The sequence below is a fragment of the Massilia orientalis genome, assembly GCF_030411975.2.
Classification (GTDB): domain Bacteria; phylum Pseudomonadota; class Gammaproteobacteria; order Burkholderiales; family Burkholderiaceae_D; genus Telluria; species Telluria orientalis.
In genome coordinates this window covers 1-56,692 of record NZ_JASNRB020000014.1, presented here as the reverse complement: position 1 = coordinate 56,692, position 56,692 = coordinate 1, and the positions used below count along the sequence as shown (strand labels likewise).

The 56,692-nt window shown below is 65.6% G+C and carries 51 protein-coding genes and 1 riboswitch (1 of these 52 cut by a window edge); of the genes, 29 read left to right on the top strand and 22 right to left on the bottom strand.

Annotated elements, in window-relative coordinates; translation table 11 throughout:
• A protein-coding gene (locus QPK29_RS21760; protein ID WP_371771302.1) for a bifunctional diguanylate cyclase/phosphodiesterase crosses the window boundary here: on the top strand, positions 1-878 show its final stretch. It extends 1,807 nt beyond the left edge of the window; the window shows 878 of its 2,685 coding nt (coding positions 1,808-2,685); its start codon lies beyond the left edge, outside the window; it ends in the stop codon at positions 876-878.
• A gap of 128 nt (positions 879-1,006) precedes the next feature.
• Here QPK29_RS21760 and QPK29_RS21755 read toward each other — a convergent pair whose 3' ends face one another.
• A complete protein-coding gene (locus QPK29_RS21755) occupies positions 1,007-2,125 on the bottom strand; it encodes a succinylglutamate desuccinylase/aspartoacylase family protein (RefSeq protein WP_371771301.1) in 1,119 nt (372 codons plus the stop codon).
• 140 nt (positions 2,126-2,265) lie between these two features.
• Between QPK29_RS21755 and trmB the strand changes: the two genes are divergently transcribed.
• On the top strand, positions 2,266-2,946 hold the full coding sequence (trmB, locus tag QPK29_RS21750; RefSeq protein WP_160410672.1) for a tRNA (guanosine(46)-N7)-methyltransferase TrmB: 681 nt from the start codon (positions 2,266-2,268) through the stop codon (positions 2,944-2,946).
• 6 nt (positions 2,947-2,952) lie between these two features.
• Here the strand turns inward: trmB and recQ are convergent, their stop codons facing one another.
• From recQ to QPK29_RS21735, 3 genes are all read right to left on the bottom strand, one after another.
• The gene (recQ, locus tag QPK29_RS21745; protein WP_056124049.1) at positions 2,953-4,773 is read right to left on the bottom strand and encodes a DNA helicase RecQ; all 1,821 of its coding nucleotides are present in this window, start codon (positions 4,771-4,773) and stop codon (positions 2,953-2,955) included.
• Positions 4,774-4,795: 22 nt separating this feature from the next.
• Positions 4,796-5,629 (bottom strand): undecaprenyl-diphosphate phosphatase, encoded by an 834-nt coding sequence (locus QPK29_RS21740; protein WP_056124050.1) that lies wholly within the window; start codon positions 5,627-5,629, stop codon positions 4,796-4,798.
• Between the two features lie 109 nt (positions 5,630-5,738).
• Complete coding sequence (locus QPK29_RS21735; RefSeq protein WP_082577469.1) at positions 5,739-6,011, bottom strand: YkgJ family cysteine cluster protein; 273 nt, start codon at positions 6,009-6,011, stop codon at positions 5,739-5,741.
• A 117-nt stretch (positions 6,012-6,128) separates the two neighbouring features.
• On the opposite strand from QPK29_RS21735, the gene QPK29_RS21730 reads away from it, so the two are divergent.
• From QPK29_RS21730 to QPK29_RS21710, 5 genes are all read left to right on the top strand, one after another.
• Entirely contained in the window at positions 6,129-6,776 is a 648-nt protein-coding gene (locus QPK29_RS21730) for a TetR/AcrR family transcriptional regulator (protein ID WP_371771300.1), read from the top strand.
• 164 nt (positions 6,777-6,940) lie between these two features.
• Entirely contained in the window at positions 6,941-7,594 is a 654-nt protein-coding gene (locus QPK29_RS21725) for a protein-L-isoaspartate O-methyltransferase family protein (RefSeq protein WP_056124056.1), read from the top strand.
• 14 nt (positions 7,595-7,608) lie between these two features.
• Positions 7,609-7,932: a rhodanese-like domain-containing protein gene (locus QPK29_RS21720; protein WP_056124058.1), complete on the top strand. Its 324-nt coding sequence runs from the start codon at positions 7,609-7,611 to the stop codon at positions 7,930-7,932.
• Positions 7,933-7,973: 41 nt separating this feature from the next.
• Positions 7,974-9,293, top strand: a complete 1,320-nt coding sequence (locus tag QPK29_RS21715; RefSeq protein WP_371771299.1) for a TolC family outer membrane protein — start codon at positions 7,974-7,976, stop codon at positions 9,291-9,293.
• A gap of 201 nt (positions 9,294-9,494) precedes the next feature.
• Positions 9,495-10,685: a hypothetical protein gene (locus tag QPK29_RS21710; protein WP_371771298.1), complete on the top strand. Its 1,191-nt coding sequence runs from the start codon at positions 9,495-9,497 to the stop codon at positions 10,683-10,685.
• A gap of 6 nt (positions 10,686-10,691) precedes the next feature.
• Here the strand turns inward: QPK29_RS21710 and ribB are convergent, their stop codons facing one another.
• The 5 genes from ribB to QPK29_RS21685 form a co-directional block, all read right to left on the bottom strand.
• Positions 10,692-11,348 (bottom strand): 3,4-dihydroxy-2-butanone-4-phosphate synthase, encoded by a 657-nt coding sequence (ribB, locus tag QPK29_RS21705; protein WP_371771297.1) that lies wholly within the window; start codon positions 11,346-11,348, stop codon positions 10,692-10,694.
• 114 nt (positions 11,349-11,462) lie between these two features.
• Positions 11,463-11,606: riboswitch (FMN riboswitch) on the bottom strand.
• Positions 11,607-11,659: 53 nt separating this feature from the next.
• Complete coding sequence (gene gloA / locus QPK29_RS21700; RefSeq protein ID WP_160410640.1) at positions 11,660-12,073, bottom strand: lactoylglutathione lyase; 414 nt, start codon at positions 12,071-12,073, stop codon at positions 11,660-11,662.
• Positions 12,074-12,163: 90 nt separating this feature from the next.
• Positions 12,164-12,592 (bottom strand): OsmC family protein, encoded by a 429-nt coding sequence (locus QPK29_RS21695; RefSeq protein WP_371767293.1) that lies wholly within the window; start codon positions 12,590-12,592, stop codon positions 12,164-12,166.
• Positions 12,589-13,911 (bottom strand): PQQ-dependent sugar dehydrogenase, encoded by a 1,323-nt coding sequence (locus QPK29_RS21690; protein ID WP_371771296.1) that lies wholly within the window; start codon positions 13,909-13,911, stop codon positions 12,589-12,591. The genes QPK29_RS21695 and QPK29_RS21690 overlap by 4 nt, the downstream gene beginning before the upstream one ends.
• A complete protein-coding gene (locus QPK29_RS21685; RefSeq protein WP_056124075.1) occupies positions 13,908-14,219 on the bottom strand; it encodes a hypothetical protein in 312 nt (103 codons plus the stop codon). Before QPK29_RS21685 ends, QPK29_RS21690 begins: the two co-directional genes overlap by 4 nt.
• A 228-nt stretch (positions 14,220-14,447) precedes the next feature.
• Here QPK29_RS21685 and QPK29_RS21680 point away from each other — a divergent pair, with 228 nt between their 5' ends.
• The 9 genes from QPK29_RS21680 (at position 14,448) to QPK29_RS21640 (ending at position 24,791) form a co-directional block, all read left to right on the top strand.
• Positions 14,448-15,251 carry a DUF3667 domain-containing protein gene (locus QPK29_RS21680; RefSeq protein WP_371771295.1) on the top strand — a complete coding sequence of 268 codons (804 nt, stop codon included), beginning with the start codon at positions 14,448-14,450 and terminating at the stop codon, positions 15,249-15,251.
• Positions 15,252-15,395: 144 nt separating this feature from the next.
• Entirely contained in the window at positions 15,396-16,298 is a 903-nt protein-coding gene (locus QPK29_RS21675) for an NAD kinase (protein ID WP_056124081.1), read from the top strand.
• Between the two features lie 31 nt (positions 16,299-16,329).
• On the top strand, positions 16,330-17,994 hold the full coding sequence (gene recN / locus QPK29_RS21670; protein WP_371771294.1) for a DNA repair protein RecN: 1,665 nt from the start codon (positions 16,330-16,332) through the stop codon (positions 17,992-17,994).
• Positions 17,995-18,002: 8 nt separating this feature from the next.
• On the top strand, positions 18,003-19,106 hold the full coding sequence (gene hemH, locus QPK29_RS21665; protein WP_371771293.1) for a ferrochelatase: 1,104 nt from the start codon (positions 18,003-18,005) through the stop codon (positions 19,104-19,106).
• 360 nt (positions 19,107-19,466) lie between these two features.
• The gene (gene grpE, locus QPK29_RS21660; protein ID WP_371771292.1) at positions 19,467-20,018 is read left to right on the top strand and encodes a nucleotide exchange factor GrpE; all 552 of its coding nucleotides are present in this window, start codon (positions 19,467-19,469) and stop codon (positions 20,016-20,018) included.
• A gap of 92 nt (positions 20,019-20,110) precedes the next feature.
• The gene (dnaK, locus tag QPK29_RS21655; RefSeq protein WP_056124089.1) at positions 20,111-22,051 is read left to right on the top strand and encodes a molecular chaperone DnaK; all 1,941 of its coding nucleotides are present in this window, start codon (positions 20,111-20,113) and stop codon (positions 22,049-22,051) included.
• A 259-nt stretch (positions 22,052-22,310) separates the two neighbouring features.
• Positions 22,311-23,432, top strand: coding sequence for a molecular chaperone DnaJ (gene dnaJ / locus QPK29_RS21650; protein ID WP_371771291.1), 1,122 nt, complete (start codon positions 22,311-22,313; stop codon positions 23,430-23,432).
• A 206-nt stretch (positions 23,433-23,638) separates the two neighbouring features.
• Positions 23,639-24,301 carry a carbonate dehydratase gene (can, locus tag QPK29_RS21645; RefSeq protein ID WP_056124096.1) on the top strand — a complete coding sequence of 221 codons (663 nt, stop codon included), beginning with the start codon at positions 23,639-23,641 and terminating at the stop codon, positions 24,299-24,301.
• A 124-nt stretch (positions 24,302-24,425) separates the two neighbouring features.
• Complete coding sequence (locus QPK29_RS21640) at positions 24,426-24,791, top strand: nucleotide pyrophosphohydrolase (RefSeq protein ID WP_036239243.1); 366 nt, start codon at positions 24,426-24,428, stop codon at positions 24,789-24,791.
• Here QPK29_RS21640 and QPK29_RS21635 read toward each other — a convergent pair.
• Positions 24,770-25,093 carry a hypothetical protein gene (locus tag QPK29_RS21635; protein WP_056124099.1) on the bottom strand — a complete coding sequence of 108 codons (324 nt, stop codon included), beginning with the start codon at positions 25,091-25,093 and terminating at the stop codon, positions 24,770-24,772. The two genes, QPK29_RS21640 and QPK29_RS21635, sit on opposite strands and share 22 nt — an antisense overlap.
• Positions 25,093-26,547 carry an NAD-dependent succinate-semialdehyde dehydrogenase gene (locus QPK29_RS21630; protein WP_056124102.1) on the bottom strand — a complete coding sequence of 485 codons (1,455 nt, stop codon included), beginning with the start codon at positions 26,545-26,547 and terminating at the stop codon, positions 25,093-25,095. Before QPK29_RS21630 ends, QPK29_RS21635 begins: the two co-directional genes overlap by 1 nt.
• Positions 26,548-26,804: 257 nt before the next feature.
• Here QPK29_RS21630 and QPK29_RS21625 point away from each other — a divergent pair, with 257 nt between their 5' ends.
• The 3 genes from QPK29_RS21625 (at position 26,805) to QPK29_RS21615 (ending at position 30,529) form a co-directional block, all read left to right on the top strand.
• On the top strand, positions 26,805-27,563 hold the full coding sequence (locus QPK29_RS21625) for a gamma-glutamyl-gamma-aminobutyrate hydrolase family protein (protein WP_056124106.1): 759 nt from the start codon (positions 26,805-26,807) through the stop codon (positions 27,561-27,563).
• A gap of 125 nt (positions 27,564-27,688) precedes the next feature.
• Positions 27,689-29,059, top strand: a complete 1,371-nt coding sequence (locus QPK29_RS21620) for a glutamine synthetase family protein (protein ID WP_056124109.1) — start codon at positions 27,689-27,691, stop codon at positions 29,057-29,059.
• Between the two features lie 30 nt (positions 29,060-29,089).
• On the top strand, positions 29,090-30,529 hold the full coding sequence (locus tag QPK29_RS21615) for an aspartate aminotransferase family protein (protein ID WP_371771289.1): 1,440 nt from the start codon (positions 29,090-29,092) through the stop codon (positions 30,527-30,529).
• 198 nt (positions 30,530-30,727) lie between these two features.
• Here QPK29_RS21615 and QPK29_RS21610 read toward each other — a convergent pair whose 3' ends face one another.
• Positions 30,728-32,185, bottom strand: a complete 1,458-nt coding sequence (locus tag QPK29_RS21610; RefSeq protein WP_371771288.1) for a sodium:solute symporter family protein — start codon at positions 32,183-32,185, stop codon at positions 30,728-30,730.
• Positions 32,186-32,321: 136 nt separating this feature from the next.
• On the opposite strand from QPK29_RS21610, the gene QPK29_RS21605 reads away from it, so the two are divergent.
• Positions 32,322-33,806, top strand: coding sequence for an aldehyde dehydrogenase (locus QPK29_RS21605; protein WP_371771287.1), 1,485 nt, complete (start codon positions 32,322-32,324; stop codon positions 33,804-33,806).
• Positions 33,807-33,926: 120 nt separating this feature from the next.
• Here QPK29_RS21605 and QPK29_RS21600 read toward each other — a convergent pair whose 3' ends face one another.
• Complete coding sequence (locus QPK29_RS21600) at positions 33,927-34,679, bottom strand: LytR/AlgR family response regulator transcription factor (RefSeq protein ID WP_056124117.1); 753 nt, start codon at positions 34,677-34,679, stop codon at positions 33,927-33,929.
• Positions 34,676-35,758, bottom strand: coding sequence for a sensor histidine kinase (locus QPK29_RS21595; protein WP_400189829.1), 1,083 nt, complete (start codon positions 35,756-35,758; stop codon positions 34,676-34,678). The genes QPK29_RS21600 and QPK29_RS21595 overlap by 4 nt, the downstream gene beginning before the upstream one ends.
• Positions 35,759-35,925: 167 nt before the next feature.
• Between QPK29_RS21595 and QPK29_RS21590 the strand changes: the two genes are divergently transcribed.
• Positions 35,926-37,272, top strand: a complete 1,347-nt coding sequence (locus QPK29_RS21590; RefSeq protein WP_371771286.1) for a glutamine synthetase family protein — start codon at positions 35,926-35,928, stop codon at positions 37,270-37,272.
• On the opposite strand, the gene QPK29_RS21585 is transcribed toward QPK29_RS21590, so the two are convergent.
• Positions 37,273-38,841: a response regulator gene (locus QPK29_RS21585; protein WP_371771285.1), complete on the bottom strand. Its 1,569-nt coding sequence runs from the start codon at positions 38,839-38,841 to the stop codon at positions 37,273-37,275.
• A 148-nt stretch (positions 38,842-38,989) separates the two neighbouring features.
• Between QPK29_RS21585 and QPK29_RS21580 the strand changes: the two genes are divergently transcribed.
• Positions 38,990-39,769, top strand: a complete 780-nt coding sequence (locus QPK29_RS21580) for a DeoR/GlpR family DNA-binding transcription regulator (protein WP_371771284.1) — start codon at positions 38,990-38,992, stop codon at positions 39,767-39,769.
• Positions 39,766-40,938 carry an MFS transporter gene (locus QPK29_RS21575; RefSeq protein WP_056124126.1) on the top strand — a complete coding sequence of 391 codons (1,173 nt, stop codon included), beginning with the start codon at positions 39,766-39,768 and terminating at the stop codon, positions 40,936-40,938. The genes QPK29_RS21580 and QPK29_RS21575 overlap by 4 nt, the downstream gene beginning before the upstream one ends.
• Here QPK29_RS21575 and thpR read toward each other — a convergent pair.
• Together thpR and panB are read right to left on the bottom strand one after the other, a co-directional pair.
• Positions 40,935-41,444 carry an RNA 2',3'-cyclic phosphodiesterase gene (gene thpR, locus QPK29_RS21570; RefSeq protein WP_371771283.1) on the bottom strand — a complete coding sequence of 170 codons (510 nt, stop codon included), beginning with the start codon at positions 41,442-41,444 and terminating at the stop codon, positions 40,935-40,937. The two genes, QPK29_RS21575 and thpR, sit on opposite strands and share 4 nt — an antisense overlap.
• Before the next feature lie 9 nt (positions 41,445-41,453).
• Positions 41,454-42,290: a 3-methyl-2-oxobutanoate hydroxymethyltransferase gene (gene panB, locus QPK29_RS21565; RefSeq protein WP_056124132.1), complete on the bottom strand. Its 837-nt coding sequence runs from the start codon at positions 42,288-42,290 to the stop codon at positions 41,454-41,456.
• A 134-nt stretch (positions 42,291-42,424) separates the two neighbouring features.
• Between panB and QPK29_RS21560 the strand changes: the two genes are divergently transcribed.
• The gene (locus QPK29_RS21560) at positions 42,425-43,642 is read left to right on the top strand and encodes an anion transporter (protein ID WP_371771282.1); all 1,218 of its coding nucleotides are present in this window, start codon (positions 42,425-42,427) and stop codon (positions 43,640-43,642) included.
• Positions 43,643-43,789: 147 nt separating this feature from the next.
• Positions 43,790-45,949: a TonB-dependent receptor plug domain-containing protein gene (locus QPK29_RS21555; protein WP_371771281.1), complete on the top strand. Its 2,160-nt coding sequence runs from the start codon at positions 43,790-43,792 to the stop codon at positions 45,947-45,949.
• A 1-nt stretch (position 45,950) separates the two neighbouring features.
• Here the strand turns inward: QPK29_RS21555 and folK are convergent, their stop codons facing one another.
• The 5 genes from folK to QPK29_RS21530 are packed head-to-tail and all read right to left on the bottom strand — an operon-like array spanning position 45,951 to position 50,272.
• Complete coding sequence (folK, locus tag QPK29_RS21550; RefSeq protein ID WP_371771280.1) at positions 45,951-46,427, bottom strand: 2-amino-4-hydroxy-6-hydroxymethyldihydropteridine diphosphokinase; 477 nt, start codon at positions 46,425-46,427, stop codon at positions 45,951-45,953.
• Positions 46,424-47,800, bottom strand: a complete 1,377-nt coding sequence (gene pcnB / locus QPK29_RS21545; protein WP_056124143.1) for a polynucleotide adenylyltransferase PcnB — start codon at positions 47,798-47,800, stop codon at positions 46,424-46,426. Before pcnB ends, folK begins: the two co-directional genes overlap by 4 nt.
• Positions 47,793-48,467 (bottom strand): histidinol-phosphatase, encoded by a 675-nt coding sequence (locus QPK29_RS21540; protein WP_371771279.1) that lies wholly within the window; start codon positions 48,465-48,467, stop codon positions 47,793-47,795. Before QPK29_RS21540 ends, pcnB begins: the two co-directional genes overlap by 8 nt.
• Complete coding sequence (hda, locus tag QPK29_RS21535; RefSeq protein ID WP_371771278.1) at positions 48,464-49,156, bottom strand: DnaA regulatory inactivator Hda; 693 nt, start codon at positions 49,154-49,156, stop codon at positions 48,464-48,466. The genes QPK29_RS21540 and hda overlap by 4 nt, the downstream gene beginning before the upstream one ends.
• A 33-nt stretch (positions 49,157-49,189) precedes the next feature.
• On the bottom strand, positions 49,190-50,272 hold the full coding sequence (locus QPK29_RS21530) for an AI-2E family transporter (protein ID WP_160410634.1): 1,083 nt from the start codon (positions 50,270-50,272) through the stop codon (positions 49,190-49,192).
• A gap of 148 nt (positions 50,273-50,420) precedes the next feature.
• Between QPK29_RS21530 and purM the strand changes: the two genes are divergently transcribed.
• From purM to QPK29_RS21510, 4 genes are all read left to right on the top strand, one after another.
• On the top strand, positions 50,421-51,464 hold the full coding sequence (gene purM, locus QPK29_RS21525; protein WP_371771277.1) for a phosphoribosylformylglycinamidine cyclo-ligase: 1,044 nt from the start codon (positions 50,421-50,423) through the stop codon (positions 51,462-51,464).
• Between the two features lie 3 nt (positions 51,465-51,467).
• A complete protein-coding gene (gene cysC / locus QPK29_RS21520; RefSeq protein ID WP_371771276.1) occupies positions 51,468-52,058 on the top strand; it encodes an adenylyl-sulfate kinase in 591 nt (196 codons plus the stop codon).
• Between the two features lie 200 nt (positions 52,059-52,258).
• Positions 52,259-53,071 (top strand): sulfotransferase, encoded by an 813-nt coding sequence (locus tag QPK29_RS21515; protein WP_400189828.1) that lies wholly within the window; start codon positions 52,259-52,261, stop codon positions 53,069-53,071.
• Positions 53,068-56,692: Ig-like domain-containing protein (locus tag QPK29_RS21510; protein WP_400189827.1), on the top strand; the 3,625-nt coding region annotated here is incomplete at its 3' end. The genes QPK29_RS21515 and QPK29_RS21510, both read left to right, overlap by 4 nt.

Below are 56,692 nucleotides of genomic sequence, written 5' to 3'. Positions count from 1 at the left end.
GCGACATCGCCATGTACGCGGGCAAGGCCGAGGGCAAGGGCCAGTACCGCTTCTTCGACCCCGCGCAATCGAACATCCTCAAGACGCGCACCCAGCTGCGCCAGCGCCTGCTGGAAGCGATCGACAAGCGCCAGTTCGTGCTGCACTACCAGCCGCGCGTGGACACGCGCACGGGCGAGCTCCTGAGCATGGAAGCGCTGCTGCGCTGGGAGCATCCGCAGCTGGGCATGATCCGCCCGGACGAATTCATCCCGCTCGCCGAATCCAGCGGCCTGATCGTGCCGATCGGCGCCATCGTCATCGACCAGGCTTGCGCCCAGCTCGCGGCCTGGCGCGCGTACGGCGCCGTGCCGGTGCCGGTGTCGATCAACGTCTCGCCGAAGCAGTTCCTGCGCGGCAGCGTGCAGCGCGAGCTCGAAGACGCGCTGGCCCGCCACGCCGTGCCGGCCGGCCTGCTCGAAGTGGAGATCACGGAGTCCGCGATGATGGGCGACCAGGCCGAGATCCTCGCCGAACTGGCCGCGATCCGCGCGCTGGGCGTCAAGCTGCACGTCGACGATTTCGGCACCGGCTACTCGTCGCTGTCGCAGTTGCAGCGCATGAAGATGGACGTGCTGAAGGTCGACCGCTCGTTCACGGCCGAACTGGGACGCTCGCGCGAAGGCACCGTGTTCTTCCAGGCGATCGTGTCGATGGCGCACGCGCTCGGGATGGAGGTGGTGGCGGAAGGCGTCGAGAACGAGGAACAGCTGCAGATCCTGCGGGCGCTGAAGTGCAACGAGGTGCAGGGGTATTTTGTTGCGAGGCCGCTGCCGGCGGCGGGGATCGCGCCGCTGCTGGAGCAGCGTTACCTGTTCAAGGAAGCGCTGGCCGCCTGACGTCGTCCCCGCGGAGGCGGGGACCCATGCTGAGTTTCCGAAGTCAGGCCGTCAGACATATTGCGGCGCTTCCGATGTACGGAATTCTGAGGCTCAGCATGGATTCCCGCTTTCGCGGGAATGACGGTTCATGCGCCCAACAAACTCCCCGTCCGCCACGCCTGTGCCCCCGCGATCTTACAGACATGCATCCCGCGCAGCAGGTGCCGGTGCGCCGTGCTGGCGAACAGCACGCCCGACTGCGTGGGCCGCAGGGTCGTCGTCCTGCCGCTGACCGGATCGACGATGTCGGCGACGGCATCGCCCGCCTGCACCGGGTCGCCCAGCTTTTTCAGGAACACGAGCACGCCCGCATGCGGCGCGTGCAGCGGTTCCACGCCCTCCAGCGGCGTCGGTTCGCACAGCGGCGCCGGCAGCGGCTCGACGGGCAGGTCGACGACGCCTTCGCGCGCCAGGTATTGCAGCAGCGCGTGCGCGTCCCGTTCGGCCAGGTCGTAGCGCACGTCGTTCTCGCCGCGCAGCTCGACCGTCACGCCCACGCAGCCCAGCGGGATCGGGAAGCGGTCGCCGAAGTGTTCCGCCAGTTCCCACCACACGCGGCTGCACGCTTCGTCGAACGGCTCGCCGCCGGATTCCGTCGCCAGCAGCACGGCGTACGCGCCCATCAGCGCCGCCAGCGGTTTCACGCGCCCGGCCAGCGGCGTGCCGGTGTACATGTGCAGCACGGCCTCGTTGTCGCAGTGGAGGTCGAGCATGATGTCGGCGTCGATCGCCATGCCCAGCAGCGCCTTCTTGAGCTCTTCCGTCGCGCTCGATGGCAGCCATGCGGCCACCTCGCGGCGCGCGTGCTCGCGCACGAGGGCCGCGTTGGCGGCGGGATCCGCGCCGAGCTTGTCCTGCAGCGACGTCTTCAACGCCGCGGCCACGTGCCGGTACGAGCGGTTGAAATTGGTGCCGGTGGCGAGGTCGAAGCGCCCGAACGGCGCGCCGTGGATCACCTGCGACAGCCCGATCGGATTCGCGGCCGGCACCAGGATGATCTCGCCGGTGACCTTGTTCTCCGCATCCAGCCGGTCGAGCTCACGGCGCAGCACGTGCGCGACGAGCATCGCGGGCACCTCGTCCGCATGGAGCGAGGCCTGGATGTAGACCTTCCTGCCGCTGCCTTGCGTGCCGTAGTGGAAGGAGGTCAGGCGGTAGGCGGCGACGTTGTCTTCGGTGGCGATAGAGTGGGTCTGCTGGCGCATCGGTGGCTCCTGGTTGCAACAGGTGCATTATGTCCGAGATCGGCGCACCAAAGCGCCGGGTTATAATAGCGCCCGTTTTTTCATCACTTCATCTCATCCCCATGTCTTCCGATACGCCTACCAACGAGCAGGGCCGCGCCATGCTCTACGACCCGACCGAACGCCGCATCCGCAGCTTCGTCACCCGCGCCGGCCGCCTGTCGACCGGCCAGGCGCGCGCGCTGGAAGCGTATGGTCCGCATTACCTGATCGAGTACCGCAAGGCCCAATTCGATTTCCACGCCCCGTTCGGCCGCACCGCGCCGCTGATCCTGGAGATCGGCTTCGGCATGGGCGACACGACGGCGCACATCGCGAAGGCGATGCCGGACAAGGATTTCGTCGGCGTCGAAGTGCACACGCCGGGCGTGGGCAGCCTGCTGAAACTGGCCGGCGAACAGGACATCCAGAACCTGCGCCTCATCCAGCACGATGCCGTCGAGGTGCTGAACAACATGATCGCCGACGGTTCGCTGGCGGGCGTGCACATCTTCTTCCCCGACCCGTGGCACAAGGCCCGCCACAACAAGCGCCGCCTGATCCAGCCGCCGTTCGTGCAACTGCTGTGCCAGAAGCTGGCGCAGGGCGGTTACATCCATTGCGCGACGGACTGGGAAGATTACGCGGTGCAGATGCTGGAAGTGCTGGGCAACGAGCCGGCGCTGCAGAACACGGCCGAGGGCTATGCGGAAAAGCCGTCGTACCGGCCGCTGACCAAGTTCGAGAACCGCGGCCTGAAACTGGGCCACGGTGTGTGGGACCTGGTGTTCACGAAGAAGTAACGGGGTTCAGACCATCTCGCTGATGATCCCGACGATCTCGTCGCCGTAGGACGTCAGCTTCTTCTCGCCGACGCCCGAGACGCCGCGCAACTGGTCGAGCGACACCGGCTTGACCTTGGCGATCTCGCGCAGGGTGGCGTCCTGGAACACGACGTACGCGGGCACGCCGTGCGCGCGCGCCGTCTCCACGCGCCACCAGCGCAGCTTGTCGAAGATCGCCTGTTCCGATGTCGACAGCTCGACTTCCTCGTAGCTGCCGCGCGGCGTCGACGTGCGCTTGGGTTTCACGGGCTTCTGGTACTGGCGCAGCTGCACTTTCTGCTCGCCTTTCAGCACGGGCCGCGCCGCTTCCGTCAACTTGAGTGAACTGAACGCGTCGTGGTCGACGGTGACGAGGCCGAGGGCGATCGTCTGGCGCACGATGGCGCGCCATTCCTGCTCGCCGCGCTCGGCGCCCACGCCGAACACGGTCAGCTTGTCGTGGTGCCACTGGACGATGCGCTCGGAACTCACGCCGCGCAGCACGTCGATCACGTGGCCCGCCGCGAAGCGCTGGTCGACGCGGTAGATGGCCGACAGCAGCTTTTGCACGGGCACCGTCGCGTCGAACGACGTCGGCGGGATCAGGCACGTGTCGCAGTTGCCGCACGGGCCGGAGCGTTCGCCGAAGTATTCGAGCAGGCGCATGCGCCGGCAGCTGAGCGTCTCGCACAGGCCCAGCATCGCGTCGAGCTTCGACGACAGCACGCGCTTGAAATTCTCGTCGGCCTCGGACTCGTCGATCATCCGGCGCTGCAGCACGACGTCCTGCAATCCGTAAGCCATCCAGGCATTGGACGGCAGGCCGTCGCGGCCCGCGCGGCCCGTTTCCTGGTAATAGCCTTCCAGCGATTTCGGCAGGTCGAGGTGGCAGACGAAGCGCACGTCCGGCTTGTCGATGCCCATGCCGAACGCGATGGTCGCCACCATCACGATGTTGTCTTCACGCAGGAAGCGCGCCTGGTTGTCGGCCCGCAGCGAGTACTCCATGCCCGCGTGGTAGGGCAGGGCGCGGATGCCGTTCTCGTTCAGGAATTCCGCCGTCTCCTCGACCTTCTTTCGCGACAGGCAGTAGACGATACCCGAGTCGCCCGGGTGTTCCGCCGAGATGAAGTCGAGCAGCTGCTTGCGGCCGTTCGTTTTTTCGACGATGGAATAGCGGATGTTCGGACGGTCGAACGACGACACGAACTGCCGCGCCTCTTCCAGCTGCAGGCGCTGGGCGATTTCCGCGCGCGTGAGCTGGTCGGCCGTCGCCGTCAGTGCGATGCGCGGCACGTGCGGGAAGCGCTCGTGCAGGATCGACAGGCGGATGTATTCGGGCCGGAAGTCGTGGCCCCATTGCGACACGCAGTGCGCCTCGTCGATGGCGAACAGCGAGATGTGCGCGGACTCGAACAATTCCAGGCAGCGCGGCGTCATCAGGCGCTCGGGCGCCACGTAAACGAGGTCCAGCTCGCCGGTACGCACCATGCGTTCGATGCGCAGGGTCTCTTCGAACGTCTGCGTCGAGTTCAGGAAGGCGGCGCGCACGCCCACTTCGGCCAGCGCGTCGACCTGGTCCTGCATCAGCGCGATCAGCGGGGAGACGACGACGCCGACGCCGTCGCGCACCAGCGCGGGAATCTGGTAGCACAGCGATTTGCCGCCGCCCGTGGGCATCAGCACGAGCGCATCGCCGCCGGACGCCACGTGCTCGACGATGTCGGCCTGCTGACCGCGGAAGGCGGGGTAGCCGAAGACCGTCTGCAGGATCTGCAGCGCGCGTTGCTCGATGTCGCTCGTCATGATGGTACTTGCTGCTCTCGAATTATTCGGCCCAGACCACCCAGCCGAAATGGGCGGTGATCAACACGACCACACCGAATACGATACGGTACCAGGCGAAGCCCGTGAAGTCGTGCGTGCTGATGAAGCGCAACAGCCAACGTACGCACAGGAAGGCGGAAATGAACGCCGCCACGCCGCCGATCAGGAACAGCGGCAGGTCGGACGCGTGCAGGTCGTGGCGCGCCTTGAAGACGGAATACACGGTCGCGGCCAGCAGCGTGGGAATCGCGAGGAAGAACGAGAATTCGGTGGCGGCCGTGCGCGACAGGCCGAACAGCATGCCGCCGATGATCGTCGCACCCGAACGGCTCGTGCCCGGGATCAGCGCGAAACACTGGGCGCAGCCGACCTTGAACGCGTCGACGACGGTCATGTCGTCCACGGTCTGGACGCGGTGCGCGCCCGGCAGCACCTTGTGGCGGCGCTCCGCCCACAGGATCACGAACGCGCCGACGATGAACGCCAGGGCCACGGGCACCGGCGCGAACAGGTGCGCCTTGATCGCCTTGCTGAACAGGAAGCCCAGCACGGCCGCCGGCAGGAACGCGACGATCAGGTTGACGACAAGCTTTTGCTGGCGCGGATCGGACGTGATGCCACCCAGCACGGCGCCGATGCGCGCACGGTATTCCCACATCACGGCCAGGATCGCGCCGGCCTGGATAGCGATTTCGAACACCTGGGCCACTTCGCCCGTGAAATTGATCAGACTACCGGCCAGGATCAGGTGTCCGGTGGACGAGATCGGCAGGAATTCGGTGAAGCCCTCGACGAGGCCCATGATGATCGCTTTCAGGGCGAGAATGATATCCATTGGTGTGTGCGGTTCGGTAGGGTTGGGGACGCGTGCGCGGTAGATATTGCGCGGGCCGCAAGCTTACCATGAGGAAGGGGGCTGCCGTCGAGTTACCGTGCAGGCAATGTCAGGCCGTCAAGCGCTCCAATTCGGCCAGGAAGAACATCGCCTGCTCGCGCGTGTCGCCGCACATCTCGCGCGATGGCGGCAGGCTGCCGCAGACGCGGGGGCGGTCCGGCTGCCCGAAAATCCTGCAGCCGTTGTGCTCGTCCAACTGCATGCAGCGCACGCCAGCAGGCTTGCCGTTTGGCATGCCTGGAATCGGGGACGTGATCGACGGCGCGATGCAGCAGGCGCCGCAGCCGGGGCGGCAGGAAACAGGAGAAGGCGGGATATGCATGTAAAGACCGGGGACAGGCAAGCAGACAGTATACTACTGGTGAAGGCCACCGTTCTTGACTGGCCAAATCCCCAGGTCTATATTTGCTGACTCAACAGTTAGTTGTCGGACAGAAGCATGCCATGCCCTTTTGACACCAAGCCGCGCTGGGAGCGCCGTAAGGACGCGCGGCCCCAGGAGTTGCTGGAGGCGGCCATCGACCTGTTCGTCGAGCGTGGCTACGCCGCCACACGCCTGGAAGACGTCGCGCGCCGCGCCGGCGTGTCGAAGGGCACTTTGTACCTGTATTACGAGAACAAGGACGAGTTGTTCAAGGCCGTCGTGCGCAGCAATATCGTGCCCGTGATCGGCGAGGCGGAGGCGTCCGTCGCCGAATTCGACGGCCACAGCGCCGACCTGCTGCGCCAGCTGATCCACTCCTGGTGGCAGCGGCTGGGCGCGACCAAGGCCTCCGGCATCATCAAGCTCGTCATGGCGGAAGCGGACAATTTTCCGGAACTGGCCCGTTTTTACCAGGAAGAAGTCATCGCCCGCGGCACCAAGGCGATGGCGTCGATGCTCGAACGGGGCATCGCGCGCGGCGAATTCCGCAAGATCGACGTCAATACGATGACCCAGGTGCTCGTCGCCCCGATGCTCACCCTGATCATCTGGAAGCATTCGGTCGGCCCGTGCCCGCGCGCGGAGCTGGAGCCGCTGGCCTTCCTCGACACCTTCCTCGACATGGCGTTGCATGGCCTGCTGCCGGCCGCGCCTCCCGTTTGACCCCGTTTTCCTACGTCAAGACGCTGTTTTCCGGGGTTCATGCCCCGGAAACTGCAGACTGTCGCAATTTCCGCTGGCACTCAGCCCCATGTCGTTAAGATATGTTTGCTGAAGCCGTTCAACGATAAAATATCGGATTATTTATTTTCCCACCGAGTCTAAAGATGAATATCGAACAAGCCCGCTTCAACATGATCGAACAGCAGATCCGTCCGTGGAACGTGCTGGACCAGGATGTGCTCGACCTGCTGCACGTCGTCAAGCGCGAACAGTTCGTGCCGGCGGCGTACCAGAACCTGGCGTTCGCCGACGTCGAGATCCCGCTGCCGGGCGGTGACGCCATGCTGGCGCCCAAGTTCGAGGCGCGCATCCTGCAGGAAACCGGTGTGAAGAAGCACGAGACCGTGCTGGAAATCGGTACGGGTTCGGGTTACATGGCCGCCCTGCTGGCGCACCGCGCCGCCAAGGTGACCACCGTGGAAATCAATCCGGAAACGGCGGAACTGGCCAAGAAGAACCTGGCCAATGCCGGCGTGCACAACGTGACCGTCGAAGTCGGCAACGGCGCCCAGGGCTGGGAAAAAGGTGCGCCGTACGACGTGATCGTGATTTCGGGCGCGCTGGAAGTGTTGCCGGAAGCGATCCTGAAGCAGGTGAAGGTGGGCGGCCGCATCGCCGCGATCGTCGGCCAGGCACCGGTGATGGAAGCGGCCATCATCACCCGTACCGGGGACAACGCGTACAGCACGGTCAAGGTGTTCGAGACCAACGTGCGCTACCTGACGGGCGCCCCGGTGCCGTCGCACTTCCAGTTCTGAGAGGCGACAGACGCATGCAGCACATTACCGCCCCCGAGTTGGCCGCCTGGCTGGCCGACTCGTCGCGTCCGCAGCCGCTGCTGCTCGACGTTCGGGAAAACTGGGAATTCGAGACCTGCCATATCGAAGGCTCGACCCAGATTCCGATGAACCTGATTCCGATCCGCGTGAGCGAGCTGGACGACGGCCAGGACATCGTCTGCGTGTGCCACCACGGCGCACGCAGCATGCAGGTGGCCGCCTTCCTGGAGCGCAACGGATTCAGCAACATTACCAACCTTACAGGCGGGATACACGCCTGGGCCGTGCAGGTCGACCCTTCGATGCCGAAGTATTGACTCTGCGTCCTTAACTATTGATGACTCCGACGGAGAAAGTAATGCAGAAGCCCCTCATCGCCGTACTGTTGGCCAGCGCGTTTTCGCTCAATGCCCAGGCGGCCGATCTGATCCAGGTGTACCAGCAGGCATTGGCGAACGACGCCACGTATGCCAGCGCCCGCGCGTCCGCCGCGGCGGGTCGCGAACGTATCACCCAGGGGCGAGCCGGCCTGCTGCCGACCGTCGGCATCAATGGCGATATCACGAAGAACAATACCGACATCACGCCGTGGAACAACGTACCGTCCCCCGGCAGCAACCTGCGCACCAACGAAATCCAGGTGACCCTGCAGCAGCCGCTGTTCCACTGGGACCGCTGGCAAACCTACCAGCAGAGCAAGCTGGCGCAAGCCATTTCCGAAGCACAGTTCGCCCAGGCCCAGCAGGACCTGATCACGCGCGTCGCGCAAGCGTATTTCGACGTGCTGGCCGCCCAGGACACGCTGGAATCCACGCGCGCACAAAAAGTCGCCGTGACCGAGCAGCTGGCTTCCGCCAAGCGCAATTTCGAAGTCGGCACGCAGACCATCACCGACACCCATGAAGCCCAGGCCGCATACGACCTCGTGGTGTCTCAAGAAATTGCTGCCGTCAACGATCTGGAAACCAAGAAGACGGCGCTGCAAGCCATCATCGGCACACCGCCGTCCACGCTGGCGACCTTGCGCACGGGCGTGTCCCTGACGGCGCCGCAGCCGATCAACGTCGACCAGTGGGTGTCCGCCGCCGAGAACCAGAACTACGCCGTGACCGTGGCCCAGCTGCAATTGGAATCGGCCAAGCGCGACATCTCGAAGAACCGCGCCGGCCACTATCCGACCGTGGACCTCGTCGCATCGTCGCTGCACCGCGACGTCAATGGCCAGACGACCTCGTCGGGCAAGACCAACAACAACTCCATCGGCATCCAGTACAGCATCCCGATCTTCAGCGGCTTCGCCGTGACGAGCAAGGTGCGCGAATCGATCGCGCTGGAAGACAAGGCCCGCAACGACCTGGAAGCGAACCGCCGCAACGCCGCGCTGGTGGCGCGCCAGTCCTTCCTCGGCGTGAACAGCGGCCTCGCGCAAGTGAAGGCGCTGGAAGCGGCCGAAGTGTCGAGCAATTCCGCGCTGGAATCGAACAAGCTCGGTTACCAGGTCGGCGTGCGTATCAACATCGACGTGCTGAACGCGCAGCGCCAGCTGTACCAGACCCGCACCGACCTGGCCCGCGCGCGCTACAACACGATCCTGGCCGGCCTGAAGCTGAAAGCCGCGGCGGGTTCGCTGCGCGAGGAAGACCTGCAGCCCATCAACGCGTTGCTGCAACAGCCTTGAACACCGGGGTCAGAGCCCGAATTTTGGCAATTTCCTGAAAACGGGCTCTGACCCCGGTTTGAAAAGACGGCGCTCGATGCGCCGTTTTTTATTGCCCTTCGAAATCTCGCTTGAGACGCCCCAAGCAAGCTCCTCATTCATCGAACTCGCGCGACACGCACTCCTACACTCAAGCGTGAACCATTCGAAAGCGAGGTCGCCATGTTCACGTTCTCCCGCGCATCCGCATCCGCCGCTGCGCTCGCATTCACACTGACGCTGACCGCCTGTGGCGGTGGCCACCATCACGGCAATCCGGGCGGGCCCGGGCCGGGGCCCGTCGGCAACGGTCCCACCTACGACGTCATCCCGATCGGCCTGCCGGGCATCGCGTATGGCGAGGTCACGCGCCGCGGCATCGCGAACGGCGGCATCGTCGCCGGCACGTCGCGCGGCGCGGACGGTGTCGCGCACGCATTCCTCTACGACGGCAGCAAGACGATCGGGTTGGGCACGCTTGGCGGCGATTTCTCCCAGGCGATGGCTGTGAACGCCTGCGGCCATGTGACGGGCTGGTCCACGACAAAGGCCGGCATCGTGCACGCCTTCCTGTACGACGGCACCATGCACGACCTGGGCACGCTCGGCGGCAGCGATGCCGAAGGCACCGTGATCACCCATTGCGGCCAGATCACGGGCTGGTCGGCGACGGCCGCCGGGCAGACCCACGCGTTCCTGTACGACGGCAAGAAGCTGAACGACCTTGGTTCGCTCGGCGGCAATTCGTTCGGAAACGGGCTGAACAGCCTGGGCGTGGTCGTGGGCTATTCTTACGGCCCGGGCAACGCCTGGTTCCATGCCTTCCTGTACGACAGCCGCACGGGTGGACCGTTGGTCGATCTCGGCTCGCCGGTCGGCAATTCCGTCGCCGTCGACATCAACGATGCCGGCCAGGTCACGGGCTGGTTCCGCAACGGCGAGGGGCCGATCGGGGCGTTCCTGTACGAGCTGGGCAAGATCCGCGACATCGGCACGCTCGGCGGCGCCGGCGCGGAAGCCGTTGCGATCAATGGTGCGGGCCTCGTCGTCGGCATGTCCGCAACCGCCGACGGCAGCAACCGCGGCTTCGTCCACGACGGCACGACCATGACGAGCATCGGCGCTCTCCCGGGCGGCAATTTCTCGACCGCGGAGGCGATCAATGCGAGCGGCCTCGTCGTCGGTGCGTCCGCGACAGACACCGAGGCGCATGCCGTGTCCTGGACCCGCAGGGACGGCCTCGTCGACCTGAACGACCGCCTCCATGCGCCGCCGGCCGGCCTCGTGCTCGTGCACGCGCTGGCGGTGGCCGACGACGGCGACATCGTCGTGCGCACCAACCAGGGCCTGGCGTTGCTCAAGCCCAGGAAGTGAGGCGGTCTACGCGGCTTGCTGCTCGTTGCGCGACCGCCAGGCGATCAGCTCGGCGATGGTGAGGATCGGAAAGCCGCGTTCGCGCGCGAAGCGTTCGATGGCGTCGCCGCGCATCATCGTGCCGTCCTCGTTCATCAGCTCGCACAACACGGCCGCCGGCTGCAGGCCGGCCAGCACGGCCAGGTCGACGGAACCTTCCGTGTGGCCCTTGCGGCCCAGCACGCCGGCCGGGTTGGCGCGCAGCGGGAACACGTGGCCCGGACGCACGAGGTCGGACGGCTTCGCATCCGGCGCGATGGCCGCGCGGATCGTCGTCACGCGGTCCGCCGCGGACACGCCCGTGGTCACGCCGTCGCGCGCTTCGATCGAGACCGTGAACGGCGTGCCGTAGCGGCTGCCGTTGTCCGCCGCCATCGGCGGCAGGTCGAGCGCGCGGACCTTGTCGGCCGGCAGGCACAGGCACACGATGCCGCTGCATTCGCGGATCATCAGCGCCATGGAAGCGACGGTCAGTTTTTCGGCGGCGACGATCAGGTCCGCTTCGTTCTCGCGGTCGAAATCGTCGAGCAGGATCACCGGAACGCCGGCGCGCGTGGCATCGAGTGCGGCGGCGATGCGGCCGTCGAGATCCTCGCTATACAGAGTAAAAGTTTGGGTGGTCATTGAGACGCTCCTCGCAAAAAATTGGCACACAAAGGTGCAAAGCGAAAAACGCATCAGGGCAAAGCGAAACGACGCGCACGCCCATGCCTGGCGGCACAGCGTACACATGATGACGCACATCTTCTTTCATCCGGACTATACCGTCGGCCCTGGCTTCTCACCAGGTCTGCTGACCCTGCAACCGCAGGCGCTCGCGGGCTCGGCCATCGTGATGGCCATACCGCCGGTGGGGAATTTCACCCCGCCCCGAAGACGTAGTTAAATTGTCGCCCGTCGCGAAACGGGCGCGGTGATTGTAGCAGGGTGGGTGATTAGCTGCCGAGGCCGCCGCCGCCGGCATTGTCGGCGCGCTCGATCAGTTCGACCTTGTAGCCGTCCGGATCGGTGATGAAGGCGATCACGGTCGTGCCGCCCTTGACCGGGCCCGGCTCGCGCGTGATGTTGCCGCCGGCCGCGCGGACCTGGTCGCAGGTTTGATAAATGTCGTCGGCCGAGATCGCGATGTGGCCGTAGGCCGAGCCCATGTCGTACTTGTCGACGCCCCAGTTATAGGTCAGCTCGAGTTCCGCATGGTCCGGATTGTTGCCGTAGCCGACGAAGGCCAGCGTGTATTTGTATTCCGGATTTTCGCTCGTGCGCAGCAGTTTCATGCCGAGCACCTTGGTGTAGAAATCGATGGAGCGCTGCAGGTCGCCGACGCGAAGCATGGTGTGCAGGAGGCGCATTGTTGTCCTTGTTGGTTCGTGGGGGAAAACGGGAATTTTATGCGCTCGTGCGGATTCGTGCAGGCGTGCCGCGCGCGGCACGCCGTGTGCTTACGCTTGCAGTTTCGCGTCCAGCGTGATGTTGGCATTGAACAGCTTCGAGACCGGACACCCTTCCTTGGCCTTGCGCGCCGCTTCCTGGAACGCTTCCTCGCTCGCGCCGGGAATCGTGGCGACGAGCTCCAGGTGCACGGCCGGGATCGCGAAGCCGCCGTCGGCCTTGTCGAGCGACACGGTGGCAGTCGTCTCCAGCTTCTGCGCCGTCATGCCGGCTTCGCCCAGCTGGGCGGACAAGGCCATCGTGAAGCAGCCGGCGTGCGCGGCCGCCAGCAGTTCTTCCGGATTCGTGCCCGCGCCATTTTCGAAGCGCGTGTTGAAGCCGTATTGTGCCTGGTCGAGGACGCCGCTCTGCGTGGACACGGTGCCCTTGCCATCTTTCAGTCCGCCGCTCCAGACGGCGCTTCCCTTACGTTTGATCATTGTTTTGCTCCCTGGTTGGTGGCGGCCGGAGTGATCCGCCAGACGATGTTGCCGACGTCATCCGCCAGCAGGATGGCGCCGGTCCGGTCGACCGCGACCCCGACCGGGCGCCCGTACGCGTGCTCGTCCTTGCCGAGGAAGCCCGTCAGGACATCCTGCGGCGGACCGCTCGGCCTGCCGTCGGTGAACGGCACGAACACGAGCTTGTAGCCGGAATACGGCTTGCGGTTCCACGAGCCGTGCTGACCGATCAGCGCGCCGTTCCTGAACTGCGGCAGCAGCTCGCCGTCGTAGAACGCCAGGCCCAGCGAGGCCGTGTGCGCGCCCAGCGCGTAATCCGGCGGGATCGCCTTCGCGACGAGGCCGGGGTTCTGCGGCTTGACGCGCGTGTCGACGTGCTGGCCGTAATAGCTGTACGGCCAGCCGTAGAACGCGCCGTCCTTCACGGCCGTCATGTAGTCCGGTACGAGGTCGTTGCCCAGTTCGTCGCGCTCGTTGACGACGGTCCACAAGGCCTTCGTCTGCGGCTGGAAGTCCATGCCGTTCGGATTGCGCAGGCCGCTCGCGTAGATGCGCGACTGGCCGCTGGCGAGGTCGTATTCCCAGATGGCGGCACGGCCCTTTTCGATCTCCATGCCGTTCTCGGCCACGTTGCTGTTCGAGCCGACCGTGATGTACAACTTCTTGCCGTCGGGCGCGGCGACGACGTTCTTCGTCCAGTGGTGGTTGATTCCCGCGGGGAGGTCGAGCACCTTGGTGCCCTTGGCCGTGATGCTCGTCTCGCCCGATTTGTACGGGAATTTCCACAGCGCGTCGGCATTCGCGACGTACAGGTCGTTGCCGACGAGGGTCATGCCGAACGGCGACGTCAGGCCCTGCATGAACGTGGTCTTCGTATCGGCCGTGCCGTCCGGCTTGAAGCCGCGCAGCAGGATGATCTTGTCGGGCGACTCGACGCCGGCGCCCGCCTTCTTCTGCGCCAGTCCCTGCACCTTGGCGCGTATGCCTTTTTCCTTGGGCGCATTGCCGGGCTTGTTACTCTCGGCGACGAGCACGTCGCCGTTCGGCAGCACGTACAGCCAGCGCGGATGGTCGAGGCCGGTCGCATACGCGGTGACGGCCAGGCCGGCGGCCGGCGTCGGGCGCGTGCCTTGCGGCCATGCATCCGCCTCGGCGATGTTGATGGTCGGTATCAGCGACCTTTCGGGTGCCGGCAGGGCCGGATTCGGTCCCCAGCCGACGGGATACTGCTGGGCGTGCGCCATGCCGGCGCCCAGCAGAGGAAGGATCAGGAGCGCAAGCCTGGCACGTGCTGTCATCGGTTCTGACCTCCGTCCGGAATGGTCGAATCGTGGTCGCGCATGTCGCGATGACGGTCGGGCTGCGGGTTGGCCTGGCCGGTGGCGTCCGGTGCCGGGTTCACGGCTTCGCTGGCGCCCGGGGTCGCGCGCGCATCGGTGTCGACGAGGCCCTGCTCGAGATCTTCCGCCGCCTGCTTCATGATGCCGCGCGGCCGGACGCCTTGCCCGTCGGGCGATTCGTCGCGCTCGTGCGGTTCGCGCTTGTAGCTCTGCTCCTCGATCTTCCGGTCGGTGTTCACGACGCGGTCTTTTTCTTCCTGCACCATAGCAACCTCCTTCGATTCAATTGATTAAATCCTAATCCTTCGAACCGAACGCGGTCGCGCAATTGGAAGATGCATTTTTGCAATGAACTGTTTAACATGCTGGTTGATATGACAAATGGTACGAACGTCGTGAACACGCCAGCCCATCTCCATCACACCGCCAGTGACTGCCCGAACTGCAACGCCGTCGTTTCCGGTAATTTCTGTCACGAATGTGGCCAGGAAACGGTGCTGCATCCGCCCAGCACGCGCGAGTTCCTGCACGAGTTCATCGGCCATTACGTCGCGCTGGAAGGCAAGCTTTGGAAGTCGCTGCTGCTCCTTTTGTTCCGTCCGGGGCAGCTGACTTTGGAGTACATCAATGGCCGCCGCGTGCGCTACATCCAGCCGCTGCGCCTGTACCTGACGTTCAGCCTGATCTTCTTCGCCGTCGCGAAATACGGCGGCCACGACCAGGTCCCGGCTCCCGCCGGGCAGGGACATGCGCCGGTTGCCGCGCACGGCCAGGCGGACAAGCAGGGCGGGCTGATGCGCGAAGACGCGCCGGGTGAAATCGCCGAGGGCACGGCCGACCTGCGCAAGAGCATCGGCAGCGTCAACGAGCACTGGGGCGAGCAGGCGGACCGGTTCGCGAGGATGGCGCCGGCGGAGCGGGACAAGGTGATGCGGACGGCCTTCGGCAGCTACGTGCCGTATGCCGTCTTCCTGATGATGCCGCTGTTCGCGCTGTACCTCAAGATCCTGTACCTCGGATCGGGACGGCGCTACGGCGAACACCTGCTGTTCGCGCTGCACGTGAATGCGTTCGCTTTCCTGGCGCTGACCCTGCTGATGGTGGTCCCGGATATCGTTGGCATCGTCTCCTTCGTGCTGTGGGCGTGGCTCCTGCTCTACACGCCCGTTGCGATGCGGCGCGTGTACGGCGGCTCGCGCCTGGTGACCGGCGTGCGCTGGCTCGTGCTGATGGCGCTGCATGTGACCGGGGTCGGGGTGGCGATCGGTGCCGCGTTCGCATTCGGCATCCTGCATTGAAGCGGGCTCGACTGTCCGCTTGCCGGAAGTCCATCCGCCCAACTATACTGTGCGTTTGTACAGTATTTACTGAGTTGCGATAGTGCAGAAGCCGGGCGAATCGGTTAATCTTCTGTCTCCCTAACACCTGCTGCCGAGAGTCGTATGTCCGTGACGCCTGAACCGCAACAAACCATCGCGCTCGTCGTACGGCACAACACGGCCGGGATCGACGAGCCCGTGCAGGCCATCGTCGACTTCCTGCAGGGGGCCGGCTATCGCGTCGTGTTCGAGCAGGAAACGGCGGGGCACGTCAAGGTCGCCGGCGTGGCCGCCATGACCATCGACGAGATCGGCGCGCACTGCGGCACCGCCATCGTCGTCGGCGGCGACGGCACGATGCTCGGCATCGCCCGCCAGCTCGCGCGCTACCGCGTGCCGCTCATCGGCATCAACCAGGGCCGCCTGGGCTTCATGACCGACATCCCCATCGACCGCATGCTGCCCGCGCTGGGCGACATCCTCAGCGGCAAGGCCAAGACCGAGGAACGCTCGCTGCTGGAGGCGCGCGTCGTGCGCGACGGCGTCGAGATCCACTGCTCCGTCGCCGTCAACGACGTCGTCGTCGCGCGCGGCACGGGTGCCGGCATGGCCGAGCTGAAGGTCACGGTGGACGGCACGTTCATGTACAACCAGCGCTCGGACGGCCTGATCGTCTCGACGCCCACCGGTTCCACGGCGTACGCGCTGTCGGCCGGCGGCCCGCTGCTGCACCCCACGCTGGCCGGCATCGTCCTGGTGCCGATCGCGCCGCATGCGCTGTCCAACCGCCCGATCGTCGTGCCGAACACGAGCGACATCGTCGTCGAGATCATCAACGGCCGCGACATCAGCGTGAATTTCGACATGCAGACCTTCACGAGCCTGCAGCACGGCGACCAGATCATGATCTCGCGCTCGCCCAACACCATCACCTTCCTGCATCCGGAAGGGTGGAGCTACTACCACACCCTGCGCGAGAAGCTGCACTGGAACGAATATCCGTCCGGTGACGGCAAGCTCAAATAAATCCAGCATCCATCAGGAGACCTGTTTCTTCATGTTGCGCCTACTTTCCATCCGCGACTTCGTCATCGTCGACACGATCGAGCTCGAGTTCTCGAACGGCTTCACGGTGTTCACCGGCGAGACCGGCGCCGGCAAGTCGATCCTGATCGACGCGCTCCAGCTCGCACTCGGCGGCCGCGGTGAGGCAAGCATGGTGCGCGAAGGCGCGGCCAGGGCCGACATCAGCGCCGATTTCGCGCTGACCCAGGCCGCGAGCATCTGGCTGGAACAGAACGAGTTCGAAACCGACGAAGGCGGCGCGCTGCTGCGCCGCGTGATCGACAACGCCGGCCGCTCCAAGTCCTATATCAACGGCATCGCGGCGACGGCCAGCCAGCTGCGCGAACTGGGCGAGCTGCTCGTCGACATCCACGGCCAGCACGCGCACCAGTCCTTGTTGAAACTCGATGCCCAGCGCGCGCTGCTCGACAACCAGGTCGCCGTGCGCGACCCGGGTGCGACTGCGCAGGTGCAGGAAGTCGCGAGCACGTATAAAGCGTGGAAGGCGCTGGCGCGCCAGCGCGAGGAGTTCGAGACCAACGCGAAAAACGTGCTGCTGGAACGCGAGCGCCTCGAGTGGCAGGTCGGCGAGCTCGATAAACTCGCGGTGAAGCCTGGCGAGTGGGCCGAGATCACGAATGAACACAGCCGCCTGTCGCATGCCGCGAGCCTGATCGAGGGCGCGCAGGAAGCGTTGAATGCGCTGTCGGAATCGGAGCAGCCGATCCTGTCGCAGCTGTCGTCGCTGAACCTGAAACTGTCGAAGCTGGCCGGCGTCGACGCGGACCTGCAGGCCGTGCTCGACTGCATGGAGCCGGCGCGCATCCAGCTGCAGGAAGCCGTGTACGCGCTGAACACCTATGTTGACAAGGTCGAGCTCGATCCGGACCGCCTGTCGCAGGTCGATGCGCGCATGGACGCCATCCACAGCACGGCCCGCAAGTTCCGCGTGACGCCGGAGGAGCTGCCGGAGGAGCACGCGACCCTGAAGGCCAAGCTGCAGCAGCTGGCCGACGCGAGCGACGTCGACGGCCTGCGCAAGCAGGAAGACAAAGCGAAAGCCGTCTACCTGGCGGCCGCGCAGAAGCTGTCCGCGACGCGCGCGCAAGCGGCGCAGCGCCTGTCGTCGCAGGTATCGGAAGCGATGCAGGAACTGTCGATGAGCGGCGGCCGCTTCGTCGTCGCGCTGAACCCGTGCGAGCCGGCCGTGTACGGCTGCGAGCAGGTCGAGTTCCTCGTGGCCGGTCACGCCGGCGTCGCGCCGCGGCCGCTGGCCAAGGTGGCGTCGGGCGGCGAACTGGCGCGCATCTCGCTGGCGATCTCCGTCATCACGGCGAACGCGACGACGGTGCCGACCTTGATCTTCGACGAGGTCGACACGGGCATCGGCGGCGGCGTGGCGGAAGTCGTCGGCCGGTTGTTGAAACGCCTGGGCCAGAGCCGGCAAGTGCTGTGCGTTACGCACCTGCCGCAGGTCGCGAGCCAGGCGAACCAGCACTTCCAGGTGGCCAAGGGCACGACGGATGGCGGCAAGACCGTGTCGCGCATCGACGTGCTCGACAACAAGGCCCGCGTGGAAGAGGTGGCGCGCATGTTGGGCGGCATCGAGATCACCGAGACCACGCGCAAGCATGCGCGCGAACTGCTGGCATCCTGAGGTCCTTCATGCCCTTCAATAAAGAACCGGTGTACCGGCACGGTACCATCGCGAAAAGTGCCATCGTCCTCGTCAACCTCGGCACGCCCGACGCGCCGACGCGGCCCGCGGTGCGGCGCTACCTGAAGCAGTTCCTGTCCGACCCGCGCGTCGTGGAAATCCCGCGCGCCGTGTGGAATTTGATCCTGCACCTGGCGATCCTGCCGTTCCGCTCGGGGCAGTCGGCGAAAAAATACGCGACGATCTGGAGCCGCGAAGGCTCGCCGCTGAAGGTGTACACGGAGCGGCAGGCGAACAAGCTCCAGGCGCTGCTCGAACAGCGCGGCCACCACGACGTCGAGGTGGCGATGGCGATGCGCTACGGCTCGCCCGCGCTGCCGGACGTGCTGGACGAACTGAAAGCACGCGGCGTCGAGCGCATCGTCGTGCTGCCCGCGTACCCGCAATACTCCGGCACGACGACCGCGTCGATCTGGGACGCCGTCTTCGACCACTACAAGAAGGTGCGCAACATCCCCGAACTGCGCCTCGTGAAGCACTACCACGACCACGAGGGCTATATCGATGCGCTGGCCGCGTCCGTGGAGACGTACTGGGAGACGCACGGCCGCGGCGAGAAGCTGGTGATGAGTTTCCACGGCGTGCCCAAGCGCACGCTGCTGCTGGGCGACCCGTACCACTGCGAATGCCACCGGACGGCGCGCCTGCTGGCGGCGCGCCTGCGCCTGGCGCCGGACCAGTACATGGTGACGTTCCAGTCGCGCTTCGGCAAGGCCGAGTGGCTGCAGCCCTACACGGCGCCGACCGTGCAGCAGCTGGCGCGGGACGGCGTCAAGCGGATCGACGTCCTGTGCCCCGGTTTTACGAGCGACTGCCTGGAGACGCTGGAAGAGATCAACATGGAAGTCCGTCACGACTTCGAATCGAACGGCGGCCAGGAATATCGCTACATTCCCTGCCTGAACGATAACCCGGCCTGGATCGTCGGCATGGCCGAGATCGCCGAGCAGCACCTGATCGGCTGGCCGACGATGCTCACGCCCGCGCAACGCGAGGCGCAGCGCAAGGATGCGGACATCGCGCGCGAGCACGCGGTGAAACTAGGGGCATAAGCGCCGTCGCCCGACGGCGAGATGCTAGAATGCCACGTTTTGCGGCGCCGACCCGAGCTCCGCCAGGCAGATCGCAGCCAGCGCAAGCAGGGTGTAGATGAGCACGGCGCCGCTGATCAGATGCAGTTTCATGTTCTTTCCCATCGGGTCGGTGGATGTCTTGACGACACGATAGTAGAACGGCTAGCTGTCGATGGTGACTACGAGCAAGTAAATCTTGTAACAAAAGAATACGCACGTCTGCATATTGTTTCTTCAATTCCCCTTGAAAATGTAGGCGAATGCCCAATATGCGGCGCTGTGTGACTGCAACAGTCGTCCAACCAATCAGCCAAGTCCTTGATTTCAGGAGTTTTTTCGATGCAAGACCAAGAAAACCAAGAGGTGAGCAATCAGTCGGAAGCCGCCGATGCGGCTGCAGCCGCGGCAGCGCAGGCCGCACCGGCCAACGAGCCCGGCCTCGAAGAACAGCTGAGCGCCACCGAGGCCAAGCTGGCCGAGATGCACGATGCCTTCATGCGTGCCAAGGCCGAGGCGGACAATATCCGCCGCCGTGCCCAGGAAGATGTGAGCAAGGCCCACAAGTTCGCCATCGAAAGCTTCGCGGAGGCCATGGTGCCCGTGCGCGACAGCCTCGAGATGGCGCTGAAAGTCGAAGCGCCGACGGTCGAATCGATCAAGGAAGGCGTCGAGATGACCCTGAAGCAGCTCACCGCCGCGTTCGAAAAGAACCGCCTGGTCGAAGTGATGCCGCAGCCGGGCGACAAGCTCGACCCGAACAAGCACCAGGCCGTGGCCGTGGTGCCGTCCGACCAGGAAGCGAACACCGTGGTGGCCGTCCTGCAGAAGGGTTACATGATCGCCGACCGCCTGCTGCGCCCGGCCATCGTGACCGCCGCCGCACCGAAATAATGTCGCGACAGAGGTGAATAACCTCTTGAAACTTAGCGACATTTCCCAATATTCGACACATCTGAAAACTGAGTACTAAAAAGGAAAATATTATGGGCAGAATCATCGGTATCGACCTGGGCACCACCAACTCCTGCGTGGCGATCATGGAAAATGGTCAGCCCAAGGTCATCGAAAACGCGGAAGGCGCCCGTACTACGCCTTCGATCATCGCTTATCAGGAAGATGGCGAGATCCTGGTCGGCGCGCCGGCGAAACGCCAGGCCGTCACCAACCCGAAGAACACCCTGTTCGCGGTCAAGCGCCTGATCGGCCGTAAATTCGACGAGAAGGAAGTCCAGAAGGACATCAGCCTGATGCCGTACACGATCACGAAGGCCGACAACGGCGACGCGTGGGTCGGTGTGCGCGACAAGAAACTGGCGCCGCCGCAGATCTCGGCCGAAGTGCTGCGCAAGATGAAGAAGACCGCCGAAGACTACCTCGGCGAAGAAGTGACGGAAGCCGTCATCACGGTCCCGGCGTACTTCAACGACTCGCAGCGCCAGGCGACCAAGGACGCCGGCCGCATCGCGGGACTGGACGTCAAGCGCATCATCAACGAGCCGACCGCGGCCGCGCTGGCATTCGGCCTGGACAAGACCGACAAGGGCGACCGCAAGATCGCCGTGTATGACCTCGGCGGCGGTACGTTCGACGTGTCGATCATCGAGATCGCCGACGTGGATGGCGAGAAGCAGTTCGAAGTGCTGTCGACCAACGGCGACACGTTCCTGGGCGGCGAAGACTTCGACCAGCGCATCATCGATTACATCATCGACGAGTTCAAGAAGATCAACGGCCTCGACCTGTCGAAGGATCCGATCGCCCTGCAGCGCATCAAGGCTTCGGCCGAGCGCGCGAAGATCGAACTGTCGTCGTCGCAGCAGACCGAGATCAACGAGCCGTACATCGCGATGGCGAACGGCGCGCCGGTCCACCTGAACCTCAAGATCACCCGCGCCAAGCTGGAAGCGCTGGTCGAGGAACTGATCGCCAAGACCATCGAACCGTGCCGCGTCGCGATCAAGGATGCGGGCGTGAAGGTCTCGGACATCGACGACATCATCCTGGTCGGCGGCATGACCCGTATGCCGAAGGTGCAGGAAAAGGTCAAGGAGTTCTTCGGCAAGGATCCGCGCAAGGACGTGAACCCGGACGAGGCCGTCGCTGTCGGCGCCGCCATCCAGGGCTCCGTGCTGGCCGGCGACCGCAAAGACCTGCTGCTGCTGGACGTGACCCCGCTGTCGCTGGGTATCGAAACCCTGGGCGGCGTGATGACCAAGATGATCCAGAAGAACACCACGATCCCGACCAAGTTCTCGCAGGTGTTCTCGACCGCCGACGACAACCAGCCGGCCGTGACCATCAAGGTTTATCAAGGTGAACGCGAGATCGCCGCCGGCAACAAGGGCCTGGGCGAGTTCAACCTGGAAGGCATCCCGCCGGCACCGCGCGGCACGCCGCAGATCGAAGTGACCTTCGACATCGACGCCAACGGCATCCTGCACGTGGGCGCGAAGGACAAGGCCACGGGTAAAGAAAACAAGATCACCATCAAGGCCAACTCGGGTCTGTCGGAAGACGAGATCCAGAAAATGGTGAAGGACGCCGAGCTGAACGCGGAAGAAGACAAGAAGGTCAAGGAACTGGCCGAGTCGCGCAACCAGGCCGATGCGCTGGTGCACTCGACCCGCAAGTCCCTGACCGAGTACGGCGACAAGCTGGACGCCGGCGAGAAGGAAAAGATCGAAGCCGCGATCACCGACCTGGAAGGTTCGATCAAGTCGGGCGACAAGGCCGAGATCGACGCCAAGGTGGCTGCGCTGTCGACCGCCGCGCAGAAGCTGGGCGAGAAGATGTACGCCGACATGCAGGCCCAGCAGGGCGCCGCGGGCGCACAGGCTGGCGGCCAGCAGCCGGGTGCCGAGTCGGCCAAGCAGGAAGACGACGTCGTCGACGCCGACTTCAAGGAAGTCAAGGACGCCAAGTAAGGACGTCCTGGCGGGGCGGACCTGATGCAAGGCCCGCCCCGCCGCCGCAACCCCGAGCCGAAGCGACCTCATGGTGCCCGGCTCGTTTTTTTGTGGTGTGTCCAACATCAGCGGGAGCGATTCGGCCGTTGTTTTTACGGCCGAGTCGCGCAAGCCCGACATGCTCACTGTATACTCGTATCCTTTTGGGCTGTGCGTTCGCAGGTGTCTGCCTGGTCCGCCACAGTTCTTTTGTAGATAGACAGCAAGGTGCCGACAAATGGCAAAGCGTGATTTTTACGAGATCCTCGGCGTCGCGAAGACCGCTTCGGAAGACGAGATCAAGAAGGCCTATCGCAAGCTTGCGATGAAGTACCATCCGGACCGCAATCCCGACAACAAGGAAGCGGAAGAGAAGTTCAAGGAGGTCAAGGAAGCCTACGAGATGCTGACCAATCCGGAAAAGCGCGAGGCTTATGACCGCTATGGTCACGCTGGCGTCGATCCGAACGGCGGCATGGGCGGCGGCTTCGGTGCCGGCGGCTTCGGCGATGCGTTCGGCGACATCTTCGGCGACATCTTCGGCGGCGGCCGCGGCCGCAGCTCGGGCCCGCAGGTGTACCGCGGCGCCGACCTGCGCTACAACCTGGAAATTTCGCTGGAACAGGCAGCCGCCGGCTTCGACACGACGATCCGCGTGCCGAGCTGGGACAAGTGCGACACCTGCCACGGCAGCGGCGCCAAACCGGGTACGTCGCCCGTCACCTGCACGACCTGCCACGGCCACGGCCAGGTGCGCATGCAGCAGGGCTTCTTCTCGATCCAGCAGACCTGCCCGAAGTGCCACGGCAGCGGCAAGATCATCCCGGAACCGTGCGCATCCTGCGGCGGCGCCGGACGCATCAAGCGCAACAAGACGCTGGAAGTGAAGATCCCGGCGGGTATTGACAGCGGCATGCGCATCCGCTCGACCGGCAACGGCGAGCCGGGTACGAACGGCGGGCCGCCGGGCGACTTGTATGTCGAGATCCACATCAAGCCGCATACCGTGTTCCAGCGCGAAGGCGACGACCTGCATTGCGAAATGCCGATCTCGTTCAGCAAGGCTGCACTGGGCGGCGAGATCGAGGTGCCCACGCTGGGCGGCAAGGTCTCGTTCACGATCCCCGAAGGCACCCAGACCGGAAAGACCTTCCGCCTCAAGGGCAAGGGCATCAAGGGCGTGCGCTCGGGTTACTCCGGCGACCTGTTCTGTCACGTCGTGGTCGAGACGCCCGTCAAGCTCACCGAGAAGCAGAAGGACCTGCTGCGTGAATTCGATCGTCTGACGGTCGAGGGTGGCGCGAAGCACAGCCCGCAGAGCAAGGGCTGGATGGACAAGGTAAAGGACTTCTTCGAGTAAGATGTCGGATGGACCGCCGGGTGCGCGAGCCCCGGCGGTTTTTTTTGACCAGAATATGGTCGATTAGATAACATCGTCATGCCCGCGCACGCGGGAATCCATGCCGCGACTCCCAAGTTGCTACCGTAAGGTTGTGCAACTCGCGGAGCCTCAGCATGGACCCCCGCCTGCGCGGGGGTGACGGTTCTGCTGAATAGGAAAACGCCATGGCAAAGACCCCCACCGGCCTCACCGCCGCAGACCTCTTCGAACGCAACCGTCAATGGGCGGCGTCGATGATCCAGGAGGATCCCAATTTCTTCAAGGACCTGGCCTCCCAACAAAATCCAGAATATCTGTGGATCGGCTGCTCCGACAGCCGCGTGCCCGCGAATGAACTCGTCGGCATGGCGCCGGGCGAACTGTTCGTCCACCGCAACATCGCCAACGTCGTCTCCCACTCCGACCTGAACTGCCTGACGGTGCTGCAGTTCGCCGTCGATGTGCTGAAGGTCAAGCACATCATCCTGTGCGGCCACTACGGCTGCTCGGGCGTGGGCGCGGCGCTGAACAACACCCGTGTCGGCCTGGCCGACAACTGGCTCGGCCACGTGCGCGACGTGCGCGACAAGCACGGCAAATACCTGGGCAACGTCGCCGGTACGGCCGCCACCAACCGCCTCGTGGAACTGAACGTGGCCGAGCAGGTCATCAACATCGCCCAGACCACGGTCGTGCGCGACGCGTGGGAGCGGGGCCAGGACATCACCATCCACAGCTGGGTCTACGGCGTGCACGACGGCCTGCTGCGCGACCTCGGCTGCACCGTCCGCAGCTACGACGAGATCCAGCCGAAGCTGGACAAGATCCTGCAGGGCTACCTCAAGTGACGGGCACGTCGAAACACCTGCTGCGCGTTGCACCGCCGTTCTGCGATGCTCGCTGTACGACTCGTACAGCTGCGCTTCTCGAACAGCATTGCTGCCGCTCGCTACGGTTTTTCGAGGTGCCCTGATGCAGCCCGGCGGCGAACTCGACCAACTGCGCGCCATCGTGCGCCAGTTCGTCGAGGAGCGTGACTGGGACCAGTTCCACACGCCGAAAAACCTCGCGTCCGCGCTGACGGTGGAGGCGGCCGAGCTGCTGGAACACTTCCAGTGGCTGCAGCACGGCCGTGCGGACGAACTCGGCGCAGACAAGCTCGTGGAAGTGCGCCACGAGATGGCCGACGTGCTCGTTTATCTCGTGCGCCTGGCGGACAAGCTCGACGTCGACCTGCTCGCCGCGGTGCAGGAAAAGATGGTGCTCAACCGCGCCAAGTATCCCGCGGATCAGGTGCGCGGTGACGCGCGCAAGTATTACGAGTACAAACCCAGGTAAAACGCCGGCAGTCCGTCGGAATCCTCGATCCCGAGAATATCCATGAATTGCCTGAGCCCCGCGGCGACGCGTTCGCGCGTCGCCGCGGGCGCATCCCGGGCATCCTCCAGCACTGGCTGAAACTGCTTCAGCACCCAGAACTTCGTCGGATGCGTCGCGACCCCGGCGATCAGCCCGTCCGCCACGCGCGCGAGGTCGGCGTCCAACCCGGGCCCGTTGCGGAATGTCCGCAGGGCGTTCAGCGTGCGCGGCACGATGAACAGCGGCGCGTCGCGCACCCGATGAAACGGGTCCTCGGCCATCACATCCCTCCCAGGCAGATGTACTTGATGACGAGATAGTCATCCATGCCGTATTTCGACCCTTCGCGCCCCAGCCCGGATTGCTTGACCCCGCCAAACGGTGCGACTTCATTGGAGATCAGGCCCGTGTTCACGCCGACCATGCCGGACTCGATCTGCTCGGCCACGCGCCACACGCGGCCGATGTCACGGGCGTAGAAGTACGACGCGAGCCCGTACTCCGTCGCGTTGGCCAGCGCGATCGCTTCCTCGTCGGTCTTGAAACGGAAAAGCGGCGCCACGGGGCCGAAGGTTTCCTCGTCCGAAATCAGCATCTGCGGCGTGACGTCGGCCAACACCGTCGGCTCGAAGAAGGTCAGTCCCAGCGGGTGGCGCTTGCCGCCCAGCAGCAGACGGGCGCCCTTGCCGAGCGCATCGGCGATGTGGTGCTCGACCTTCTCGACGGCTTTTTCTTCGATCAGCGGTCCCTGGTTCACGCCCGGCTCCATGCCGTTGCCGACCTTCAGCTTCGCGACGGCGGCCGTCAGCTTTGCGGCGAACGCCTCATAGACGCCATCCTGCACGTAGATGCGGTTCGCGCACACGCAGGTCTGCCCCATGTTGCGGTATTTCGAGGCCATCGCGCCTTCGACGGCGGCATCGAGGTCGGCGTCGTCGAACACGATGAACGAGGCGTTGCCGCCCAGTTCCAGCGACAATTTCTTGACCGTCGGCGCGCATTGTTCCATCAGCAATCGGCCGACCTGCGTGGAACCCGTGAAACTGAGCTTGCGCACGATGGGGTTCGCGCACATCTCCGCGCCGATCGCCTTGGAGTCGCCGATCACGATCGAAAACACGCCCTTCGGCACGCCGGCGCGCTCCGCCAGCACGGCCAGCGCGAGGGCGGAATAGGGCGTCAGCTCCGCCGGTTTCAGCACGATGGGACAGCCCGCCGCGAGCGCCGGGCCGACCTTGCGGGTGATCATCGCGGCCGGAAAATTCCACGGCGTGATCGCGGCGCACACACCGATCGGTTCCTTCGTGACGACGATCCGGCGGTCGCGCGCGGGCGATTCCAGCACGTCGCCCTCGATGCGCTTGCCCTGTTCGCCGAACCATTCCAGGAACGAGGCGGCGTACGCGATTTCTCCCTTCGATTCGGCCAGCGGCTTGCCCTGTTCGGCCGTCATGATGGCGGCCAGGTCGTCCGCGTTGTCCAGCATCAGGTCGTTCCATTTGCGCAGGATGAGGGCCCGTTCGCGCGCCGTCTTCCTGCGCCACGCGGGCCAGGCCGCCTGTGCCGCGTCGATGGCGCGCCGGGTTTCCTGTGCGCCCATGTGTGGCACGGTGCCGAGCGTTTCTCCGGTGGCGGGGTTGATCACGGGGACGGTCTTGCCGTCGTCGGCGTCGCACCAGGCGCCGTCGATCCAGGCCTGCTGGCGCAGCAGGGAAGCGTCATTGAGGTTCAGCATGGGTTCCTCGTTGTCATGTCGTTCGGGCGGGAACACCATAGCACGATGCTGACCAAGGCCCCGTTTGTGTTGGCATCGTTCTTCAGTTGACGTTAAGCTTTTGCTACGGGTTACAACAGCGAACCCGCTCGACTAGCAGATCCCAGGGAGCGTTTGCATTGGGAACGCGGTTTCCTTGATCTGAAACAACGGCCACTCGCATTCGGACCACTTTGTACGTATGATGGTTCCTGTGCGCTCACTACAAGGTAGAGACCATGCGCCCGATCGTTTTCGTCCCCGCTTGCACCCGCGATTTCGGTGAACACCCTTACCACGCGGCCCAGCACAAGTATGTCGACGCCGTCGTCCTCGGTGCCGACTGCGCCCCGCTGATCCTGCCGTCGCTGGGGGAAGCGCTCGACCTGGAGACGATGCTCGCGCTGTGCGACGGGATCATGCTGACGGGCTCGGCGTCGAACGTTCATCCAAGCTATTACTCCGAAGAAGTGCTCGACCCGTCGCTGCCGCAAGACCCGGCACGCGACCAGACCACGTTGCCGCTGATCCGCGCGGCCGTGAAACGCGGCATCCCGATCATCGCAATCTGCCGTGGTTTCCAGGAAATGAACGTGGCGCTGGGCGGCAGCCTGTTTCAGGCCGTGCAGGCGGTGCCAGGGCACTTCGACCACCGCGAGAATCCGGAGCTGGGCATGGACGAGCAGTACGGCGATGCCCACAAGATCAAGCTCGTGGAAGGCGGCATGCTGCACCAGATCATCGGTTTGCCGGAAATTCCCGTGAATTCGCTGCATGGCCAGGGCGTGAACGAACTGGCGAAGGGCCTCGTCGTCGAAGCGACGGCGGAAGATGGGCTCGTGGAAGCCTTCTCGGTGAAGGACGCGCCCGGCTTCACGCTGGCCGTGCAATGGCACCCGGAATGGCGCATCGTCCACAATCCCCATTCGATGAAGATGTTCGGCGCATTCGGCGCCGCCTGCCGCGCCTACAGATCAACGAAACGGACACCGTCATGACCCCCGATGCGAAATGGGCGGTCACGCCCGTCCCATAGCTTCCCTGATCCCTGCTCGATCCCACGCAGCCTGCGGGCGGCGCGTTTGCGCTTGCGTGCAATCCATTAACGGACAGAGAGAACATCATGGCTATCCGCGACAATTTTTCATACAACGACATGGACGAGTGGCTCAACGGCAAACGAGTCACCGAAATCGAATGCCTGGTGCCCGACCTGACGGGCGTCGCGCGTGGAAAAATCCTCCCGCGCGTGAAATTCACCGAGGACCGCGGCATGCGCCTGCCGGAAATCGTGCTGGGCATGACCGTGACGGGCAATTCACCGTCCGACGACGATGCCTTCGACCGCGCGATCTCGACCACCGACCGCGACATGATCCTGAAGGCCGACCCGGGCACGATCACGATGGTGCCGTGGGCCGTCGACCCGACGGCGCAGGTGATCCACGACTGCTATTTCTCCGACGGCAAGCTGGTCGATTTCGCGCCGCGCAGCGTGCTGCGTCGCGTGCTGAAGCTGTACGAGAAAAAGGGGTGGAAGCCGCTCGTCGCGCCCGAACTGGAGTTTTATCTGACGGCGAAAAACATCGACCCCGACCTGCCGCTGGCCGCCCCGATCGGCCGCAGCGGGCGCTCCGAGACGAGCCGCCAGGTCTACAGCATCGACGCCGTCAACGAATTCGACCCGCTGTTCGAGGACATCTACGATTACTGTGACATGATGGGCCTCGACGTCGACACCCTCATCCACGAAATCGGCGCCGGCCAAATGGAAATCAATTTCCAGCACGGCGAACCGCTGGGCCTCGCCGACAAGGTCTTCTACTTCAAGCGCACCCTGCGCGAAGCGGCGCTGAAACACGATATGTACGCCACCTTCATGGCCAAGCCGATGGCTGGCGAGCCCGGCTCGGCGATGCACGTGCACCAGAGCGTCGTCGACGCGGAATCCGGCCGCAACATCTTCAGCAATGTGGATGGATCGCCGTCCGACCTGTTCCGCCACTACATCGGCGGCTTGCAGAAATACATGCCGTCCGCGATGGCGATCGTCGCGCCGTACGTGAACTCGTACCGCCGCATCGTGCGCCACACGGCCGCCCCGATCAACCTGCAATGGGGCGTGGACAACCGCACCGTGGGCTTCCGCGTACCCGTGTCCGGCTCGCAGGACCGGCGCGTGGAAAACCGCGTGATCGGCGCCGACGCCAATCCCTACCTCGCCCTCGCCGTTACCCTGGCTTGCGGCTACCTCGGCATCCAGGAACAGCTGGAACCGACGCCGATGGTCGAAGGCAGCGCCTACAAGATGAAGGTCGAGCTGCCGCAAGGCCTGTCCGAAGCGCTGACCCTGCTGCGCGGCGAGGACCGCCTGCGCGACATCCTCGGCGAGCGCTTCGTCGACGTCTATTCCGCGGTCAAGGAACTGGAGCACCAGGAATTTATGACGGTAATTAGCCCGTGGGAACGAGAGCACCTTCTTTTGCACGTATGACCATGCGACGACGACGACAAGGAGATCATCATGACTTTCGACACCATGGCATTCGAGGCAGGCCCGCGCGCGCCGGTCCGTGAGGACCATGACACCCGGACATTGCAACAGCTCGACAGCGCCCACTTCCTGCACCCATTCACCGACCACGGCGCCCTGAGCGCGAAGGGCGCGCGCGTGATGGTGCGCGGGGAGGGCATCTACCTGTGGGATTCGGACGGCAATAAAACCATCGACGGCATGTCCGGCCTGTGGTGCGTGAACGTGGGCTATGGCCGCACATCCATCACGCAAGTCGTCGCACGGCAGATGGATGTTTTACCGTTCTACAACAGCTTCTTCAACACGACGAACGTGCCGGCCGTGAAGCTGGCGGAAAAGCTGGCGAGCCTGGCACCGCCCGGTTTCGAGCACGTGTTCTTCACGAGCTCCGGTTCCGAGGCGAACGACACCGCGCTGCGCATGGTGTGGCGCTATTGGCAGCTGATGGGGCAGCCGGAGCGGCAGATCGTCATCAGCCGGCGCAACGCCTACCACGGCAGCACGATTGCCGGGGCATCGCTGGGCGGCATGGCCGCGATGCATGCCCAGGGCGCGCTGCCGATCCCGCACATTCACCACATCGAGCAACCGCATTTCGGCGAGCACGGCCGCGGCCTTTCGGAATCGGAATTCGGGCTGCTGGCCGCGGGCTGGCTCGAACAGAAGATACTCGAAATGGGGCCGGACAAGGTCGCCGCATTCATCGGCGAACCGGTACAGGGCGCGGGCGGCGTCATCATCCCGCCGCAGACGTACTGGCCGCAGATCCAGCGCATCTGCGACAAGTACGGCATCCTGCTCATTTCGGACGAGGTCATCTGCGGCTTCGGCCGGCTGGGCACGTGGTTCGGCAGCGAGCGCATGGGCACGCGGCCCGACCTGATCCCGTTCGCGAAGGGCGTCACGTCCGGCTATGTGCCGCTGGGCGGGGTGCTGGTGGGCGAACGCGTGGCGCGCGCGCTGATCGAGCGCGGCGGCGATTTCAACCACGGTTTCACCTATTCCGGCCACCCCGTCGCCTGCGCGGCGGCACTGGAAAACCTGCGCATCATCGAGGACGAGAAACTGGTCGACAAGGTCGCGCGCGAGACGGGGCCGCATCTGAAAGCCGCGTTCGCGCGGCTGGCCGAGCATCCGCTCGTCGGACACGCGGAGAGCATCGGCATGACCGCCGGCCTGAACCTCGTGCGGCGCAAGGCTGCGACGGTGCACGACTGCGAACCGTTCGCGCGCGACCTGGCGGTGGGGATGGTGTGCCGGCAGCACATGTTCGACAACGGCGTCATCATGCGTGCCGTCGGAGACCGGATGATCGTCGCGCCACCGCTCGTGATGACCTGTGCGCAGGTAGATGAGATGGTGGAGCGGATACGGTTTTGCCTGGACCGGACGTTGGCGGATGTCGCTGGTCGTGGGTGGCTGGACTGACTTCGGTTGCTTAACTTGGGTTCCCGCCAAGGCGGACGGCGAGTCCGGGAACGACGGTCTTAAAGATAGCTCAGGAACTGCGCCAACACTATTCTTGCGCTATCAATAGCACGTCATCCCCGCGAAGGCGGGGATCCAAGCTGAGTCGCCGACACCGCAAAACAAAAAGGCCCCGAGCTTCCATCGAGGCCTTCTTATTTACGCGCTGACCGCCGTCTTGTGCGGCTCGTGCCGGTTCTTGAGCACCTGCGGCGCCAGCGAGCCGATGAACATGCCCGCGAACGCCGCGAGCAGGCCCGCCAGCTGGCCCGGGAAGACTTCGCCCAGCGGCGAGATCTGCGGGAAGAACACGATCCACGTGGCGATGCCGGCGACCAGCGACAGGATCGCGCCCTGCGTCGTCGCGCGCTTCCAGTACAGGCCGGTGACGAGCGGCACGAAGGCGCCGACGAGCGTCACCTGGTACGCGGACGACACGAGGTCGTAGATCGACGTGCCCTTCATCGCGATGGCGTAGGCCAGCACGAGCGAGGCGAACACGACGATGGTGACGCGCATCGCGAGCAGTTGCTGGCGGTCGCTCATGCCCGGGCGCAGGTTTTTGAGGATGTTTTCCGTGAAGCTCGTCGACGGGGCGAGCAGCGTGGCGGACGACGTGCTCTTGATCGCGGACAGCAGGGCGCCGAAGAACAGGATCTGCATGATCAGCGGCATCTTCGTCATCACGAACGTGGGCAGCACGCGCTGGTAATCGCTCTTGGCCAGTTCCAGCGCATCGTTGCCCATCACGATCACGGCGCACGCGACGACGAACATCGGCACGAACGCGAAGATGATGTAGCTGGCGCCGCCGATCACGGCGCCGGCGCGCGCGGTCGGGGCGTTCTTGGCGGACATCACGCGCTGGTACACGTCCTGCTGCGGAATCGAGCCCAGCATCATCGTCACGGCCGAGCCGACGAAGAAGGCGATGTCGGTGAACTTCGCTTCCGGCAGGAAGTGCCACAGGTTCGCGTTGTTGGCCATGTCGATGACGGCACCGGTGCCGCCGGCCAGTTTCGCCGAGAACACAGCGATGATGGACAGGCCGACCACGAGCACGATCATCTGGATGAAGTCGGTAATCGCGACGGCCAGGAAGCCGCCGATGACGACGTAGATCAGCACGGCGAGCGTGCCGACGATCATGCCGGCCGTCTCCGACATCGCGCCGCCCGTCAGCACGGAAAACACGAGGCCCAGCGCGGTGATCTGCGCCGCGACCCAGCCGAGGTAAGACAGGATGATGGCGGCCGAGCAAAAGACTTCGATACCCTTGCCGTAGCGGGCGCGGTAGTAGTCGCCGATGGTCAGCAGGTTCAGTTTATAAAGGCGGGCGGCGAAGAACAGGCCGACGAGGATCAGGCAGGTGCCGGCGCCGAACGGGTCTTCCACGAGCGCGCCCAGGCCGCCCTGCACGAATTTCGCCGGGATGCCCATCACGGTTTCGGCGCCGAACCAGGTGGCGAACGTCGTCGTGATCACCATGATCAGCGGCAGGCTGCGGCCCGCGACGGCGAAGTCGGACGTGTTCTTGATCCGCGTGCCGGCCCAGACGCCCAGGCCGAGCGTGCCGAGCAGGTAGAGCACGACGGACGTAATCAGGATGGTGTTCATATCGGTGTGCTCCGGGCTCGCAATAGAAAATGCGGGTGGGAAAAATTTCGGATTATAGCGGCAGAAATCGGCGTTTGGATCGATTTTGTTTGCTAGTATCGGCCTGACAACAGGATGACATCTGCACGGAGACAATATGACCACGCCAAGCTGGCATGAACGATCCAGAACGGTGCACATCGACGGCCGCGCCGTCATCGAAGGCCGGCGTGTCGACGCCGCATCCGGCGCCCGTTTCGACAATATTTCTCCCATCGACGGCCGCATCCTGGGCGAGGTCGCCCGCTGCGACGCCGCCGACGTCGACGCCGCGGTCGCCAGCGCCCGCGCCGCGTTCGAGGATGGCCGCTGGGCCCGCAAGCCCCCGGCCGAGCGCAAGCGCACCCTGATCCGCTTCGCCGACCTGATGCTCGCGCACGAAGACGAGCTGGCCCTGCTGGAAACCCTCGACATGGGCAAGCCCATCCGCTACAGCAAGAGCGTGGACGTGCGGCTCGCGCAAAACTGCATCCGCTGGTATGGCGAAGCGATCGACAAGATCTACGACCAGGTCGCGCCGAGCCCGCAGGACAGCCTGGCCCTCATCACGCGCGAACCGATCGGCGTCGTCGCGGCGATCATCCCGTGGAATTATCCGATGCTGATGGCTGCGTGGAAGATCGGGCCGGCCCTCGCGGCCGGCAACAGCGTCGTGCTGAAGCCGTCGGAAAAGGCGCCCCTGAGTTCCTTGCGGCTGGCCGAGCTGGCGCTGGAGGCCGGCGTGCCGGAAGGCGTGTTCAACGTGCTGCCCGGCTATGGCGACGAAGCCGGCCGCGCGCTCGCGCTGCACATGGACGTCGACTGCATCGGTTTTACCGGTTCCACGCGCGTGGGCAAGCAGATCCTGCAGATGGCGGGGCAGTCGAACCTGAAACGCGCGTGGACGGAACTGGGCGGCAAGTCCGCCAACATCGTGTGCGCGGACTGTCCCGACCTCGACGCGGCTGTCGCGGGCGCCATCGGCTCCATCTATTTCAACCAGGGAGAAAGCTGCAACGCGCCGTCGCGGCTGTTCGTGGAGGAATCGATCCGGGAAGCGTTCCTCGACAAGGCCCTCGCCTTGATCCCGCAGTACGCGCCGGGCGACCCGCTCGACGAATCGACCGTGATGGGCGCCATCGTCGATGCGATCCAGATGAAGACGGTGCTCGGCTTCATCGACGACGGCAAGGCGGCCGGCGCGCGCCTGCTCGCGGGCGGCCATGCGGCACGCGCGGAGACCGGAGGTTTGTATATCGAACCGACGCTGTTCGACGGCGTGGAGTCCACGATGCGCATCGCGCGCGAGGAAATCTTCGGGCCCGTGCTGTCCGTGCTGTCGTTCACGGACCTCGACGAGGCGGTGCGCCAGGCCAACGCGACGCCGTACGGGCTGGCGGCCGCCGTGTGGACGGCCGACATGAGCCGCGCGATCCGCACGTCACGCAAGCTGCGCGCGGGCACCGTGCACGTGAACCAGTACGACAACGACGACATCACGGTGCCGTTCGGCGGCTACAAGCAGTCGGGCAACGGGCGCGACAAGTCGTTGCACGCGTTCGACAAGTACACGGAACTGAAGACGACGTGGATTCAAATCTGACCCGTATACCCAAGACCGTCGCCCCAGCGAAGGCCGGGGTCCAGGTTCGTTGCATGCCACTGCGCTCAATACCTGGATCCCCGCCTGCGCGGGGACGACGTTGGTTGATTGCGCGTCTGATTAAATCGCCATCTCCCTGAGCACCTTCGACGCTTCCCGGCTCGCCGTGAGCACGGCCCCGTCGCGCATCGTGATCTCGAGCTGCGACTGGTCGTCCGCGCGCATGGAGTCCACGAAGTCGAGGTTCACGAGCGCCGAGCGGTGGATGCGGATGAAGCGGCCCGGGTCCAGTTGGGCTTCCAGTTCCGAGATCCCGATGCGCACGAGGAAGGTGTGGCCGCGCGCGGCGATCGCCGTGTATTTCGCATCCGCCTTCAGGTAGGCGATCTCGTTCACGGACAAGGGAAAGATGCGGCCGCGGTCGCGCACGAGGATGCGTTCGATACGGCTCGGCACACGATCGACCGCCAGCGTGAGCGCGCCGCCGATGACGTCGGGCGCGGGGACGGACGATCCCGGCGTCTCCAGCAGGCGCGCGACGGCCGCGTCGAAGCGGGCGCGCGTAAAAGGTTTCAGCAGGTAGTCGACGGCGTTCAGTTCGAATGCGGTGACGGCGTACTGGTCGTACGCGGTCGTGAACACGATGTCCGGCACGACGGTCAGGCGGCGCAGCACGTCCAGGCCCGTCATCTCGGGCATCTGGATGTCCATGAAGACGATGTCGGGGCGGATGCGGTCGATCTGCGCGAGCGCGCTGGCGCCGTCCGCCGCTTCGCCCACGAGGCGCAGGCCGGCGTGGGCGTAGATGAAGTCGCGCAGGACGTCGCGCGCGAGCGGTTCGTCTTCCGCGATGAACACGGTCCGGGCATTCATGTGAATTCCTTGTCGTTGGCGGCGAGGGGAATGGCCATCGTGACGACGAAGCCGGCGCCCGGCGCCGTGTCGATGGCGAGTCCCTCCTCGGTGCCGTATTCCAGTTGCAGGCGGCGCTCGACGGTGCGCAGGCCCAGGCCGTTCGACGCGCGCACGCGGCCGATGTCGGCGCCGGGGCCGTCGTCGCCGACGGACAGCACGAGCCTGCCCGTGTGCACGTCGAGGCGCGTGCGGATCAGCAGGCGGCCCGGCCGGCTGTGCGGGTTGAACGCGTGCTTGATGCTGTTCTCGACGAGCGGCTGCAGCGACAGCGCGGGCAGCAGGTGGCCGGAGGCGGCATCGTCGAGCTCCCAGTCGACGTGCAGGCGCGCGCCGAGGCGCAGGCTTTCCAGTTCCAGGTAGTCGCGCACGAAGCGCAGTTCGTCGTCCAGCGTCACGCGGTCGTTGCCCGTCTTTTCCGTGTCCAGCACGTAGCGCAGCATGTCGGAAAACTGGAACAGCGCGGTCTCCGCGGCGTTCGGGTCCTTGCGGGTGAGGGCGATGATCGAGTGCAGCGTGTTGAACAGGAAGTGCGGATTGAGCTTGCTGCGCAGCGCGTTCAGCTCCGTCGCGACGAGCAGCGCGTGCGCCTGCTGCACGGCGACTTCCTGCCGGCGGCGCGCATCGTTGGCGCGGATCATGTGGAACGCGGTGGCGATGACGCCATAGCCCATCATCGAATACAGCACGGGCCACACGTAGAACGACAGCGGCTGCGTCGTCTCGTAGATCAGCGCCGGCAGCGCGTACGACAGGATGGCGTACGTCGGCGCGCCCACGCCGTGGATCAGGCAGCGCGTCGCGAACGGGACGTGGCGGCGTTCCATCCAGCCGCTGAGCGGCCAGTGCAGGGCGAGCACGAAGGCTTGCGGCACGATCCACAGCATCGGGATCAGGCCGCGCCAGTTGTAGCCGTGCTGGCTGGAGTCGGCGAGCCGCAGCACGACCGCGAGCAGCACCATGTACGCAAGCCAGGCGCAGGCGTAGTTACGCCACATGCGGGTGGTTTTCGGCTGTGTCGTGGTCGTCAGCTGTTCCATTCATAAAGTATGACGCAGGACGGCGCCCGGCGGAATGGCGATGACGCGAAGTGCGGTATCGCGGCAACTAATTGAGGAAATGAGGCAAAAACGGGGCCGTCCGACCCGCGCGCGGCCTAATAATCGCCGATGCTATATTGACCCGCATCGAGTCAAGCGAGAGTGTGATGGATTCCGAAGCGCATAATCCGATGCGCGATTTTCTGCGCGAACACAATATCCACGAAGTCGAGTGCGTCATCGCCGACATGACGGGCATTGCCCGCGGCAAGATCCTTCCGAAAGACCTGTTCCTGGCGGGCGAGCACATGCGGCTGCCGAAGAGCGTGCTGCTGAACACGGTCCACGGCGAACAGCCGAACAATACGCCGTACGTCGGCTCCATCGATCCCGACATGGTCTGCGTGCCCGACCCCGCCACGATCCGCGTCGTGCCGTGGGCCACGGAGCGCGTCGCGCTCGTGATCCACGATTGCACGAACTTCGACGGCACCCAGGTCGACCTCGCCCCGCGCTCCGTGCTGCGCCGCGTGCTGGGCCTGTATGCCGAACGGGGCTGGCGGCCCGTCGTGGCGCCCGAAATGGAGTTTTATCTCGTCGCGCGCACGACGAATCCGCACGAGCCGTTGAGCCCGCCAACGGGCCGCAGCGGCTTCACGGAGCAGGGCCGGCAATCGTATTCGATCGATGCCGTCAACGATTTCGATCCGTTCTTCCTGGAACTGTCGGCGTTCTGCAAGCAGCACGAGCTCGGCGTCGAGACGCTGATCCACGAGGCCGGCGCGGGCCAGATGGAAATCAATTTTACGCACGGGGACGCGCTGGAGCTGGCCGACCGCGTGTTCCTGTTCAAGCGGGCCGTGCGCGAGACGGCGCTGCGCCACGGCATCTTTGCCACCTTCATGGCCAAGCCGATGGAGACGGAGCCGGGCAGTGCCATGCACGTGCACCAGAGCATCGTCGACGCGGACGGCCGCAACATCTTTTCCAACGACGACGGGACGGAAAGCACGCTGTTCCGCCAGTTCATCGGCGGGCTCGAACGCTACGTGCCGGCGGCGACGCTCCTCTTCGCGCCGCACGTGAATTCCTACCGGCGCCTGTCGCGCTTCCAGTCGGCGCCGATGAACGTGCACTGGGGCTACGACAACCGCACGTGCGGCATCCGCATCCCGAACTCGAGCCCGGCCAGCCGCCGCGTGGAAAACCGCGTGCCGGGCGTGGACGTGAACCCGTATCTCGCGATGGCGGCCACGCTGGCCTGCGGCTTCCTCGGCATGGTCGAAGGGCTGGAACCGCCGGCGCCGACGCCGGAAAGTGCGGAGCACATCCACGGCGACCTGCCGCGCAATCTCGAGGATGCGATCCTGCAGCTGCGCGGGTGCCCGGCGCTGGCCGACATGCTGGGGCCGTTGTTCGTGCAGGCGTTTTGCGAAGTGAAGGAGCTGGAGTTCGCGACGTTTTCGCGCGTGATCAGCTCATGGGAGAGAGAGCACCTGATGTTGCTGGTGTGATCACACGCACGGCAGGGTGATGGTCAGGCGCGTGTGCCCATCGCCCGTCTCCATGGTGGCGTCGCCGCCTTGCACTTCGGCCATCAGGCGGATCGAATAGGTGCCGAGACCCATGCCGCCCTGCTTGCCGGCCGTGGCGTACTTGTCGAAGAAGCGGTCGCGCATGGTGAGCGGGACCTCGCCCTCGTTGTCGATCACGACGTGCAGGCTGCCGGGGCCCGGCGCCACGTCGACCTTGATCGTGCCGCCCGGCGGCGCCGCCTCGGCCGCGTTCTTGAAGGCGTTCGAGAACATCGAATAGCACAGCAGCGACTCGCCCAGGCAGACGGTGTCGCCCGGCGCGGCGAAGCGGATCGCGATGCGGCGGTCCGTGAACGCGAGCCCGGTCTGCTGGGCGACGCGCGACAGCAGCGCGCCCAGGTCGAACGGCTGCAGCGCCGGCTGGTACTCGCCCTTTTCCATTTTATGGATGTCGAGCGTGCGGTTGATCATGTCGAGCGCGTGGTTGGCGGCCATCTCGATCATGTGCGCGCGCTCGCGCTGCGCATCCGGCAGGTCGCCCGCGAGCAGCGCCTGGCTCGCGTGCAGGATGACGGCGATGGGGCTCTTGAGGTCGTGGCGCGTCATCCGCTCCACGTCTTCGCGCAGGTGCGCGTTCTCGATCAGCAGTTCGTTCTGGCGCTTCAGGTCGCCCATCGCCGTGGCCAGCGCCAGATGTGTCGCGATGCGGGCCTTCAGGATCGTCGGGTCCGCGGGCTTCGACACGTAGTCGACGGCGCCCAGGCGCAGGCCGCCCACGATATCGTCGACGGCGTCTTTCGCGGACAGGAAGATGATCGGGATGTGCGCCGTCCTCGGATCGGCTTTCAGGTGGCGGCACGTCTCGAAGCCGTCCATCACGGGCATCATGATGTCGAGCAGGATGATATCGATGGGGAAGGCCCCGGCGATCTCCAGCGCCTTGCGGCCGCTGATCGCCACCTTGATCGCGTACTCGTCCTTCAGCGCGCCGGCCAGCACCTCGATGTTGGTCGGCACGTCGTCCACGATCAGCACCGTGCAGCGCTTCAGGCGCTCGGCCAGCGGGGCCTGCAGGCCGATGACGTCGGCCTGGACGGGCGTCGGCTTCAGCACCGGCGGCGGCGCGGAATCGGGCCGGGGCACGGGTTCCGGCGCAGGCTCGGACTCTTGCACCGTGCCGATCATCGCCATGAACTTGCTGGCGAAGCTGTGCACGGTGAACGGCTTGATCATGTACGCGTTGACGCCGGCCTGCAGGGCGCTGCGCACGGAGGCGGGATTGGCCTCGGCCGTCAGCATCATGAAGGGCGTCTTCGCATAGCGCGCGTCGTGGCGCATCCAGTGCAGCAGGTCCAGGCCGCTCATCACCGGCATGCCCCAGTCGCCGATGACGATGTCGATCGTCTGCTTGCGCATGAGGTCTTGCGCGGTCTTGCCGTTCTCGGCCTGGAACACGTTGGAAAAGCCGAGTTCCGTCAGCACCTGGCGCACGGCGGTGCGGATCAAGAGATAGTCGTCGACGATCAGGATGGCAGCGGACTTATGCATATTGTTCTGATAATGAATGCAGGGAGTGTAGCAATGATTAGGCCGTCAACCAACCACAAGGCGGCCTGTATGCATGAATATGCTTGTTTATATTGGTTCTTGCCGGTTTTTGCGTAAACGTGTACAGTGCCTGCTCAAGGAGAAACCTATGCAATTAGCGGAAGAACGACGGCAGCACATCGTCGACACGGTCGAGCAGCAGGGCAAGGTGCTGGCGGCCGAACTGGCGCAGCGGTTCAACACGTCGGAAGACACGATCCGCAGAGACCTGCGCGACCTGGACGCGGCGGGCCTCTTGCGCCGCGTGCACGGCGGCGCGATGCGGCGCACGCAGCCTGTACCCAGCTTCGGCCAGCGTGTCGATGCCGACGAAGCGCGCAAGGAGATGCTCGCGCGCGCGCTGGCTGACAGCGTGCAGCCGGGCGACACGGTCCTCGTCGATGCCGGCACGACCAATCTCGCGTTCGTGCGCCAGCTGGAAGACGGCCGCGCCGCGACCATCATCACCAACAGTCCGCAGATCGCTCTTGGCCTCGGCCACCTGCGCATTACGCGCGTCGTGCTGCTGGGCGGCGTGTATTCGGCCCACGTCGGCGCCGTGATGGGCGCACAGACGCTGGCCGAGATCCAGCGCCTGCGCGTGGACGTCGCGGTCGTGGGCGTGTGCAGCGTCGAGGCCGAACGGGGCCTGGGCGCGAGCGACCCCGAGGAAGCCATCCTCAAGCAGGCCATCCTGGCCGCGGGCAGCCGGCGCGTCGTCGCCGCGCTGAACGAGCGGCTGGAAGCGCCGGCGCCGTTCCCGATCGCGCCGCTGGCGGACATCGACCGCCTCGTGCTGGAAGCGGATGCCGCGCCCACCGTGGTCGCGCGCCTGCGCAAGGGCGAGCGCGCACCTGAAATCGTACTCGCAGCAAGGAGCCGCGCATGAGCCGCATCGACGACACACTATCCCTCCAAAGGGCGCCGGCCGCCAGCGTGAACGCCGCGCGCTGGTCGGTTTCCACTATCTTCCTGCTGAACGGCGCCGGCATCGGCGTGTGGGCCGCGCACGTGCCGCTCGTGCAGGCGCGTGCCGGCATCGACACGGGCGTGCTCGGCTTCCTGCTGCTCACCATCGCGGGAGGCGCGATCTCCGCGATGCCGCTGTCCGGCTGGATGGCGGGGCGCTGGGGCACGCGCGCCGTCGTCGTCGGCAGCGGCCTGCTGTTCGCGCTGATGAGCGCCGTGCTGATGAACGTGAGCGGTCTCTTGCCGCTGTTCCTCGCGGCCTACGTGTTCGGCGCCAGCAACGGCGTGCTGGACGTGGCGATGAACGCCAACGCGAGCGAAGTCGAAGCGGCGCGCGGCATCCCGACGATGTCGTCGTTCCACGGCTTCTACAGCCTCGGTGGCCTGATCGGCGCGGCGCTCGGCGGCGTGTTGATCGGCGCGGGACTGGGCGACGGCCGCGGTGCCATGATGGTGAGCTGTGGCATCTTCGCCGCCGTGGTGTCGTGCGGCGGGCGTTTGCTGGTCGTCCCGCCGGTGCCGCATGCGAGCCATTTCGCCTTGCCGCGCGGGCCCGCGCTGTTCCTCGGCCTGCTGGCCCTGCTGTGCTTCGCCATCGAGGGCGCCCTTGTCGACTGGAGCGCGCTGCTGCTGAAGGAGCGCACGCAGGTCGATGCGGCGACGGCGGCCCTCGGCTACTCGGCGTTCTCGGTGACGATGGCCGCCTGCCGTTTCGCGGGCGACCGGCTCGTGCTGCGTTTCGGTCCGCTGCGCGTGATGATCGTCGGTGGCCTGGGCATGTTCGCGGGGTTGATGCTGGCCGTGGTCAGCACGCAGTTCTGGCTGTCGGCGCTGGGCCTCGCGCTGATCGGCCTCGCCGCGGCGAACGTCGTGCCGCTGATCTTCGCGGCGGCCGCGCGCATGCCGGGGATGTCGGCCGGCGGCGGCCTCGCGACCGTCGCCACGCTCGGTTACGCGGGCCTGTTGATGGCGCCGCCGCTGCTCGGGGCGATCGCGGCGCACACGAATATCGCCGTGGCGCTGGGCATCCTGTCGTTGTCGGGGATCGTGATCGCGGCGAATGCGCGGATCGTGAAGCGTAATAATTAACGGTATTCGCGCAGCACCGTGTAGGTGCCGGCGTGCGATGCGACGAGGGCGTAATGCGTGACCGCCCAGTCGATCGCGGGACCGGCGGCGGGCATGACCGCCCCGTTCGCGCGCCGCGCCATCGTCACGTGCGGCCGGTAGGCGCGGGCTTCCGGCACGAGGCCCAGCGCCAATAAGGCATCCGACAGGCGCGCATGCAGGTCCAGCAACCCTTGCGGTTCGCTGTGCGGCTCGATCCACGCGATGCCGCTGCGCTGCAGTGCGGGGCGGCCGAACTGCAGGTCGAACGGTTCGAAGGGCACCTGGAAGCCATCCAGGAAGTCGGGCAGCCGCGCGGTGGGCTGGTTGCCGAGGAAGTGCAGGGTCACGTGCAACTTGCTGGCGTCTACCGGCGTGGCGCCGCGCGGCCACGTCCATGCATCGCGCCACGCGCGCAACTGGTCACGCACGGGCTCGATCGGCCACAGGGCGAGGAAGAGGCGGGTGGTGTCCGGCTGCGCGCCCATGGCCGGAAATCAGAAGCAGTGTTCCGGCGCCGGGAAGCTGCCGTCCTTCACGGCGGCGACATAGGCCTGCACGGCCGCGTCGATGCTCGTCTGGCCTTCCATGAAGTTCTTCACGAAGCGCGCCTTGCGGCCCGGGAAGACGCCCAGCAGGTCGTGCATGACGAGCACCTGGCCGGAGCAGTCCGGACCCGCGCCGATGCCGATCGTCGGCACCTGCAGGATGCCCGTCACTTCCTTGCCCAGCGCCGCGGGCACGGCTTCCAGCAGCACCATCGCCGCGCCGGCTTGCTGCAGCGCCAGCGCGTCGCGCTTGAGCTGTTCCGCGCCTTCGTCCGTCTTGCCCTGCACGCGGTAGCCGCCCAGCTGGTGGACGAATTGCGGCGTCAGGCCGATGTGGGCGCAGACGGGGATGCCGCGCTCGGTCAGGAAACGGACCGTTTCGGCGAGCCACTCTCCGCCTTCGATCTTGATCATCTGGGCGCCCGCGCGCATCAGCGCGGCGCAGCTGTCGTAGGCCTGAGGCAGGGTGCCGTAGCTGCCGAACGGCAGGTCGGCCAGCACGAACGCGTTCTTGCGGCCGCGTACGACGGATGCCGTGTGGTAGGCCACGTCGGCCACCGTCACGGGCAAGGTCGAGTCGTAGCCGGCGCACACCATGCCCAGCGAGTCGCCGATCAGCAGGATGTCCACGCCGCAGCGGTCCATCAGCGACGCGAAGCTGGCGTCGTAGCAGGTGAGCATGGCGATCTTGTCGCCGGACGCGCGCATCGCCAGCAGCGAGGGCAAGGTCACGGCCTTGCGTGCCGGTGCTTCGTTCGTCGAGGTGCCGCCCAAGTAAGCGCTCATAGGTTTCCTTTGCAAATCAGATAAGCCGGGGGATCGCCCCGGAGTGTCACGCGCCCCGGGCAGGCATGCGGTCACAGGCGTGCCCGGTATGGTTTGTTAAGATGCGCGATCTTACCTGAAATCGCCACATCCCAATGGCCACGACCATCCTCATCATCTTCCTCATCGTCTATCTTGGCATGATCCTCGGCGGCCTGCCGTTCCTGCGCCTCGACCGGACCGGCGTCGCGCTGCTCGGGGCGATCGCGCTCATCAGCATCAATGCGCTGACGCTGGAGCAGGCGGTGGCGTCGATCCATTTGCCGACGATGGCGCTGCTGTTCGCGTTCATGGTCGTCTCCGCGCAGATGCGCCTGGGGGGATTCTACGACTGGGTCACGCAAAAACTGGCGGGGCTGGCGCTGAGTCCCGCCAGCCTGCTGGGCGTGCTGATAGGCGTGTCCGCCGCGCTGTCGGCCGTCTTCAGCAACGACATCGTCTGCCTCGCGATGGCGCCGCTGCTCGTCGATGCGTGCCGCCAGCGCCAGCTCGCGCCGGTCCCGTATCTGCTGGCGCTCGCGTGCGCCTCCAACATCGGCTCGGCCGCGACCCTGATCGGCAATCCACAGAACATGCTGATCGGCCAGACGATGCGGCTGTCGTTCGACGGCTACTTCCTCGACGCGATCCTCCCGGTCGCACTGGGCCTCGCCGCCTGCTGGGTGCTGATCGCCTGGCAGACGAAAGGGCGCTGGAAAGAGCGCGCAGCCGCCGCCGAATCCCAGGCGCGGGCGGTGCCTTTCGATGCGTGGCAGACGACCAAGGGCCTGCTCATCGCGGGCGCGCTGCTGGTGGCGTTCCTCGTCGCGCCGTGGCCCCGTGAGCACATGGCGCTGATCGGCGCGGGCATCCTGTTGATGAGCCGCCAGCTGCGTTCGCAGAACATGCTGGGCCTCGTCGACTGGGAATTGCTGGTGCTGTTCATGAGCCTCTTCGTCGTGAACGCCGCGTTCCAGAGCACGGGCTTCACGGAACATGCGATCACCTGGCTCGCGTCGCTCGGCGTGCGGCTCGACCAGCCGGGCGCCCTGTTCGCCGCCACGTTCGTGCTTTCGAACCTGGTCTCGAACGTGCCCGCCGTGATGCTCCTGATGCCCGTCGTGCACCATCCGCTGGGCGGCGTCATGCTGGCGCTGGTCAGCACCCTGGCGGGCAACCTGCTGATCGTCGGGAGCATCGCGAACATCATCGTCGTGGATGCGGCGGCGCGGCGCGGCATCGTCATCGACTGGCGGCGCCACGCGCGCGTGGGCGTGCCGGTCGCGTTGATGACGCTGGCCGTCTCCGGCGTCTACCTGGCGCTGCGCTTCTGAACGGTGGACGCCAGGCTTTTGCCATAAATAGTTCTTTTGATCTGCAATTGAATTGCTAGCTAATAGCAAAATAATTGCTGGCGTATGGATTTCCCGTGATAGGATCTGTTCAATAACGAACTGTTATCCATCACATCGGTCCGGCACATGCTCAACACCCGTTCCACGTCATTCGCTGCCGCCCACCTGGCGGTAGCGCTGCTGTCCCTCGATGCCGCCGGCGCCGAGCCGGTCCCGCAGGCCCGGGTCGAGGTGCGCGGCTCGGCCGGGCAATACGATGCGCGGCGCGACGACACCTCGACCAGGATCGTGGTGACCCAGGAGGAACTCAGGAAATACGGCGACAGCACCGTGGCCGACGTGCTCAGGCGCCAGCCGGGCATCTCGATCAGTGGCGGTGGTCCCGGACGGGGCGGCGAGATCCGCATGCGCGGCCTGGGCAGCGGCTATACGCAGATCCTGCTCAACGGTGAACCGGCGCCGAACGGTTTCTCGCTCGATTCGCTGGCGCCGGCGCTGGTGGAGAGAATCGACATCCTGCGCGTGGCGACCGCCGACATGAGTGCGCAATCGATCGCCGGTACCATCGACATCATCCTCAAGCGCAAGGTGCGGCAGGGGCAGCGCGACCTGAAGCCGCAGGCCGAGCATTCCAACGTGTTCTTCTCGCCGAGCGCGTCGCTGCAGATCGCGGACAAGGGCAAGGCCATGTCCTATTCCGTCGTGGCGGACGTGCGCAAGGGCAGCTTCGAACAGGATTACGACCAGGTCGAGCAAGGCTGGGACAGCGCCGGCCGGCCGGTCTTGCTGCGCAAGGTGGCGCGCAAGAACGACGGCGGGTTTCGCGCGCTGTCGCTGACGCCGCGCGTGAACTGGACGCTGGACAACGGCGACACGCTCAGCTCGCAGTCCTTCGTCCGCGTGCAGCGCTCGGACAGCCGGACCGAAGGCCACTGGAACGCCACCCTGGGCGACCTGCCCGACTACCCGAACGACCGCACCTGGCCGGACGATCGGCGCAGCCAGCTGCGGTCCGACCTCAATTGGATGCACAAGCTCGGCCAGGACGAGAAGCTGGAAGCGAAAGCGGGCCTGAACGCCAGCCGTGTACGCAACCGCCAGCACGAAGCCGGCTACGGCACGGCCGGGGAACGGACGCTGGACCGCGACGTGCACAACGATACGGACGGGCGTGGGGCTACGCTGACCGGCAAGTACAGCAAGTCTTACGCGAGCGGGCATCAGTTCAGCGCCGGCTGGGATGCGGCGCGCCAGTCCACCGATGCCGCGCGCGCGTCCCGCGAACTGCAAGGACTGGCCGGCACGCCGGTGCGGGACGACCGGCAGTACGACGCCACGCTGCATCGCCTCGCCTTGTATGCGCAGGATGAATATGCCATCACGCCGCGGCTGTCGACCTACCTGGGCCTGCGCTGGGAGACGCTGCGCACCCGCAGCGCAGGCAGCGATTTCAGCGCCATCCACAACACGGCCAATCTGCTGAGCCCGATCCTGCAGGGCCTGTGGAAGCTGGACGGCAAACAGGACCAGCTGCGCGTCGCGTTGTCGCGCACCTACCGTGGCGTCGACCTGGAGCGTTTGATACCGCGCGTGACCCGCTCGCTGAACAACACGGAGGTCACCCCCGACACCGCCGGCAATCCGGCGCTGAAGCCGGAACAGGCGTTCGGCGTCGACGCGGCCCTGGAACACTTCGGCGGCCATGGCGAGCAGGCGAGCCTGTCCGTGTACGCGCGCCGGATCAGCGACACCATCCACGACGACACCCGCCTCGTGGCGGGCCGCTGGGAGACGACGCCCGTGAACGATGGCAGCGCACGCACGCGCGGCATCGAGTTCGACGCCAGGCTGCCGCTGCGCGCGCTGGTCGCCCGCGCCGCCAATGTCGACCTGCACATGAACGTGACGCGCAACTGGTCCAGCGTGAGCAACGTCCCCGGCCCGGACAACCGCCTGGCCGGCCAGACGCCGCTCACGGCCAACGCGGGCGTCGACTACCAGTTCGGCGCGGCCGTCAGCGGCGGCGCGAATTTCACCTTCCGCAGCGGTGGACCGCAGCGCATCTCGCGCACGACGGGCACGTATTCGACCGTCAAGCGCGAACTGGACCTGTATGCGTTGTGGAAGCTGACGCCGAAGACGCAACTGCGCGTGACCGCCGTGAACCTGTTGGCCGAACCTGCCACCGAGGAGACGCGCTACGGCGACGCGTCCGGCAGCCTGCGCAAGACGTCCGTCTACCCGTTCAGCGCCATCCTGCGCGTGGGACTGGAAACGCAGTTGTGATTCAGCCGAGCCGTTCGATCGCCTGGTCCGCGACCTGCGCGCGCAGCGCGCGCACGGCACCGCGGCCGGGAATGACGAGATCGGGCGCGACGTCGGCCAGCGGCGCGAGCACGAACGCGCGCTCGTGCATGCGGGGGTGCGGGACGATCAAGGTGGGCGCATCATCGATGACCTGGTCGCCGTAGAGGAGCAGGTCGAGGTCCAGCGTGCGCGGCGCGTTGCGGTAGGGCCGCTCGCGGCCATGCGCCTGCTCGATGGCGAACAGCGCCTGCAGCAGGGCGTGCGCATCGAGGTCGGTGTCCAGCGCGGCGACGGCGTTGACGTAGTCGTCGCCCGAGGAATCGATGGGGGCCGTGCGGTACAGCGGCGACGTCTGCCGCAATGTGGCACCCGGCAGGCGAGACAGGCGCTCGATCGCATCGAGCACGTTCGCGTGCGCGTTGCCCAGGTTGGCGCCGATGCCGACCCAGGCGATCATTCGCCGCTCGCGGCCTGCGGGGCGTCGACCGGTGCGCCGCCTTCGCCCTCGGCGCGGCGCGGGCCGCGGCGGCGCGGGCGTTTCTTCTGGCTGGACGGCTGGACGTCGCGCGCGGAATTGACCAGGCGTTCGCGCTCGGCGATGTCGCCGGCGTAGAACGTCGCCCACCAGTTGCCGATCTCCGCATCGAGCTCGCCCGATTCGCAGCGCAGCAGCAGGAAGTCGAAGCCGGCGCGGAAGCGCGGGTGCTCCAGCAGCTTATACGGCGTCTTGCCGGTGCGGCGCTCGAAGCGCGGCTGCATGGCCCAGATGTCGCGCATGTCGGTCGCGATGCGGCGCTGCAGGGCGAGGTTGTCGGTCTGGTTGTCGAGGACGTCGTCCGCCGCGAGGTGCAGCGCGGGGATCGGCGATTCGCCGGCGGCGCGGTAGGCGTTCCACTTTTCCAGCACCTGGTGCCACAGCAGCGACGCGAACAGGAAGCCCGGCGACACGCCCTTGCCGGCTTTTACGCGCGTATCCGTGGATTCGAGGGCCAGCGTCACGAACTTCATGCCGATCGGCTGCTCCAGCACGACGTCCAGCAGCGGCAGCAGGCCGTGGTGCAGTCCGGACGAACGCAACTCCTTCAGGCAGGCCAGCGCGTGGCCGCTCATCAGGAGCTTCAGCATTTCGTCGAACACGCGCGCGGCCGGCACGTTGTTGATCAGCGGGGCCATCACGGGGATCGGGGCGCGGGTCGCCGGTTCGATCGTGAACTGCAGCTTGGCCGCGAAGCGCACGACGCGCAGCATGCGGACCGGATCTTCGCGGTAGCGCGCTTCCGGTTGGCCGATGATGCGCAGGACCTTGGCGCGGATGTCCTCGATGCCGCCGTGGTAGTCGAGCACCGACTGCGTGGCCGGGTCGTAGTACATGGCGTTGATCGTGAAGTCGCGGCGCTCGGCGTCCTCGTGCTGCGGACCGAAGTTATTGTCGCGCAGCACGCGGCCATGTTCGTCCTTCGGCGCGTTGTCGCTGCCCTTGCCGCGGAACGTGGTCACCTCCAGCAGGTCCTGGCCGAACATCACGTGCACGATCTGGAAGCGGCGGCCGATGATGAAGGCGCGGCGGAACAGCTTTTTCACTTCCTCGGGCGTCGCGTCGGTGGCGATGTCGAAGTCCTTCGGTTTCACGCCCAGCAGCAGGTCGCGCACGGCGCCGCCGACGACGAACGCCTTGAAGCCGGCTTCCTGCAAGGTCTGGGTGACGCGCACCGCGTTGTTCGACACGAGCTTCGGATCGATGCCGTGCTGCTCCGGCCCGAGGATGACGGGTTCGGTCGGGTCGCGCTCGTCTTTGACGCCCAGGATTTTGCGGATGAATTTTTTAATCATTGAAGAGGTGCAGTGAAGTCCAGCCGAGGGCGTTGGCGTGTTGGTTCAGTTTGTCGCTCGGGTTGGTCGCCACCGGGTGCGAGACGACCGACAGCAGCGGGATGTCATTGTGCGAGTCGCTGTAGAACCAGCTGCGCTTGAAACTGTCGAACGGGCGGCCCAGGCCGTCCAGCCACGCGTGCATGTGCGTCACCTTGCCGTGGCCCTGCGTGGGCGTGCCGGCCAGCTTGCCGGTCGGGTGGCCGCGCTCGTCCAGCTCGGGGCGCGCGGCGATCAGGTGCTCGACGCCGAATTCGCGCGCGATCGGCGCGGTGACGAACGCATTGGTCGCCGTGATGATTGCCACGAGGTCGCCCGCGTCCTGGTGCTTGCGCACGAGGTCGAGCGCCTTCGGGCGGACCGCCGGCTTGATCACTTCCCGCATGTACTGCGCCTGCAGGTCCTTCAAATGGGCCGGATCGAAGCTGGCCAGGGTGCCGAGGGCGAATTCGAGGTATTCGACCGGGTCGAGCGTGCCGGCGTTGTACTGCGCGAAGAAGGCGTCGTTGCGGCGCTGGTGTTCGGCGGCGTCGACGACTTTCTCACGCACGAGGAACTGGCCCCATTCGTAGTCGGAATCGATCGGCAGGAGGGTATGGTCGAGGTCAAACAGCGCGAGGTCGTTCATTCTTTTGTTTCGGAGTGTGGACTGCTGGGATTGCCCTGAAGCAAGAGATCACGCAGCAGCGGTACCGTGACCGGACGCTGGGTCTCGAGCGAATACTGGTCGAGGGCATCCAGCATGGTCGACAGGGAGCGCATGTCGCGCTTGAAATGGGACAGCAGATAGGGTAACACGCTGGCGGACAGCGTCAAACCGCGGGCCTCGGCGGCCTGCGTGAGGGCGGCGATCTTCTGGTCGTCGGACAGGCCGTGGATCTGGTACACGAGACCCCAGCCCATGCGGGTGCGCAGGTCTTCGCGCACCGGGAGCACGGCCGGCGGCACCGGACCCGTGCAGACCATGTAGGCGCCATGCTCGCGCACCTGGTTGAACAGGGCGAAGGCGTCGATCTGGCGCTCGGGCGACAGCTGGTCGACGTCGTCGACGAGGTACAGGCTCACGTCCGGCGTCAATACGAAGTCGTCCGCACCGCTCGTCGCCGCGATGTAGCGCGCGCCATCGGTGGCGGCGAGGCCCTGCAGCAAATGCGTCTTGCCGGCGCCCGTTTCTCCCCACAGGTAGCAGAAATGCTCGCGCGATGCGCGCTGGGCGAACTGGTGCATCAAGTGCGCCATTTCGGCATTTTCCCCTATCTGGAAGGTGTCGAGGCTTTGCGCCGGCTCGGCGCCCAAATCGAGCACCAGCTGTTTCATGGCTCGGTTCTCATCATGTCGTGTGCGTATGAACTAGGCATTATAAAAGCTGCTGCGCAGATAGTGGCGTTTCAAGTGACGGAATGCCACCATCAGCACGGCCGATGCCGGCAGCGCCAGCAGCACGCCCACGAAACCGAACAGCTGGCCGAAGGCGAGCAGGGCGAAGATCACGGCCAGCGGATTCAGCCCGATGCGCTCGCCCACGAGTCGCGGCGTGAGGAAAAAGCCTTCGATGACCTGGCCCGCGCCATAGATCACCGCGACGGCGATCACGCCGCTCCAGTCGGAAAACTGCAGGATGGCGGCCGTCAGCGCCAGCACGAGCCCCAGGCCGTAGCCCAGGTAGGGGATGAAGACGAGCAGCCCAGTCAATATGCCGACCGGCAGCGCCACCTCGAAGCCGGCCAGCGCCAGCGCGGCCGAGTAGTACAGCGCCAGCACGAGCATCACGAGCAGTTGCCCGCGCAGGTATTGGGCCAGCAGCGCGTTCACTTCCTGTGCCATGCCCACCGTCTGGCGCACCCAGCGGCGCGGGACGGCGTTTTCCAGTTGCAGCAGCAGGCGGTGCCAGTCCAGCAGCAGGTAGAACAGCACGACGGGGATCAGGATCGCCGTGGCGACCCAGCCGAGCAGGGCGCTGCCACCCACGCGCGCGGACGCGAGCACGGTCGTCCAGATCTCGTCGCTCGACGTCATGATCTGCTGCGTGAGGATGGTGCGCAGGCTGCTGCCGTCCAGCTTGATGTGGATGCCCAGCTGCGCCAGGCGGGGCGACAGGATGGTGTCGACGCGGGCCAGCGCGTCCGGGATCTGGGCTTGCAGCAGCGGCAATTCCGTGCGCAGCACCGGCACGACGATCAGCACGAGGGCGGTGACGGACGCCAGGAACGCGAGGATCACGACGACGACGGCGAGCGAGCGGGGCAAATGAAGCTTGCCGAGACGCGTGCGTTCGAGCCGGTCGACGGCGCCGTTCAGGGCGTAGGCGAGGATGGCGGCGGCGATGAACGGGGTGAGGATGGGCCCGAGGGCGTACAGCAGCAGACCGCAAGCGAGCCAGAGTGCCAACCAGAACGCTGACTGTTTTTGCTCCGGGCTGAGGGAAAAAGGCATGTAGTTGTTGTTCTTGACCGTTAAAACGGTGCCGGGGCAGGCCGTTTTGATAAAATAATGGATTGACCGACTGGCTGCCGCCGGTACGTGCCGTCAAATGCCCAGTTGTCAACCGCCTACTATTTTACCGCCTCCGCTGCCAAATACCATGAGCCAACCATCTAATGTTTCTCTCTCCTACCGCGACGCTGGTGTCGATATCGATGCCGGCGACGCCCTGGTCGAAGCGATCAAACCTTTTGCCAAGCGCACCATGCGCGAAGGCGTGCTCGGCGGCATCGGCGGTTTCGGTGCGCTGTTCGAAATCAGCAAGAAGTACAAGGAACCGGTCCTCGTGTCCGGCACCGACGGCGTCGGCACCAAGCTGAAGCTGGCGTTCGAACTGAACCGCCACGACACGGTCGGCATCGACCTCGTCGCCATGAGCGTCAACGACATCCTCGTGCAGGGCGCCGAGCCGCTGTTCTTCCTGGATTACTTTGCTTGCGGCAAGCTGGACGTGCCGACCGCGACCGCCGTCGTCAAAGGCATCGCCACCGGCTGCGAACAGGCCGGCTGCGCCCTGATCGGCGGCGAAACGGCCGAAATGCCGAGCATGTACCCGGACGGCGAATACGACCTGGCGGGCTTCGCCGTCGGCGCCGTGGAAAAATCGCAGATCATCGACGGCACCAAGATCGCCCCGGGCGACGTCGTGCTGGGCCTGGCGTCGTCGGGCATCCACTCGAACGGCTACTCGCTGGTGCGCAAGATCATCGACGTGTCGAAGCCGGACCTGGAAGCCGACTTCCACGGCAAGAAGCTGTCCGACGCGCTGATGCAGCCGACCCGCATCTACGTGAAGCCGCTGCTGGCGCTGATGCAGGCGATGGAAGTGAAGGGCCTCGTGCACATCACGGGCGGCGGCCTCGTCGAAAACATCCCGCGCGTGCTGCAGGATAACCTGACGGCCGTGCTCGACAGCAAGTCGTGGACCCTGCCGCCGCTGTTCCAGTGGCTGCAGCAGCACGGCGGCGTGGCCGACGCCGAGATGCACCGCGTGTTCAACTGCGGCATCGGCATGACCGTGATCGTCTCGAAAGAGAATGCCGACGCGGCCGAAGCCCAGCTGAAGGCGGCCGGCGAGACCGTGTACCGCATCGGCGAGATCCGCGCGCGTGGCGAAGGCCAGGCGCAGACGATCGTCGAATAAGCCATGACGGCGCCCGCTGTTCCGCTGCCGGTTGGTGACGAAGAACGGCGGCGCCCCACCGGCGCGGTGGTCTGGATTACCGGACTGTCCGGCGCCGGCAAGACGACGCTGGCCCAGGCCGCCGAACGGGTCCTGTTCGAGCGTGGCTGCGGCGTGTTCGTGCTGGACGGCGACAAGGTCAGGCATGGCCTGTGCGCCGACCTCGGTTTTTCCCTCCCCGAACGATCCGAAAACATCCGCCGGATCGGCGAAGTCGCGCGGCTGTTCTACGAGGCCGGACAGATCGTGATCGTTTCCGCCATCTCCCCGCTGCGCGCCGACCGCGCCCGCGCCCGGGCCCTGATCCCGGTCCCGTATTTCATCGAAGTCCATTGCCGTTGCCCGCTCGCCGTGTGCGAGGCGCGCGACCCCAAGGGCCTGTACCGCCGGGCGCGCGCGGGCCTGTTGCCGGAGTTTACCGGCATCTCCTCGCCCTACGAGGCGCCGGATGGGCCGGAACTGGTCGTCGACAGCGCGACCACGTCCGTCGCGGACGAAGTCGCGCGCCTCGTCGACGTGCTCGAGCGGCGCGGCCTGCTTACCCAGCGCGGCTGAATGGGATCGCCGACTGTCTCGGTTTCGGAACACATTGCTGTATTTTTCGTTTTAATGTCATTTCTCTATTGCTCCACTGAAATAGCCTTTGCATGATGATGGGAATACACGGGTGATTTGCTTCATCCGGATTTATTTCCCATTTTTCATGAGTGACCATTCCAGTGTCAGCGAACAGGAAATTCCATTTCATTTCCGGCTTGCCGCGTTCCGGCTCCACGCTGCTGTCGGGCATCCTGCTACAAAATCCGCGCTTCCATGCGGGCATGTCGAGCCCGGTCGTTGGCCTGTGCTCGTCGATCATCAGCCAGTTCAGTGCGGGTTCGGAATTCGCCCCCGTCGTCGGCCGTGACAAACGCAAGGCCCTGCTGCGCGGCATCTTCGATGCATATTACGCGGACGTCGACCGCGAGATCGTGTTCGATACGAACCGTGCCTGGTGCGCCAGGCTGCCCCTGCTGCTGGACCTGTTCCCGCAGGCGAAGGTGATTGCCTGCGTGCGCAATGTCGCGTGGATCATGGACAGCATCGAGAAGATGGTGCGCGCCAATCCGTATGAAAACACGCGCCTGTTCGGCGCCGGCGGCGGCCGCGGCACCGTGTACAGCCGTCTCGATTTCCTGGCCCATCCGGACAACCTGGTCGGTTTCCCCTGGGCCGCGCTGCGCGACGCCTTCTATGGTGAGCATGCGGGTTCGCTGCTGCTTGTCGACTACGACCTGCTGGCCAAGGCGCCCGCCAAGGTCCTGCCGCTGATCTACGACTTCCTCGGCGAACCGCATTTCGAGCACGACTTCGACAACGTCGAGTACGACGCCGAGGACTTCGACCTGCAGATGGGCGTGCCCGGCCTGCATCGCGTGAAGGCGCAAGTGAAATTCACGCCGCGCCGCGCCGTGATCCCGGCCGACCTGTTCGATAAATACAGCAAGATGTCTTTCTGGAATGACTCCACCGGCAGCACCGCCAACGTCATTACCGCCCAGCCCACGCAACAAGGAAAACCTGAATGAACACCCAATACTTTGATGGCAATGCCGGCGATGACCTGATCATGTCGACGACGGCGCGGACCGAAATCGTCTTTATCGAAGATAACGTTACCGACTACCAGGCGCTGGCCCAGGAAATTGGCAATGGGCGTGAAGTCGTCATCCTCGACTCGACTCAGGACGGCGTGCAACAGATTGCCGCGACCCTGGCAGGGCGGAGCGGTATCGATGCGCTGCACATCATTTCACACGGCTCGGCCGGCTCGGCCAACCTCGGCGCGTTGACGCTCGACGCCGCCAGCGTGGGCGACCACCAGGCCGACCTGAACGCGATTGGCCAGAGCATGGCCAAGGGCGGCGACATCCTGCTGTACGGTTGCGATACCGGGGCCGGTAGCCACGGGAGGACTTTCGTCGAAGAACTGGCGATCGCCACCGGCGCGGACGTGGCGGCGTCGAACGATGTCACTGGTGCTAATGCGCTCGGAGGCAACTGGCAGCTGGAAGTGTCCCGCGGCCACATTGAAACCGCCAGCCTGGCAGCCACGCACTACGACCAGGCATTGGGAGTGAACAGTACTCTCGTCGACTTTCAGACTGGGGGCTTCACGACCGATGGAATCATGCATGACGTCTTGTATCAACTGCCCACAAACACTGCTTATCAGTTAAAAGTGCATTCGACTTCCGGGGCCTATCCTGTGAGCGAGTCGAACGGCAACCTTGCCATCGAAGGCATCTTTTATCAAGACCATCCTTTGGAAGTGTCGTTCGCGGGCGGGGAAAATTTTTCCCTGTCCTCGATCGCGCTGGGTGTGCACTATGAAGGCATGGGCTACATTCCTGGCGGTTATGGGCACTACGGCTCCTACGGGGGAGGCTTGCCCCAGCCGACGACAGTCATCATCACGGGCGAGGATGCGAACGGCCAAGTCGTCGAGACCCAGACCGTCGTGCTGGTCGCGAATTCGACGGGATCGTACGACGCCCAGTTTCAGACAATTAACTTCAGCGGAATGACGGACATCAAGGTCCTGAAAATCGATGAAGGGGCCGGCACCCAGTACACCAGCTGGATCTACGTCGACAACCTGAACATCACCAGTATCCACGCCCAGGACACGACGCCTCCGACCACGACGAATGCCAGCGTCGCCTTCTCGGCCGACACCGGCGCGTCGAGCACCGACCTGATCACCCAGACCGCGGCGCAGAGCATCAGCGGCACGCTGAGCGCCAACCTGGCGTCGGACGAGCACGTCGAAGTCTCGCTGGACAACGGCGCGCACTGGACGACGGCCAGCGCCACCGTCGGTACCAACACCTGGTCGCTGAGCGCGACGCTGACTGGCAGTAATACGCTGAAAGTACGCGTGGTCGACAGCGTCGGCAACGCCGGCACGGCCGATAGCCATGCCTACACGCTCGACACGGCCGCGCCGGCCGCATCGTCGACGCCGGTGCTGGACGCCGCCAGCGACACGGGCAGCTCGCACAGTGACGGCATCACGGCCGCCACGACGCCGACCTTCACGGGTACGGCCGAGGCGGGCGCCACGGTCGACCTGTACGAAGGCAGCACGCTGCTGGGCAGCGCCGTCGCCACCGGCGGCACCTGGAGCATCGCCAGTTCGACGCTGGGCGCGGGCCAGCACACGGTGTCCACGATCGTGACCGATGCCGCCGGCAACGCCAGCGGCGCCTCGGGCGGCCTGACCTTCACCATCGACCTGACCGCCCCCACGACCACCGTGGGCGGCATCGCGTTCTCGGCCGATCATGGGACATCGGGCACCGACTTCATCACGGACACCGCGGCACAGACGATCAGCGGCACCTTGAGCGCCGCGCTGCAGACCGGCGAGCAAGTCCAGGTCTCGCTCGACAACGGCGCCAGCTGGACGGCGGCGCAGGTCAACGGCACGGCCTGGTCGCTGGCGGCCACGCTGGCCGGCAGCGGCACGCTGCAGGCGCGCGTGGTCGACGCCGTCGACAATGCCGGGCCGGTGGCCTCGCAGGCCTATGTGCTGGACACGGCGGCGCCGACGGTGACGATCACCAGCGACGTCGCCGCGCTCAAGGCCGGCGAGACCGCCACCGTCACGTTCACATTCAGCGAAGATCCGGGTGCGAGCTTCACCTGGGACGGCACGCAGGGCGACGTCGTCGTCAGCGGCGGCACGCTGTCGGCCATCAGCGGTTCGGGCCTGGTGCGCACGGCGACCTTCACGCCGGACGCGAACACGGACGGCGGCACCGCCAGCATCACGATCGGCGCGGGCAGCTATGCCGACACGGCGGGCAACACGGGCGGCGCGGGGACGGCCCCGTCGCTTCACTTCGACACGCTGGCGCCGGCGGTACCGCTGGCGCACCTGTCGCCGCTCAGCGACAGCGGCGCCATTCCGGTCGACGGCGTGACCACGGTCGTCACGCCGACCTTCGACGGCTTCGCCGAAGCCGGTTCCACCATCACGTTGTACGATACCGACGGCACCACGGTGCTGGGCAGCACGGTCGCCACCAACGGCATCTGGTCGATCACGACGTCGACGTTGAGCGAGGGCGCACACACGATCACCGCCAGGGCGAGCGATGCCGCCGGCAACGAGAGCGCCGCATCGATCGGCACGCACGTCACGATCGACACGACGGCACCGGACGCGCCGTCGACGCCGACGCCGGGCGCCACCACGACCAGCGACACGACCCCGACGTTCACGGGCACGGCCGCGGCGGGCACCGCCGTCGACCTGTTCGATACCGACGGCACCACGGTGCTGGGCTCGGCCGTTGCCGACGGCAACGGCGCCTGGAGCATCACGGCCACGACGATGGGCGAGGGCACGCATACGGTGACGGCCAAGGCCACGGATCTGGCCGGTAACACCAGCGCCGCCTCGCCGGCGCAGGGCGTCACGATCGATACCACCGCGCCGGCCGCATCGCCGGCGCCGGTGCTCGACGCCGCCAGCGACACGGGCAGCTCGCACAGCGACGGCATCACGGCCGCGACCACGCCGACCTTCACCGGTACGGCCGAAGCGGGCGCCACCGTCGACCTGTACGAAGGCAGCACGCTGCTGGGCAGCGCCGTCGCCACCGGCGGCACCTGGAGCATCACCAGTTCGACGCTGGGCGCCGGCCAGCACACGGTGTCCACGATCGTGACGGATGCCGCCGGCAACGCCAGCGGCGCCTCGGGCGGCCTGACGTTCACCGTCGACCTGACCGCGCCCACGACCACCGTGGGCGGCATCGCGTTCTCGGCCGATCATGGCGCATCGAACACCGACTTCATCACGAACGTAGCCGCGCAGACCATCAGCGGCACCTTGAGCGCCGCGCTGCAGACCGGCGAGCAAGTCGAGGTTTCGCTCGACAACGGCGCCAGCTGGACGGCGGCGCAGGTCGACGGTACCGCCTGGTCGCTGGCGGCCACGCTGGCCGGCAGCGGCACGCTGCAGGCGCGCGTGGTCGACGCCGTAGACAATGCCGGGCCGGTGGCTTCGCAGGCCTATGTGCTGGACACGGCGGCGCCGACGGTGACGATCACCAGCGACGCCGCCGCGCTCAAGGCCGGCGAGACCGCCACCGTCACGTTCACATTCAGCGAAGATCCGGGTGCGAGCTTCACCTGGG

Coding starts and splice junctions, on each gene's coding strand:
- QPK29_RS21755 (WP_371771301.1), bottom strand. CDS start 2,125: ATGCGCCAGCAGACCCACTCTATCGCCACCGAAGACAACGTCGCCGCC.
- trmB (WP_160410672.1), top strand. CDS start 2,266: ATGCTCTACGACCCGACCGAACGCCGCATCCGCAGCTTCGTCACCCGC.
- recQ (WP_056124049.1), bottom strand. CDS start 4,773: ATGACGAGCGACATCGAGCAACGCGCGCTGCAGATCCTGCAGACGGTC.
- QPK29_RS21740 (WP_056124050.1), bottom strand. CDS start 5,629: ATGGATATCATTCTCGCCCTGAAAGCGATCATCATGGGCCTCGTCGAG.
- QPK29_RS21735 (WP_082577469.1), bottom strand. CDS start 6,011: ATGCATATCCCGCCTTCTCCTGTTTCCTGCCGCCCCGGCTGCGGCGCC.
- QPK29_RS21730 (WP_371771300.1), top strand. CDS start 6,129: ATGCCATGCCCTTTTGACACCAAGCCGCGCTGGGAGCGCCGTAAGGAC.
- QPK29_RS21725 (WP_056124056.1), top strand. CDS start 6,941: ATGAATATCGAACAAGCCCGCTTCAACATGATCGAACAGCAGATCCGT.
- QPK29_RS21720 (WP_056124058.1), top strand. CDS start 7,609: ATGCAGCACATTACCGCCCCCGAGTTGGCCGCCTGGCTGGCCGACTCG.
- QPK29_RS21715 (WP_371771299.1), top strand. CDS start 7,974: ATGCAGAAGCCCCTCATCGCCGTACTGTTGGCCAGCGCGTTTTCGCTC.
- QPK29_RS21710 (WP_371771298.1), top strand. CDS start 9,495: ATGTTCACGTTCTCCCGCGCATCCGCATCCGCCGCTGCGCTCGCATTC.
- ribB (WP_371771297.1), bottom strand. CDS start 11,348: ATGACCACCCAAACTTTTACTCTGTATAGCGAGGATCTCGACGGCCGC.
- gloA (WP_160410640.1), bottom strand. CDS start 12,073: ATGCGCCTCCTGCACACCATGCTTCGCGTCGGCGACCTGCAGCGCTCC.
- QPK29_RS21695 (WP_371767293.1), bottom strand. CDS start 12,592: ATGATCAAACGTAAGGGAAGCGCCGTCTGGAGCGGCGGACTGAAAGAT.
- QPK29_RS21690 (WP_371771296.1), bottom strand. CDS start 13,911: ATGACAGCACGTGCCAGGCTTGCGCTCCTGATCCTTCCTCTGCTGGGC.
- QPK29_RS21685 (WP_056124075.1), bottom strand. CDS start 14,219: ATGGTGCAGGAAGAAAAAGACCGCGTCGTGAACACCGACCGGAAGATC.
- QPK29_RS21675 (WP_056124081.1), top strand. CDS start 15,396: ATGTCCGTGACGCCTGAACCGCAACAAACCATCGCGCTCGTCGTACGG.
- recN (WP_371771294.1), top strand. CDS start 16,330: ATGTTGCGCCTACTTTCCATCCGCGACTTCGTCATCGTCGACACGATC.
- hemH (WP_371771293.1), top strand. CDS start 18,003: ATGCCCTTCAATAAAGAACCGGTGTACCGGCACGGTACCATCGCGAAA.
- grpE (WP_371771292.1), top strand. CDS start 19,467: ATGCAAGACCAAGAAAACCAAGAGGTGAGCAATCAGTCGGAAGCCGCC.
- dnaK (WP_056124089.1), top strand. CDS start 20,111: ATGGGCAGAATCATCGGTATCGACCTGGGCACCACCAACTCCTGCGTG.
- dnaJ (WP_371771291.1), top strand. CDS start 22,311: ATGGCAAAGCGTGATTTTTACGAGATCCTCGGCGTCGCGAAGACCGCT.
- can (WP_056124096.1), top strand. CDS start 23,639: ATGGCAAAGACCCCCACCGGCCTCACCGCCGCAGACCTCTTCGAACGC.
- QPK29_RS21640 (WP_036239243.1), top strand. CDS start 24,426: ATGCAGCCCGGCGGCGAACTCGACCAACTGCGCGCCATCGTGCGCCAG.
- QPK29_RS21635 (WP_056124099.1), bottom strand. CDS start 25,093: ATGGCCGAGGACCCGTTTCATCGGGTGCGCGACGCGCCGCTGTTCATC.
- QPK29_RS21630 (WP_056124102.1), bottom strand. CDS start 26,547: ATGCTGAACCTCAATGACGCTTCCCTGCTGCGCCAGCAGGCCTGGATC.
- QPK29_RS21625 (WP_056124106.1), top strand. CDS start 26,805: ATGCGCCCGATCGTTTTCGTCCCCGCTTGCACCCGCGATTTCGGTGAA.
- QPK29_RS21620 (WP_056124109.1), top strand. CDS start 27,689: ATGGCTATCCGCGACAATTTTTCATACAACGACATGGACGAGTGGCTC.
- QPK29_RS21615 (WP_371771289.1), top strand. CDS start 29,090: ATGACTTTCGACACCATGGCATTCGAGGCAGGCCCGCGCGCGCCGGTC.
- QPK29_RS21610 (WP_371771288.1), bottom strand. CDS start 32,185: ATGAACACCATCCTGATTACGTCCGTCGTGCTCTACCTGCTCGGCACG.
- QPK29_RS21605 (WP_371771287.1), top strand. CDS start 32,322: ATGACCACGCCAAGCTGGCATGAACGATCCAGAACGGTGCACATCGAC.
- QPK29_RS21600 (WP_056124117.1), bottom strand. CDS start 34,679: ATGAATGCCCGGACCGTGTTCATCGCGGAAGACGAACCGCTCGCGCGC.
- QPK29_RS21595 (WP_400189829.1), bottom strand. CDS start 35,758: ATGGAACAGCTGACGACCACGACACAGCCGAAAACCACCCGCATGTGG.
- QPK29_RS21590 (WP_371771286.1), top strand. CDS start 35,926: ATGGATTCCGAAGCGCATAATCCGATGCGCGATTTTCTGCGCGAACAC.
- QPK29_RS21585 (WP_371771285.1), bottom strand. CDS start 38,841: ATGCATAAGTCCGCTGCCATCCTGATCGTCGACGACTATCTCTTGATC.
- QPK29_RS21580 (WP_371771284.1), top strand. CDS start 38,990: ATGCAATTAGCGGAAGAACGACGGCAGCACATCGTCGACACGGTCGAG.
- QPK29_RS21575 (WP_056124126.1), top strand. CDS start 39,766: ATGAGCCGCATCGACGACACACTATCCCTCCAAAGGGCGCCGGCCGCC.
- thpR (WP_371771283.1), bottom strand. CDS start 41,444: ATGGGCGCGCAGCCGGACACCACCCGCCTCTTCCTCGCCCTGTGGCCG.
- panB (WP_056124132.1), bottom strand. CDS start 42,290: ATGAGCGCTTACTTGGGCGGCACCTCGACGAACGAAGCACCGGCACGC.
- QPK29_RS21560 (WP_371771282.1), top strand. CDS start 42,425: ATGGCCACGACCATCCTCATCATCTTCCTCATCGTCTATCTTGGCATG.
- QPK29_RS21555 (WP_371771281.1), top strand. CDS start 43,790: ATGCTCAACACCCGTTCCACGTCATTCGCTGCCGCCCACCTGGCGGTA.
- folK (WP_371771280.1), bottom strand. CDS start 46,427: ATGATCGCCTGGGTCGGCATCGGCGCCAACCTGGGCAACGCGCACGCG.
- pcnB (WP_056124143.1), bottom strand. CDS start 47,800: ATGATTAAAAAATTCATCCGCAAAATCCTGGGCGTCAAAGACGAGCGC.
- QPK29_RS21540 (WP_371771279.1), bottom strand. CDS start 48,467: ATGAACGACCTCGCGCTGTTTGACCTCGACCATACCCTCCTGCCGATC.
- hda (WP_371771278.1), bottom strand. CDS start 49,156: ATGAAACAGCTGGTGCTCGATTTGGGCGCCGAGCCGGCGCAAAGCCTC.
- QPK29_RS21530 (WP_160410634.1), bottom strand. CDS start 50,272: ATGCCTTTTTCCCTCAGCCCGGAGCAAAAACAGTCAGCGTTCTGGTTG.
- purM (WP_371771277.1), top strand. CDS start 50,421: ATGAGCCAACCATCTAATGTTTCTCTCTCCTACCGCGACGCTGGTGTC.
- cysC (WP_371771276.1), top strand. CDS start 51,468: ATGACGGCGCCCGCTGTTCCGCTGCCGGTTGGTGACGAAGAACGGCGG.